General features: G+C 57.4%; 57 protein-coding genes and 3 tRNA genes (1 of these 60 cut by a window edge). 43 read left to right on the plus strand and 17 right to left on the minus strand.

Going from position 1 to position 56139, the window contains the following annotated elements:
* On the minus strand, positions 1 to 28 hold the 5' end (the start) of the coding sequence (locus AC1RKG_RS15610) for an MFS transporter (protein ID WP_493183456.1). 1145 nt of this gene lie to the left of the window's left edge; only the first 28 of its 1173 coding nucleotides appear in the window; the start codon lies at positions 26 to 28; its stop codon lies beyond the left edge, outside the window.
* Positions 29 to 168: 140 nt separating this feature from the next.
* A complete protein-coding gene (locus AC1RKG_RS15615; RefSeq protein ID WP_046374577.1) occupies positions 169 to 816 on the minus strand; it encodes a helix-turn-helix transcriptional regulator in 648 nt (215 codons plus the stop codon).
* Between the two features lie 565 nt (positions 817 to 1381).
* Here AC1RKG_RS15615 and AC1RKG_RS15620 point away from each other — a divergent pair.
* The 5 genes from AC1RKG_RS15620 to AC1RKG_RS15640 are packed head-to-tail and all read left to right on the plus strand — an operon-like array spanning position 1382 to position 5816.
* Positions 1382 to 2875, plus strand: a complete 1494-nt coding sequence (locus AC1RKG_RS15620) for an APC family permease (RefSeq protein WP_493183458.1) — start codon at positions 1382 to 1384, stop codon at positions 2873 to 2875.
* Positions 2850 to 3437, plus strand: a complete 588-nt coding sequence (locus AC1RKG_RS15625; protein ID WP_493183460.1) for a DUF3156 family protein — start codon at positions 2850 to 2852, stop codon at positions 3435 to 3437. The genes AC1RKG_RS15620 and AC1RKG_RS15625 overlap by 26 nt, the downstream gene beginning before the upstream one ends.
* On the plus strand, positions 3430 to 4212 hold the full coding sequence (locus AC1RKG_RS15630) for an SDR family NAD(P)-dependent oxidoreductase (RefSeq protein ID WP_046374575.1): 783 nt from the start codon (positions 3430 to 3432) through the stop codon (positions 4210 to 4212). Before AC1RKG_RS15625 ends, AC1RKG_RS15630 begins: the two co-directional genes overlap by 8 nt.
* Before the next feature lie 10 nt (positions 4213 to 4222).
* Positions 4223 to 5020 (plus strand): molybdenum cofactor biosynthesis F family protein, encoded by a 798-nt coding sequence (locus AC1RKG_RS15635; RefSeq protein WP_337047731.1) that lies wholly within the window; start codon positions 4223 to 4225, stop codon positions 5018 to 5020.
* A 4-nt stretch (positions 5021 to 5024) separates the two neighbouring features.
* The gene (locus AC1RKG_RS15640; RefSeq protein ID WP_261157578.1) at positions 5025 to 5816 is read left to right on the plus strand and encodes an SDR family oxidoreductase; all 792 of its coding nucleotides are present in this window, start codon (positions 5025 to 5027) and stop codon (positions 5814 to 5816) included.
* A gap of 96 nt (positions 5817 to 5912) precedes the next feature.
* Here AC1RKG_RS15640 and hpaR read toward each other — a convergent pair whose 3' ends face one another.
* Positions 5913 to 6365: a homoprotocatechuate degradation operon regulator HpaR gene (hpaR, locus tag AC1RKG_RS15645; protein ID WP_041415197.1), complete on the minus strand. Its 453-nt coding sequence runs from the start codon at positions 6363 to 6365 to the stop codon at positions 5913 to 5915.
* 359 nt (positions 6366 to 6724) lie between these two features.
* Between hpaR and AC1RKG_RS15650 the strand changes: the two genes are divergently transcribed.
* The 11 genes from AC1RKG_RS15650 (at position 6725) to hpaC (ending at position 17651) form a co-directional block, all read left to right on the plus strand.
* Entirely contained in the window at positions 6725 to 7357 is a 633-nt protein-coding gene (locus AC1RKG_RS15650) for a fumarylacetoacetate hydrolase family protein (RefSeq protein WP_493183463.1), read from the plus strand.
* Positions 7354 to 8118: a fumarylacetoacetate hydrolase family protein gene (locus AC1RKG_RS15655; protein WP_115060190.1), complete on the plus strand. Its 765-nt coding sequence runs from the start codon at positions 7354 to 7356 to the stop codon at positions 8116 to 8118. The genes AC1RKG_RS15650 and AC1RKG_RS15655 overlap by 4 nt, the downstream gene beginning before the upstream one ends.
* Positions 8115 to 9569, plus strand: coding sequence for a 5-carboxymethyl-2-hydroxymuconate semialdehyde dehydrogenase (gene hpaE / locus AC1RKG_RS15660; RefSeq protein ID WP_046374571.1), 1455 nt, complete (start codon positions 8115 to 8117; stop codon positions 9567 to 9569). The genes AC1RKG_RS15655 and hpaE overlap by 4 nt, the downstream gene beginning before the upstream one ends.
* Positions 9570 to 9606: 37 nt before the next feature.
* Positions 9607 to 10680 carry a 3,4-dihydroxyphenylacetate 2,3-dioxygenase gene (gene hpaD, locus AC1RKG_RS15665; protein ID WP_020825085.1) on the plus strand — a complete coding sequence of 358 codons (1074 nt, stop codon included), beginning with the start codon at positions 9607 to 9609 and terminating at the stop codon, positions 10678 to 10680.
* 51 nt (positions 10681 to 10731) lie between these two features.
* Positions 10732 to 11118: a 5-carboxymethyl-2-hydroxymuconate Delta-isomerase gene (locus tag AC1RKG_RS15670; RefSeq protein ID WP_020825086.1), complete on the plus strand. Its 387-nt coding sequence runs from the start codon at positions 10732 to 10734 to the stop codon at positions 11116 to 11118.
* Between the two features lie 10 nt (positions 11119 to 11128).
* Entirely contained in the window at positions 11129 to 11932 is an 804-nt protein-coding gene (gene hpaH, locus AC1RKG_RS15675) for a 2-oxo-hept-4-ene-1,7-dioate hydratase (RefSeq protein WP_020825087.1), read from the plus strand.
* 46 nt (positions 11933 to 11978) lie between these two features.
* Positions 11979 to 12773 (plus strand): 4-hydroxy-2-oxoheptanedioate aldolase, encoded by a 795-nt coding sequence (hpaI, locus tag AC1RKG_RS15680; protein ID WP_046375088.1) that lies wholly within the window; start codon positions 11979 to 11981, stop codon positions 12771 to 12773.
* A 30-nt stretch (positions 12774 to 12803) separates the two neighbouring features.
* The gene (hpaX, locus tag AC1RKG_RS15685; protein WP_116691327.1) at positions 12804 to 14174 is read left to right on the plus strand and encodes a 4-hydroxyphenylacetate permease; all 1371 of its coding nucleotides are present in this window, start codon (positions 12804 to 12806) and stop codon (positions 14172 to 14174) included.
* 157 nt (positions 14175 to 14331) lie between these two features.
* Positions 14332 to 15240, plus strand: coding sequence for a 4-hydroxyphenylacetate catabolism regulatory protein HpaA (gene hpaA / locus AC1RKG_RS15690; RefSeq protein WP_020825090.1), 909 nt, complete (start codon positions 14332 to 14334; stop codon positions 15238 to 15240).
* Between the two features lie 315 nt (positions 15241 to 15555).
* Entirely contained in the window at positions 15556 to 17118 is a 1563-nt protein-coding gene (hpaB, locus tag AC1RKG_RS15695) for a 4-hydroxyphenylacetate 3-monooxygenase, oxygenase component (RefSeq protein WP_493183466.1), read from the plus strand.
* Between the two features lie 17 nt (positions 17119 to 17135).
* Entirely contained in the window at positions 17136 to 17651 is a 516-nt protein-coding gene (hpaC, locus tag AC1RKG_RS15700) for a 4-hydroxyphenylacetate 3-monooxygenase, reductase component (protein WP_020825092.1), read from the plus strand.
* A gap of 37 nt (positions 17652 to 17688) precedes the next feature.
* Here hpaC and ampH read toward each other — a convergent pair whose 3' ends face one another.
* Together ampH and AC1RKG_RS15710 are read right to left on the minus strand one after the other, a co-directional pair.
* Entirely contained in the window at positions 17689 to 18831 is a 1143-nt protein-coding gene (ampH, locus tag AC1RKG_RS15705) for a D-alanyl-D-alanine-carboxypeptidase/endopeptidase AmpH (protein WP_020825093.1), read from the minus strand.
* A gap of 327 nt (positions 18832 to 19158) precedes the next feature.
* Positions 19159 to 19917, minus strand: coding sequence for a FadR/GntR family transcriptional regulator (locus AC1RKG_RS15710; protein WP_020825094.1), 759 nt, complete (start codon positions 19915 to 19917; stop codon positions 19159 to 19161).
* Between the two features lie 235 nt (positions 19918 to 20152).
* On the opposite strand from AC1RKG_RS15710, the gene AC1RKG_RS15715 reads away from it, so the two are divergent.
* The 7 genes from AC1RKG_RS15715 (at position 20153) to fucP (ending at position 26445) form a co-directional block, all read left to right on the plus strand.
* Positions 20153 to 20893 carry an SDR family oxidoreductase gene (locus AC1RKG_RS15715; protein ID WP_020825095.1) on the plus strand — a complete coding sequence of 247 codons (741 nt, stop codon included), beginning with the start codon at positions 20153 to 20155 and terminating at the stop codon, positions 20891 to 20893.
* A 169-nt stretch (positions 20894 to 21062) separates the two neighbouring features.
* Positions 21063 to 21908: a fumarylacetoacetate hydrolase family protein gene (locus AC1RKG_RS15720; RefSeq protein ID WP_128865551.1), complete on the plus strand. Its 846-nt coding sequence runs from the start codon at positions 21063 to 21065 to the stop codon at positions 21906 to 21908.
* 14 nt (positions 21909 to 21922) lie between these two features.
* Positions 21923 to 23200 carry an L-fuconate dehydratase gene (locus AC1RKG_RS15725; protein ID WP_493183469.1) on the plus strand — a complete coding sequence of 426 codons (1278 nt, stop codon included), beginning with the start codon at positions 21923 to 21925 and terminating at the stop codon, positions 23198 to 23200.
* A 14-nt stretch (positions 23201 to 23214) separates the two neighbouring features.
* On the plus strand, positions 23215 to 24078 hold the full coding sequence (locus AC1RKG_RS15730) for an amidohydrolase family protein (RefSeq protein WP_122077044.1): 864 nt from the start codon (positions 23215 to 23217) through the stop codon (positions 24076 to 24078).
* Positions 24056 to 24832 carry an L-fucose dehydrogenase gene (locus AC1RKG_RS15735; protein ID WP_129983289.1) on the plus strand — a complete coding sequence of 259 codons (777 nt, stop codon included), beginning with the start codon at positions 24056 to 24058 and terminating at the stop codon, positions 24830 to 24832. The genes AC1RKG_RS15730 and AC1RKG_RS15735 overlap by 23 nt, the downstream gene beginning before the upstream one ends.
* Positions 24829 to 25188: an L-rhamnose mutarotase gene (locus tag AC1RKG_RS15740; RefSeq protein ID WP_046374566.1), complete on the plus strand. Its 360-nt coding sequence runs from the start codon at positions 24829 to 24831 to the stop codon at positions 25186 to 25188. Before AC1RKG_RS15735 ends, AC1RKG_RS15740 begins: the two co-directional genes overlap by 4 nt.
* Positions 25189 to 25215: 27 nt before the next feature.
* Positions 25216 to 26445 (plus strand): L-fucose:H+ symporter permease, encoded by a 1230-nt coding sequence (gene fucP, locus AC1RKG_RS15745; RefSeq protein ID WP_048762889.1) that lies wholly within the window; start codon positions 25216 to 25218, stop codon positions 26443 to 26445.
* A gap of 17 nt (positions 26446 to 26462) precedes the next feature.
* On the opposite strand, the gene AC1RKG_RS15750 is transcribed toward fucP, so the two are convergent.
* Positions 26463 to 27536 carry a GGDEF domain-containing protein gene (locus tag AC1RKG_RS15750; RefSeq protein ID WP_020825102.1) on the minus strand — a complete coding sequence of 358 codons (1074 nt, stop codon included), beginning with the start codon at positions 27534 to 27536 and terminating at the stop codon, positions 26463 to 26465.
* Between the two features lie 263 nt (positions 27537 to 27799).
* Here AC1RKG_RS15750 and AC1RKG_RS15755 point away from each other — a divergent pair, with 263 nt between their 5' ends.
* The gene (locus AC1RKG_RS15755) at positions 27800 to 28084 is read left to right on the plus strand and encodes a DUF1435 domain-containing protein (protein WP_020825103.1); all 285 of its coding nucleotides are present in this window, start codon (positions 27800 to 27802) and stop codon (positions 28082 to 28084) included.
* Positions 28085 to 28171: 87 nt separating this feature from the next.
* Here the strand turns inward: AC1RKG_RS15755 and AC1RKG_RS15760 are convergent.
* The 4 genes from AC1RKG_RS15760 to AC1RKG_RS15775 all read right to left on the minus strand — a co-directional run bounded on the left by AC1RKG_RS15760 (position 28172) and on the right by AC1RKG_RS15775 (position 29527).
* Positions 28172 to 28258, minus strand: a tRNA-Leu gene (locus AC1RKG_RS15760).
* 44 nt (positions 28259 to 28302) lie between these two features.
* Positions 28303 to 28389 (minus strand) — tRNA-Leu (locus AC1RKG_RS15765).
* A 34-nt stretch (positions 28390 to 28423) separates the two neighbouring features.
* Positions 28424 to 28510 (minus strand) — tRNA-Leu (locus tag AC1RKG_RS15770).
* Positions 28511 to 28582: 72 nt separating this feature from the next.
* Complete coding sequence (locus AC1RKG_RS15775) at positions 28583 to 29527, minus strand: LysR family transcriptional regulator (RefSeq protein WP_128865032.1); 945 nt, start codon at positions 29525 to 29527, stop codon at positions 28583 to 28585.
* A gap of 132 nt (positions 29528 to 29659) precedes the next feature.
* Here AC1RKG_RS15775 and AC1RKG_RS15780 point away from each other — a divergent pair, with 132 nt between their 5' ends.
* Complete coding sequence (locus AC1RKG_RS15780) at positions 29660 to 30652, plus strand: aldo/keto reductase (RefSeq protein WP_046374564.1); 993 nt, start codon at positions 29660 to 29662, stop codon at positions 30650 to 30652.
* A 61-nt stretch (positions 30653 to 30713) separates the two neighbouring features.
* Here the strand turns inward: AC1RKG_RS15780 and rsmC are convergent, their stop codons facing one another.
* Positions 30714 to 31757, minus strand: a complete 1044-nt coding sequence (gene rsmC / locus AC1RKG_RS15785; RefSeq protein ID WP_046374563.1) for a 16S rRNA (guanine(1207)-N(2))-methyltransferase RsmC — start codon at positions 31755 to 31757, stop codon at positions 30714 to 30716.
* 281 nt (positions 31758 to 32038) lie between these two features.
* On the opposite strand from rsmC, the gene AC1RKG_RS15790 reads away from it, so the two are divergent.
* From AC1RKG_RS15790 to AC1RKG_RS15855, 14 genes are all read left to right on the plus strand, one after another.
* Entirely contained in the window at positions 32039 to 32476 is a 438-nt protein-coding gene (locus AC1RKG_RS15790; protein WP_020825107.1) for a DNA polymerase III subunit psi, read from the plus strand.
* Positions 32421 to 32864: a ribosomal protein S18-alanine N-acetyltransferase gene (gene rimI / locus AC1RKG_RS15795; protein ID WP_020825108.1), complete on the plus strand. Its 444-nt coding sequence runs from the start codon at positions 32421 to 32423 to the stop codon at positions 32862 to 32864. Before AC1RKG_RS15790 ends, rimI begins: the two co-directional genes overlap by 56 nt.
* Positions 32865 to 33034: 170 nt before the next feature.
* Positions 33035 to 34624, plus strand: a complete 1590-nt coding sequence (gene prfC / locus AC1RKG_RS15800) for a peptide chain release factor 3 (protein ID WP_020825109.1) — start codon at positions 33035 to 33037, stop codon at positions 34622 to 34624.
* 532 nt (positions 34625 to 35156) lie between these two features.
* The gene (gene osmY, locus AC1RKG_RS15805) at positions 35157 to 35771 is read left to right on the plus strand and encodes a molecular chaperone OsmY (protein ID WP_020825110.1); all 615 of its coding nucleotides are present in this window, start codon (positions 35157 to 35159) and stop codon (positions 35769 to 35771) included.
* A gap of 154 nt (positions 35772 to 35925) precedes the next feature.
* Complete coding sequence (locus AC1RKG_RS15810) at positions 35926 to 36087, plus strand: DUF1328 domain-containing protein (RefSeq protein WP_004857650.1); 162 nt, start codon at positions 35926 to 35928, stop codon at positions 36085 to 36087.
* A 203-nt stretch (positions 36088 to 36290) separates the two neighbouring features.
* On the plus strand, positions 36291 to 36476 hold the full coding sequence (locus tag AC1RKG_RS15815) for a CsbD family protein (RefSeq protein ID WP_020825111.1): 186 nt from the start codon (positions 36291 to 36293) through the stop codon (positions 36474 to 36476).
* A 10-nt stretch (positions 36477 to 36486) separates the two neighbouring features.
* A complete protein-coding gene (locus tag AC1RKG_RS15820) occupies positions 36487 to 37608 on the plus strand; it encodes a patatin-like phospholipase family protein (protein ID WP_041414172.1) in 1122 nt (373 codons plus the stop codon).
* On the plus strand, positions 37605 to 38381 hold the full coding sequence (locus AC1RKG_RS15825) for a TatD family hydrolase (RefSeq protein ID WP_115060173.1): 777 nt from the start codon (positions 37605 to 37607) through the stop codon (positions 38379 to 38381). The genes AC1RKG_RS15820 and AC1RKG_RS15825 overlap by 4 nt, the downstream gene beginning before the upstream one ends.
* A 195-nt stretch (positions 38382 to 38576) precedes the next feature.
* On the plus strand, positions 38577 to 39854 hold the full coding sequence (locus AC1RKG_RS15830) for a NupC/NupG family nucleoside CNT transporter (protein ID WP_048762894.1): 1278 nt from the start codon (positions 38577 to 38579) through the stop codon (positions 39852 to 39854).
* A gap of 366 nt (positions 39855 to 40220) precedes the next feature.
* Positions 40221 to 41000, plus strand: coding sequence for a deoxyribose-phosphate aldolase (gene deoC / locus AC1RKG_RS15835; protein ID WP_142815995.1), 780 nt, complete (start codon positions 40221 to 40223; stop codon positions 40998 to 41000).
* A gap of 68 nt (positions 41001 to 41068) precedes the next feature.
* Positions 41069 to 42391 carry a thymidine phosphorylase gene (gene deoA / locus AC1RKG_RS15840; RefSeq protein WP_046374560.1) on the plus strand — a complete coding sequence of 441 codons (1323 nt, stop codon included), beginning with the start codon at positions 41069 to 41071 and terminating at the stop codon, positions 42389 to 42391.
* A 69-nt stretch (positions 42392 to 42460) separates the two neighbouring features.
* Positions 42461 to 43684, plus strand: a complete 1224-nt coding sequence (deoB, locus tag AC1RKG_RS15845; protein WP_020825117.1) for a phosphopentomutase — start codon at positions 42461 to 42463, stop codon at positions 43682 to 43684.
* A gap of 111 nt (positions 43685 to 43795) precedes the next feature.
* On the plus strand, positions 43796 to 44527 hold the full coding sequence (gene deoD, locus AC1RKG_RS15850; protein WP_020825118.1) for a purine-nucleoside phosphorylase: 732 nt from the start codon (positions 43796 to 43798) through the stop codon (positions 44525 to 44527).
* 62 nt (positions 44528 to 44589) lie between these two features.
* A complete protein-coding gene (locus AC1RKG_RS15855) occupies positions 44590 to 44814 on the plus strand; it encodes a helix-turn-helix domain-containing protein (protein ID WP_232103368.1) in 225 nt (74 codons plus the stop codon).
* Positions 44815 to 44909: 95 nt separating this feature from the next.
* On the opposite strand, the gene AC1RKG_RS15860 is transcribed toward AC1RKG_RS15855, so the two are convergent.
* Entirely contained in the window at positions 44910 to 45596 is a 687-nt protein-coding gene (locus tag AC1RKG_RS15860) for a YtjB family periplasmic protein (RefSeq protein WP_048762896.1), read from the minus strand.
* A 104-nt stretch (positions 45597 to 45700) separates the two neighbouring features.
* Between AC1RKG_RS15860 and serB the strand changes: the two genes are divergently transcribed.
* The 3 genes from serB (at position 45701) to nadR (ending at position 49522) form a co-directional block, all read left to right on the plus strand.
* On the plus strand, positions 45701 to 46678 hold the full coding sequence (gene serB / locus AC1RKG_RS15865; protein ID WP_020825122.1) for a phosphoserine phosphatase: 978 nt from the start codon (positions 45701 to 45703) through the stop codon (positions 46676 to 46678).
* Between the two features lie 145 nt (positions 46679 to 46823).
* Entirely contained in the window at positions 46824 to 48209 is a 1386-nt protein-coding gene (gene radA / locus AC1RKG_RS15870) for a DNA repair protein RadA (RefSeq protein WP_020825123.1), read from the plus strand.
* Between the two features lie 56 nt (positions 48210 to 48265).
* Positions 48266 to 49522, plus strand: coding sequence for a multifunctional transcriptional regulator/nicotinamide-nucleotide adenylyltransferase/ribosylnicotinamide kinase NadR (gene nadR / locus AC1RKG_RS15875; protein WP_020825124.1), 1257 nt, complete (start codon positions 48266 to 48268; stop codon positions 49520 to 49522).
* A gap of 33 nt (positions 49523 to 49555) precedes the next feature.
* On the opposite strand, the gene AC1RKG_RS15880 is transcribed toward nadR, so the two are convergent.
* A complete protein-coding gene (locus AC1RKG_RS15880; protein ID WP_479637012.1) occupies positions 49556 to 50557 on the minus strand; it encodes a zinc-binding alcohol dehydrogenase family protein in 1002 nt (333 codons plus the stop codon).
* 98 nt (positions 50558 to 50655) lie between these two features.
* Between AC1RKG_RS15880 and AC1RKG_RS15885 the strand changes: the two genes are divergently transcribed.
* Entirely contained in the window at positions 50656 to 51567 is a 912-nt protein-coding gene (locus tag AC1RKG_RS15885; protein WP_020825126.1) for a LysR family transcriptional regulator, read from the plus strand.
* Between the two features lie 30 nt (positions 51568 to 51597).
* Here AC1RKG_RS15885 and ettA read toward each other — a convergent pair whose 3' ends face one another.
* The 4 genes from ettA to yfiR all read right to left on the minus strand — a co-directional run bounded on the left by ettA (position 51598) and on the right by yfiR (position 55922).
* Positions 51598 to 53265, minus strand: a complete 1668-nt coding sequence (ettA, locus tag AC1RKG_RS15890; RefSeq protein WP_041414175.1) for an energy-dependent translational throttle protein EttA — start codon at positions 53263 to 53265, stop codon at positions 51598 to 51600.
* A gap of 140 nt (positions 53266 to 53405) precedes the next feature.
* Entirely contained in the window at positions 53406 to 53903 is a 498-nt protein-coding gene (gene yfiB, locus AC1RKG_RS15895; RefSeq protein WP_493183471.1) for an outer membrane lipoprotein YfiB, read from the minus strand.
* 160 nt (positions 53904 to 54063) lie between these two features.
* Positions 54064 to 55311, minus strand: a complete 1248-nt coding sequence (gene dgcN, locus AC1RKG_RS15900) for a diguanylate cyclase DgcN/YfiN (RefSeq protein ID WP_020825129.1) — start codon at positions 55309 to 55311, stop codon at positions 54064 to 54066.
* A complete protein-coding gene (gene yfiR / locus AC1RKG_RS15905; RefSeq protein WP_130016158.1) occupies positions 55308 to 55922 on the minus strand; it encodes a regulatory sequestration protein YfiR in 615 nt (204 codons plus the stop codon). Before yfiR ends, dgcN begins: the two co-directional genes overlap by 4 nt.
* Positions 55923 to 56139 lie beyond the last annotated feature (217 nt).

A 56139-nucleotide genomic window follows, 5' to 3' on the forward strand; every position in this document is an offset into this window, starting at 1 on the left:
CGGGTACAGAAACGGAATCACTGGACATAATAATTATCCCCGCAGGTTAAGCCTGAGTCAGATATAACCGCGTTGCCGTATTCTGGGCAGGCGGAAACCGCGCCATGAATGGCGAATAATTAACGAACTTATTTTCTCCACTATAAGCCGATGTTATGGCTCTATTTATTAACCGTGGGCAATAAAGCTGCTGGCCACCAATTCGGTACGGTTGACCACTTCAGTTTTGGCAAAAATATTGCGCATATGGGTTTTTACCGTTGAAAGCGAAATACCCAGCTTCAACGCTATGCGTTTATTACTGGCACCTTCACGCACCATATTGACGATCTCCTGCTCTTTGGCGGTCAGCAGGCGGGCTTCCCCGTCGGGCAACAGGTCGCGGGTCGCCAGTTCGATCAGCGGCATCACCGCCCGCAGGCGACCGCGTTCCAGTTCGGTAAACGGCGTATCGCGGATCAAGGACACCCCGGCAACGATGCGTTTACGCTGCCGAATAAAGATCTCCGTCATGTCGCGCATATCATTGGGCAGCATAAAATCATGATAGTAATGGCGGTTATTGGCGATTGCCGCCGGGCTCATGCCGACCATATTGATGTCCTGCTGGTGAAAGTTGGCAGGCTTGAGCGGATCTATCTGCTGGAAATGGTTCAAGTACTGCTGATGGGTTTTATCGGAGATGCCGTGCAAAATATAGTGGTCTGGCCGCAGGTCCTGGTTAACCAAATAAAACACCCCTGCGGACACCGGGATCAGGTGCGCAATGGTGGTCAAACAGCTGTTGATAAAGGCATCGGACGATGCAATGTGCATGATTCATTTCCTCCCTTTATCGTTCGGTCTGGAATATTCGGTCAATATGTGAACGATACAAGCATAGTGATAGCAATTGTGCAACACAATAAATACATATTAACAACGTGAGCCTGATTGCAATAAAATACATAAATAACAAGGCAGCGAAGAAGCCTCGGCAGCGACAGTGCCGCACGAGTGTCGATATTTTGTTAATATATTAACGAATGACCTATGGCCTTCCTGCTGAATTTACTGCAATTTCCCCCTCGGCGTGGTGACCCCCAGCGATATCACCGGCCAGTCTCGCCGCTGATGCCGCTCCCCACGGCTCGTTCTTAAGAACGATAGACAGCCTTAATCCCGTTTGTTCTCCCTGTGAAAACCTTTTCCGGCCAACGAAAACCATAACGGTTGATTGGGCACCAAAGGTAAGACGAAAAAGCTATGGTTTGGCCTCGTCCTTAAGGACGATAGTCAGCATTTTCTTTTCCTCTCTATAGTGATATTGCCGCCACTGGCGACGAAACACCTGCAAAAGCACCATCAGGGCCAAACGATAAAACTATAAGAGGACATAACCATGAACCTGTCGTCGCGGCTTCATGCCCATCTTGAGCGGGGCAAGGTCGGATTCCCCACCACGCTGGCCAGCTCGGTCGGGGTGATTATGGCCAGCCCGGTGATCCTCACCGTGACCAGCGGTTTCGGCATCGGCGGCGATACCTTCGCGCTGGCGATGCTGATCGCCTTTATCATGATGCAGGCCCAGCTCACCACCTTCTCGGAAGCGGCGGCGATCTTGCCGACCTCCGGATCGGTCTATGACTACATCGCCTGTGGTATGGGACGCTTTTTTGCCATTACCGGCGCGCTGTCGGCCTACCTGATCGTGCATATCTTTGCCGGGACCGCCGAAACCATTCTCTCCGGCATTATGGCGCTGGTGAATTTTGAGCACCTTAATACCCTGATGGAAAGCCACAATGCCTCCTGGATGGTGGGGGTGGGGTTAGTCATCGTGTTCGGTGCACTCAACGCCTTCGGCATCGAGGCCTTCGGTAAAGCGGAGATCGTGCTGACCTTCGCCATGTGGAGCACCCTGGTGATATTTGGCATTACCGGGCTGCTTTCGCCGCACGCGGTACCGCTGGAAGGCTGGTTCGGCAGCACGCTGAGCCTGAGCGATCCCTTTGCGGTATTCAGCCTGATCGGCATGGCGATGTTTATGTTCGTCGGTTGTGAGCTGGTCACGCCGATGGCACCGGAGATCAAACGCTCCGCCAGCGTGATCCCACGGGCGATGTCGCTGGGGCTGTGTGGCGTGGCGGTGTGCATGGCGTTGTACGGCGCGGCGCTCAGCCATCAGGTGGAAAACGTGGTGGTGGACGCCGCCAACGGCGTTCATCTGCTGGATACGCCGATGGCGATCCCGGCTTTTGCCGGTCAGGTGATGGGCGAGTTCGGCAAATACTGGTTGGGTATCGGGCTGCTGCTGGCCGGGGCGGCGACCATCAATACGCTGATGGCGGCGGTGCCGCGTATTCTTTACGGCATGGCGCTGGACGGGGCATTGCCACGTATCTTCGCCTATCTGCACCCCCGTTTTAAAACCCCGGTGGTGGGTATTCTGGTCGCGGTATTGATCCCCTGCGTGCATGCCTTCGCCATTCAGGGCAATCTCGACCGTATTATTCCGCTGGTGCTGGCGGCGGTGTGCGCCTGGGGCGTGGCCTACCTGCTGGTCACCTGCTCGGTGGTGATCCTGCGTATTCGCCGCCCGGATCTGCCACGCGCTTACAAATCTCCCTGGTTCCCGCTGCCGCAAATTGTCTCCAGCGTGGGCATCGTGCTGGCGATTATCTATATCACCCCGCCGGGCATGGATCCGCGTACCGTCTATATCCCGTTCAGCATCATGATTGGCCTGACTGCCGCCTATGCGCTGTTCTGGACCCTGTGCGTGCAAAAGGTCAATCCGTTTAAACCGGTGCCGGTCGAACAGGTACTGGAAACGGCCTTTGCCAAAGCGGAAAGCGAGGAGGCGCAGTTTGATCGGCTTACTTCCCTCACTTAATCGCTACTGGCAGCGCTCCCCGGCGGGCTACCAGCCGGGCGTCACCCTCAGCCGGCTGGCGAACAATCTGCAGCCCTATGCCTGCGAGCGCCTTTCGCCCTGCCTGCTGCGCCTGACCTTGCCGCAGGGGCCGGTTATCGACATTAACGAACAGGTCAGCGCGCTGTTTATGGCGCATATCGTTAGTCAGCGTTTCAGCTTGCAGGGGGCGTGCTCGCAGAAGGAGCCGCTGACGCTACGCATTAACGCCGGCGGTTGGTTGCGGCGACGCGGCGTGGTTTATCGCGCGACCCGGGATGGTGCCGTAGCGCAGCGAATGATTGCCGCTCTGCGGCGCTATCCGCAGATTGCCGAAACGCTGGAGCAGCTGGATTTTCGGCGTATCCAACTGACGGTCGCGGCCGGTCATTGGCGGCTGGAGATCGAACATTTCGCCGCTTCGGAAGTGGTCAGCCGTTTGCCTGCCGGTCGCCGCTATCTGCGGCTGGAACCGGAGCAGCGGCGCTTGCTGCTGAGCAGCCTGCTGATGATCGGCCAATTGATGGAGAAACTGGATGAGTAGAGTGGTGGTGATTACCGGCGGCGGCACCGGCGTGGGGGCTGCGTGCGCCAGGCTGCTGGCGAGCAGGGGCGATCGGGTGTTTATCATCGGCCGCCGCCGTGAACCTCTGATGGCGCTGGCGGACGACATTGGCGCGCAGGCATTGGTGGGAGATGCGGCCAGCGGTGAATGCTGGCAAAGCCAGCTGTTGCCGGCCATTTTGCAACAGGCCGGGCGCATTGATTGCCTGATCTGCAGCGCCGGCGGGATGGGGCTGGGGCGCATTACCGAAATGAACGATGACCAGTGGCGTCAGGCGCTGGACAGCAACCTCAACAGTGCTTTTGCCAGCGCCCGCGCCTGCCTGCCGGAGCTGGTGAAAACCGGCGGCAACCTGCTGTTTGTCGCCTCTATCGCTTCGCTGGCCGCCGGGCCGGAGGTGTGCGGCTACGTGACCGCCAAACATGCGCTGATTGGACTGATGCGCTCCATCGCTCGTGACTACGGCCCGCTGGGCGTGCGTGCCAACGCGGTGTGTCCCGGCTGGGTCACTACGCCGATGGCGGATGAAGAGATGCAGCCGCTGATGGCTGAGTACCACCTCACGCTGGAGCAGGCTTACCAACGGGTATGCCGCGACGTGCCGCTGCGTCGCCCGGCCAGCGCCGAAGAGATCGCCGCTATCTGCCGTTTTCTCTGTTCGGAGGACGCGTCGATCATTACCGGTGCGGCGCTGGTGGCCGACGGCGGCTCCACCATTGTCGACGTACCGACATTGGCTTTTACTTCCCTTTAAGGAGCATCAAATGAGTACAGAAGCGGTATTTATTCAGGTTGGCGCACTGGCGGAAGGCTTTGCGCCGCACAGCAATACGCTGGAACAGCAGCATGGGTTGAGCGGTAACACGCTGACATTACGTTTTGCCGACGGTGAAATGCTGAGTTGTCACTTTGTCGATGAGCAGACGCTGAGTTGGGGGGAGTACAGGGGCATCGCTTATCGCGCCACCAGCATCCGCCCCGGCATTCTGTTTATCGATTTTCTCGATCCCGCACAGGAGAACGCCAGCATCACGCTGGTGTGCGATCGCAACCAGGGTAATTTCACGGCGGTGTATGGCCAGTTGCCGGATGAGGAACAAGCCCGTCTGGACGCCTTCAGCCGGGTTGAGCAAGGGCTGCCGCTGACGGCGGTCAACGTTGAATTCCACTTTGGCACGCTGGATAACGCCGATGTTGAGCCGCCACAGTTCACCGACGAGCTGATTGGCATGCGTAACATGTATACCTACAGCCCGACCGAGCGTTACGAACACATTTATCTGAACGACAATTTCTACGCCTGGCAGTGCCTGGACGGCGTGGAGAAAGGGCTGGCGGATGTCGATCGCTGCCACTACGTGAAGGTGGCCGAACAGCTGTACCTGTTTGTCTGGCGAGAGAAGATTGTGCCGACGCTGGGCGTGGTCATGATCGATCTGCAGGGCATGCGTACCGACGGCAAGATCCTCGGCTATCAGGGCAGTGATTTCAGCGCGCTGAGCAATTTTGCGGTAGGCGCCCATGCGCAGGTGCTGAACACCACCCACCATCCACGGGGATAGTCCGATGAATGCAACCTATGCGGCTGATGCGTTCAAGGGGCAGGTGGTGCTGGTGACGGGCGGTGCGCAGGGCATCGGGCTGGCGATCGTCAGTGCCTTTGCTCAGTTGGGCGCGACGGTGGTGATGGCGGATCTGCAGCTGCAAAAAGCGCAGGATGCCGCCGAGACGCTGCAACAGCAGGGCGGGCAGGTCCAGGCGATGGCCTGCGATCTGGCCGATCCGGGGCAGATTGCCGAACTGGTTGCAACGGTGGGGCAGCAGCATCAGCGGCTGGACGTGGTGATCCATAACGCGGCTTACTTCCCGCTGACGCCCTTTGCCGAGATTGACGCCGTGTTATTGCAACGCACGCTGAGCGTTAATCTGATGGCGCCGTTCTTTCTGGCGCAGGCGGCTTTACCCTGGATGCAACGTCAGGGCGGGGGCTGCATTTTGGTGACGTCGTCGGTGACCGGGCCACGGGTCGCCTATCCGGGGTTGGCGCACTACGCCGCTTCAAAGGCCGGAGTAAACGGGTTTATTCGCGCGGCGGCGCTGGAACTGGCGGCGGCTGGCGTCAGGGTCAACGGTGTGGAGCCGGGAATGATCCGCACGCCGGCGATGGCCAATCTGGGGGGCGCGGCGGTCAATCAGGCGATTGCGGCCGCAGTGCCGCTCGGGCGATTGGGGGAGCCGGAAGACATTGCGGCGGCGATGGTGTTTCTCGCCTCACCGGCGGCCGCCTATATGACCGGCCAAACGCTGGTGGTGGACGGCGGCGCATTACTCCCCGAGGCTCATCCTGTTCTTTCTTGACGTTGGCTCACCCCAGTCACTAGTAAGCGCCAGGGGACTCACGCCCTGGCCGCCTGGCTGCAACGCCAATTAATCAGAGGATGATAATCGGAAGGATCATTTCTTTGTGGGATGAGCGGTCACGTTGGCGGGCAGTTTATCCCCCAGGGTGATCAGCTCGTCCAGTAAGGTCATCAACTGGTCCATTTTCTGCTGTGAAAATGCGGCTTCGATTTCAGCGTACCCCTGTTCTACCTGGTGGCGCGCCACTTCATACAGCTCCTGACCCTGCTGGGTGAGAGACACGTACAGCTTGCGCTGATCGTTAACCGGTTTCAGGCGGAAAATCAGCTTATCGCGTTCCATGCGCGACAAAATGCCGGTCAGGCTGGGGCGCAGGATGCAGGTTTCTGCTGCCAATTCGTGGAATTCGATCGAACGACTGTTGGCCAAAACGCGAATGATGCGCCATTGCTGTTCGGTCAGGTTATGGCTTTTCAGGATCGGGCGAAAAAAGCCCATGGCGGTTTCACGCGCTTGCAGCAGGGCAATGGTTAAGGACTCATGCATAGATTTGGCCTTGGCTATAAAGGTGTTCGTCATTCAGGCATTTACTGTTGTGGCTCAGCAGGTGGCCGTGCGGACACTGCAATACCCCTATCGGTAAATCCTGATTTTATTAATAACTTAATAGTAGCCAAGTTTACCCAGATGGATAAAGCGAAAACGCATCCGCAGCGGTAAAAATCACCTAAAAATGATTAATTCGTTGAATAATCACGCCAATGTTCATGGGTTGTGAATATTTTGTTATCACGATCACAAATCAATCCACCGGCGTTGCGTAAAAGCTGAACAGCGTATAAAAGTATTCATTAACATGTTAATGAATGCCGAATTGCCCTGTTGTGTCATTGAAAGGAGTTTGCATGAAAGGCACCGTATTTTCCGTTGCGTTGAATCACCGCAGCCAGATAGACGCCTGGGATCAGGCGTTTCATCAGCCGCCGTATAAAACCCCGCCGAAGACCCCGGTGTGGTTTATCAAACCGCGCAATACCCACCTCGCCAACGGCAGGGCGATCCCGTTTCCTGCCGGTGAGCAAGTGCAAAGCGGCGCCACGCTGGCGGTAGTGATTGGCAACACCGCCCGTAAGGTGCCAGCCGAACGGGTCGCCGACTATCTGGCCGGTTATGCGCTGGCCAACGACATCAGCCTGCCGGAAAGCAGCTTCTACCGCCCGGCGATCAAAGCGAAATGCCGCGACGGTTTTTGCCCGTTGGGGGAGATCGGTTCATTGGTGACCACCGATGCGGTGGAGATCATCACCGAAATCAACGGGGTAGAGCAGGATCGCTGGTCGACTGCCGATTTGGTGCGTTCGGTGCCGGAACTGATCGCCGCCATCAGCGATTTTATTACCCTGCAGCCGGGCGACGCAGTGCTGATCGGCACGCCACACCAGCGGGTGGAGATCAAACCTGGAGATGAAGTGAGGGTGCGTGCCGCCGGTTTGCCGACCCTGACCAACCGCGTAGTGCAGGCAGGAGAAACCGCATGAGACACGCCCGTATTCGCCATCATGGCCAAATTGTTAATGTCAGCGTCGACGAGCAACTGCGCGTGACGTTGCCGAACGGCACGGTGTTGCCAGAGCAGGACGTCGAGTGGTTGCCACCGGCGCAGGGCACGGTGTTTGCCCTGGGGCTGAACTATGCCGATCACGCCAGCGAGCTAGAATTCAAGGCCCCGGAAGAGCCGCTGGTGTTCCTCAAGGCGCCGAACACCCTGACCGGCCATCGGCAGGTTTCGGTACGTCCGGCCAACGTCGACTATATGCACTACGAAGCCGAGCTGGTGGCGGTGATCGGCAAGACGGCGCGTAACGTCAGCCGCGAAGATGCGATGGCGTACGTGGCGGGCTACACGCTGTGCAATGACTACGCCATTCGCGACTATCTGGAAAACTATTACCGCCCGAATCTGCGGGTGAAAAGCCGCGATACCCTGACGCCGATTGGGCCGTACATCGTCGATCGTGACGATATCGCCGATCCGCACCGTCTGGCACTCAGCACCTACGTCAACGGCGAGCTGCGCCAGCGCGGCAGCACCGCCGACATGATTTTCGATATCCCCTACCTGATCAGTTACCTGAGTGAATTTATGACGCTGCAGCCGGGCGACATGATCGCCACCGGCACGCCGAAAGGGCTGGCCGACGTGCAGCCGGGCGATGAAGTGGTGGTGGAGATTGAGGGCATCGGCCGTCTGGTTAACCACATCATCAGTGAAAAAGATTACGAGGAAAGCCTGCGATGAAAACCATCAACCATTGGATTAACGGTAAAAACGTAGCCAGCAAAGAGTATTTCACTACCACCAACCCGGCCAACGGCGAGGTGCTGGCAGAGGTCGCTTCCGGCGGGCAGTTGGAGATCGATCAGGCGGTGGCTGCCGCCAAGGCTGCGTTCCCGAAATGGGCCAATACGCCAATGAAAGAGCGTGCTCGCCTGATGCGTCGTCTGGGCGAGCTGATTGACGAGAACGTGCCGCAGATTGCCGAGATGGAAACCGCCGACACCGGTCTGCCGATCCACCAAACCAAAAACGTGCTGATCCCGCGTGCTTCGCACAACTTTGAGTTCTTTGCCGAGATCTGCCAGCAGATGAACGGCCGCACCTATCCGGTGGACGACAAGATGCTCAACTACACGCTGATCCAGCCGGTGGGGGTGTGTGCGCTGGTGTCACCGTGGAACGTGCCTTTCATGACAGCAACCTGGAAGACCGCGCCTTGCCTGGCACTGGGCAATACCGCGGTGCTGAAAATGTCCGAGCTGTCGCCGCTGACCGCCGATCGCCTGGGTGAACTGGCGCTGGAAGCCGGCATTCCGGCCGGGGTACTCAACGTGGTGCAGGGTTACGGCGCCACCGCCGGGGATGCGCTGGTGCGTCATAAAGACGTGCGTGCGGTGTCCTTTACCGGCGGCACCGCCACCGGACGCCGGATCATTGAAAACGCGGGCTTGAAGAAGTTTTCCATGGAGCTGGGCGGGAAATCGCCGGTACTGATTTTCGAAGATGCCGACATCGAACGTGCGCTGGACGCCGCGCTGTTCACCATTTTCTCGATCAACGGTGAACGCTGCACCGCCGGTTCGCGCATCTTTATTCAAGAGAGCATTTACCCGGAATTCGTCAAACGTTTTGCCGAGCGCGCCAACCGCCTGCGCGTAGGCGATCCGCAGGATCCCAACACGCAGGTTGGGGCGTTGATCAGCCAGCAGCACTGGGAAAAAGTGTCCGGCTATATCCGCCTCGGGCTGGAAGAAGGCGCCACCCTGTTGGCCGGTGGCCCGGACAAACCGGCTGGCCTCAGCCACGGCAACTTCCTGCGGCCAACGGTGCTGGCGGATGTCGACAATCGGATGCGCATCGCGCAGGAGGAGATTTTCGGGCCGGTGGCCTGCCTGCTGCCGTTCAAATCGGAAGAAGACGGCCTGCGCATGGCCAACGACGTGGAGTACGGCCTGGCGTCGTACATCTGGACGCAGGATGTGAGCAAGGTGCTGCGTCTGGCCCGCAATATTGAAGCGGGGATGGTTTTCGTCAATACCCAAAACGTACGCGATCTGCGTCAGCCGTTTGGCGGCGTGAAATCTTCCGGCACCGGCCGCGAGGGCGGGGAATACAGCTTTGAAGTGTTCGCCGAGATGAAGAACGTGTGCATTTCCATGGGTGACCACCCGATCCCGCGCTGGGGCGTTTAAGCCTCAAACCATAATAAAAAAGAAGGAGATGAGAACAATGACGACCAAACTTACCACCGATGCTGTCCCTGCTCCCGATGTTGTGCGCTGCGCCTATATGGAAATTCAGGTCACCAACCTTAAAGCCGCGCGCGAATTCTACGTCGATATCCTGGGTCTGGTTGTGACCGCCGAGGACGAGAAAACCCTCTATCTGCGGTCGATGGAAGAGTTTATCCACCATAATCTGGTGCTGCGTGAAGGACCGGTGGCTGCCGTTGCGGCCTTTGCCTTCCGGGTGCGTACGCCGGAAGACGTCGATCGGGCTGAAGCCTATTTCAAAGCGCTGGGTTGTCGTACCGAACGTCGGGTGAATGGCTTCGCCAAAGGCATTGGCGATTCGGTGCGGGTAGAGGATCCGCTCGGCTTCCCGTACGAATTTTTCTACGACGTGCAGCACGTCGAGCGTCTGGCCTGGCGTTACGATCTCTACACGCCAGGGGCGCTGGTACGTCTCGACCACTTTAACCAGATCACGCCCGATGTTCCGCGTGCGGTGGAATACATCCAGGGCCTGGGGTTCCGCGTGACGGAAGATATCCGGGATGAAAATGGCGTGGTTTACGCCGCCTGGATGCGCCGCAAAGCCACGGTGCACGACACCGCGATGACCGGCGGCGCCGGGCCGCGTATGCACCATATTGCGTTCGCTACCCATGAAAAGCACAACATTCTGGCCATCTGCGACAAGCTCGGCGCACTGCGTAAATCCGATTTGATCGAACGTGGCCCAGGCCGCCACGGCGTCTCTAACGCCTTCTATCTCTATCTGCGCGATCCCGATGGCCATCGCGTAGAAATCTATACCCAGGATTACTACACCGGCGATCCTGACAACCCGACCGTGAGCTGGGATGTGCACGATAACCAGCGCCGCGACTGGTGGGGCAACCCGGTAGTGCCAAGCTGGTACACCGAGGGGTCACTGGTGCTCGATCTCGATGGCCAACCGCAGCCGGTTATCGAACGCAACGCGCCAAGCGAAATGGCCGTCACCATTGGCGCGGATGGTTTTTCCTATACCCGTCAAGGCGATACAGAGAAAGGCTTTAAGCTCGGCAACACCCTGTAGCCCCCAACGCGCGGACAGGCGTTCGCGCAAATTCGTTTCCCGGAGATTGCTATGCCGCATTTTTATGCTGAATGCACCAATAACATCCGCGAAGAAGCCGAGCTCCCCGCGTTGTTCGCCAAGGTCAATCAGGCACTGGCGGACACCGGTATTTTTCCGCTGGCCGGAGTGCGCAGCCGCGCTATCTGGCTGGATACCTGGCAGATGGCCGACGGTAAGCACGATTACGCCTTCGTGCATATGACATTGAAGATTGGTCACGGCCGCAGCCTGGAAAGTCGTGAACAGGTGGGTGAGATGCTGTTTGCGCTGATCAAAGAACATTTTGCCGCGCTGATGGCCAGGCGCTATCTGGCGCTGTCCTTCACGATGGAAGAGCTGGATCCGGTGCTGAACTACAAGCAAAACAATGTCCACGCGCTATTTCGCCAAGGCTAAGGGGCCGTCAATGTTGAATAAAGAGCTGGTTAGTCGTGCCGTGCAGCGCTTGCATCAGGCGGAGCAAAACCGCGAGCAGATCCGTGCGCTGTCGCTGGATCATCCCGAGATCACCATTGAAGACGCTTACGCCATTCAGCGCCAGTGGGTAGAGCTGAAGATCGCCGAAGGGCGCAAACTCAAGGGCCATAAAATCGGCCTGACGTCGCGCGCCATGCAGGTCAGCTCCCAGATCTCCGAGCCGGATTACGGCGCGCTGCTGGACGACATGTTTTTCAACGATGGCAGCGATATTCCCATCGACCGTTTTATCGTGCCGCGCGTCGAGGTGGAGCTGGCCTTCGTGCTCGCCAAGCCGCTGCGCGGGCCAAACTGCACGCTGTTCGACGTTTATAACGCCACCGATTACATCATTCCGGCCCTGGAGATCATCGATGCGCGCAGCCATAACGTGGATCCCGAAACTCAGCGCCCGCGCAAGGTGTTCGACACTATTTCCGACAATGCCGCCAATGCCGGGGTGGTGATGGGCGGACGGCCGATCAAACCGGACGCGTTGGATCTGCGTTGGATCAGCGCGTTGCTGTACCGCAACGGCGTGATTGAAGAGTCTGGCGTGGCGGCAGCGGTGCTGAACCATCCGGCCAACGGCGTGGCTTGGCTGGCCAACAAACTCTTCCCGTACGACGTAGAGCTGGAAGCCGGGCAGGTGATCCTCGGCGGTTCCTTCACCCGACCGGTTGCCGCCCGACGTGGCGACACCTTCCATGCGGATTATGGCCCGATGGGCTGCATCAGCTGTCGCTTTGTCTGATCGGCCCTTTCCCTGTGGGAGAGTGGAAAAACCAATGGAGAACACCATGTTAACCAACCCTTTCAAGCAGGCGTTGCAGGAAAAACGCCCGCAGATTGGCCTGTGGCTGGGGCTGTGCAGCAGCTACAGCGCAGAAATGCTGGCCGGGGCCGGTTTCGACTGGCTGCTGATCGATGGCGAACACGCGCCCAACAACGTACAAACGGTATTGGGCCAGTTGCAGGCCATCGCGCCTTATCCGAGTCATCCGGTGGTGCGTCCGGCATGGAATGATCCGGTGATGATCAAGCAACTGTTGGACGTCGGTGCGCAGACGCTGCTGATCCCGATGATCCAGAACGCAGAACAGGCGCGTGACGCGGTGCGAGCCACCCGTTATCCGCCGCATGGCATACGCGGCGTTGGCAGTGCGCTGGCTCGTGCTTCCCGCTGGAACAGGGTGCCGAATTACCTGCAACAGGCCGACGCGCAGATGTGCGTACTGGTGCAAATCGAAACCCGTGAGGCGGTGAAAAACCTGGATGCCATCCTGCAGGTGGAGGGGGTCGACGGGGTATTTATCGGCCCGGCGGATCTCAGTGCCGACATGGGTTTTTCCGGCAATCCACAGCAGCCGGAAGTGCAGCGCACCATCGACGACGCTATAGCGCGCATCAGCGCCGCCGGTAAGGCAGCAGGCATTCTGACGGCCAACCCGGAACTGGCGCAGCACTATCTGGCGTCCGGCGCGCTGTTTGTCGCAGTAGGGGTGGATACCACCCTGCTGTCGCGAGCGGCGGAATCTTTGGCCAGCCGCTTTAAACAAGAGCGGCCGCCCGTACAGTCCCCGAGCGTTTATTAGGTTGCAGGCCGCCATCTTATTGGAGACACCATGAGCAACGTCGATTCGCTGCCGCCGGTCAACCCGGCGCAGCAACATAAAGCGTTAACCGCCGCCGAGCAATCGGTGATTAAAAAGTTATTTCGGCGACTGATTATTTTTCTGTTTGTGCTGTTTGTTTTCTCTTTCCTCGACCGCATCAACATCGGTTTCGCCGGGCTGACGATGGGCAAGGATCTCGGCCTGAGCTCGACCATGTTCGGCCTGGCGGCAACCTTGTTCTACGTCACCTACGTGATCTTCGGCATTCCGAGCAATATCATGTTGGGGATCGTCGGCGCGCGACGCTGGATCGCCACCATCATGGTGCTGTGGGGCATCGCCTCGACCTGCACGCTGTTCGCCACCGGGCCGACCAGCCTGTACCTATTGCGGATGATCGTAGGCATTACCGAGGCCGGTTTTCTGCCGGGGATTTTGGTGTATCTCACCTATTGGTTCCCGGCTTTTTACCGCGCTCGCGCCAACGCGCTGTTTATGATCGCCATGCCGGTAACCATGGCAATTGGCTCATTGGTGTCCGGCTATATTCTGGCGCTGGACGGGCTGATGAACCTCAAAGGGTGGCAATGGCTGTTCCTGTTGGAGGGCATTCCTTCGGTGCTGTTGGGCGTGGTGGTGTGGTTCTACCTCGACGATACTCCTGCCAAAGCCAAATGGCTGACCGACGAGGAAAAGGCCAGTCTGAAGGCGATGATGGAGGCGGACAAACTGCAACTGGTGCAGCCCAATGGGCCGGGCAGCCATCGGGCATTGCAACAGCGCAGCCTGTGGCGGGAAATTTTCACGCCGATTGTGTTGATGTATACCCTGGCTTATTTCTGTCTGACCAACACCCTGAGCGCCATCAATATCTGGACGCCGCAGATCCTGCAGAGCTTCAACCAGAGCAGCAGCAACATTGTGATCGGTATTCTGGCGGCGATCCCGCAAGTCTGTACCATCGCCGGTATGGTGTGGTGGAGTAAGAGATCGGATCGGCTGCAAGAGCGCAAACACCACACCGCGCTGCCGTACCTGTTTGCCGCTGCCGGTTGGCTGCTGGCGTCGGCCACCGATCACAGCATGATCCAGCTGCTGGGGATCGTGATGGCGTCGGTGGGGTCGTTCACGGCGATGGCGATCTTCTGGACTACGCCGGATCAGTCCATCAGCCTCGAGGCGAGGGCGATTGGGATCGCGGTGATCAATGCCACCGGCAATATCGGATCGGCGGTCAGCCCGGTATTGATCGGCTGGTTTAAGGATCTGACCGGCAGCTTTAACTCTGGGCTGTATTTCGTTTCGGCGTTGTTGGTCATCGGTGCCGTGATCGTGTGGCGGATCCCGATGCAGGGCTCGCGTCCACGGGCCACGCCATAAGCCTGATATTAGGCTATTTTACTTGCCATTTTGGCCTAGGGCAGTGCTCGGACCCCTTACGTACTGCGTGTACGCTCGGGTTCCTGCGCGCTGTTCATGGCCAAACTGTCTGCGACAATGACGCCTAATAAAAGGCTTATCACTGATCTCATCGCTGATGGAGGATGATGTGCAGAAAAGTACCGGTTTTATCGCCAATATCGATATCTGCAAAGAGTACGATGCGCGTTACGCCACCGACGAAGTGCACTATGAAACCTTCGCCGGACTGGCGGCGTTTTTTGGCCGCGATATGCAGGTGCATTGGCACGATCGGTTTTTCCAGATGCATTTTCTGGAGACCGGCAAGATAGAGCTGCAGCTGGACAGCCAGCACTATTCGGTGCAGGCACCGCTGTTCATCCTGACGCCGCCCTCGGTACCCCATGCGTTTTTCACCGAACCGGACAGCGACGGCCACGTGCTGACGGTGCGCCAGGAGCTGATTTGGCCTTTGCTGGAGCGCCTCTACCCTGGCAGCAATCTGGCGTTGGACATGCCGGGCATTTGCCTTTCACTGGCGGATGCACCGCAGGAATTGACCGCGCTTAGCCATTACTGGGCGCTGATCCGGCGTGAGTTCAGCCAGAGGTTGGTGGGCCGCGAACAGACGCTGGTGCTATTGGCGCAGGCGGTGTTTACCCTGCTGTTGCGCAATACCACGCTGGAGGATACCGCCACCAGCGGCGTGCGGGGTGAGCTGAAACTGTTCCAGCGTTTCAACAAGATGGTCGATGAGCGTTTTCGCGATCACCTGGCGGTGCCGGACTATGCTCAGGCGCTCGGCGTCACCGAATCGCGGCTCAACGATTTGTGCCGACGGTTTGCCAATCAGCCCCCCAAACGTTTGATCTTCGATCGCCTGCTGCGCGAAGCCAAGCGCATGCTGCTATTCAGCGCCTGTACGGTGCATGAAACCGCCTATAGCCTGGGCTTTAAGGATCCGGCCTATTTCGCGCGTTTCTTCAATCGTCTGGAAGGCTGTTCACCCTCGACCTACCGCGCCGCGCAGCATCCCCTTTCATAACGGCGGAACACCGTCTGGATCACAATTCGCGGCGATTGTGGCCAACCCGCCTGAAAAGTACCGGCGTTTGCCGCAAAAGTCTCTTCTCGAAACCGGCCCTGGAAGCTTCAATTAAGCAACCAAAAGAAAACATTTTATTAACAATGAAATGTTCAAACGATATTAGTGCTAGCCAAAATAGTTGGAGTTGCAGCAAGGCGACCAGTGAACGCATCCCGATGAGCTGACTTTGGTCAGTGATTCGGGTGAGGGAGCGCAGTCAACACCGCGGCAACTGCAAATATGAAGGATACGGCCGATTACGAGGAATGCTTAATGAAACCTGAAGACTTTCGTGCTGACAACAAACGCCCGTTCACCGGTGCCGAATACCTGAAAAGTTTGCAGGACGGCCGTGAGATTTATATCTACGGCAAACGAGTGAAAGATGTCACCACTCACCCGGCATTCCGTAATGCAGCGGCTTCGGTCGGTCAACTGTACGACGCGCTGCACGATCCGGTCAGCCAGGATCGCCTGTGCTGGAACACCGATACCGGCAACGGCGGTTACACTCACAAATTCTTCCGCTACGCCCGCAGCCCGGAAGAGATGCGCCAGCAGCGTGATGCTATCGCCGACTGGTCGCGCCAGAGTTACGGTTGGATGGGGCGCACCCCGGACTACAAAGCAGCCTTCGGGTGTGCGCTGGGGGCTTATCCCGAGTTTTATGGTCAGTTCGCCGATAACGCGCGCCACTGGTACAAACGCATTCAGGAAACCGGCCTGTACTTTAACCACGCTATCGTTAACCCACCGATTGACCGCCACAAGCCGGTCAACGAAGTGAAAGACGTTTACATTCAGGTGGAGAAAGAGACCGACGCGGGCATTATCGTCAGCGGGGCCAAGGTGGTGGCAACCAACTCGGCGCTGACCCACTATAACTTTATCGGTTTTGGTTCTGCCCAGGTGATGGGGGATAACCCGGACTTCGCGTTGATGTTTGTGGCGCCGATGGATGCCGAAGGGGTGAAGCTGATTTCTCGCGCCTCTTATGAGCTGGTGGCGGGCGCAACGGGATCCCCGTTCGATTATCCGCTTTCGAGCCGTTTCGATGAGAACGATGCGATCCTGATTATGGATCATGTGCTGATCCCGTGGGAAAACGTGCTGATCTACCGCGATTTCGATCGTTGTCGTCGCTGGAGTACGCAAGGGGGGTTCGCTCGTCTGTTCCCGCTGCAGGCCTGTGTGCGCCTGGCGGTGAAGATGGACTTTATCACCGCGCTGCTGCAAAAAAGCCTGTCCTGTACCGGCGTGCTGGAGTTCCGTGGCGTACAGGCCGATCTTGGCGAAGTGGTGGCCTGGCGCAATATGTTCTGGTCACTGAGCGATGCGATGTGCGCCGAGGCCACCCAATGGGAAAACGGCGCTTATCTGCCGGATTCCACCGCGATGCAAACTTACCGCGTGATGGCACCAATGGCCTACACCAAGGTGAAGCACATTATCGAAAAGAACGTCACCAGCGGTTTGATTTATCTGCCGTCCAGCGTGCGCGACATGAATAATCCAGAGATCGATAAATACCTGGCTCGTTACGTGCGCGGATCCGACGGTATGGATCACGTTGAACGCATCAAGATCCTCAAGCTGATGTGGGATGCGATCGGCAGCGAATTCGGCGGTCGCCACGAGCTGTATGAGATCAACTACGCCGGCAGCCAGGATGAGATCCGCCTGCAGTGTCTGCGCAACGCACAGGGATCCGGCGCCATGAACCAGATGATGGAGATGGTCGACAAATGCCTGTCCGACTACGACCAGCACGGTTGGAAAGTGCCGCATCTGCATAATAATGGTGACATTAATCAGCTGGATAACTTGCTCAAGTGATCCTGAAGGAGGGGTGTATGTCTCAGGAAAATGAACACCGTTTGCTGTTTCGCGACGCGATGGCCAGCCTGTCCGCCGCGGTGAATATCGTCACTACCGACGGTCCTGCGGGGCGCTGCGGCATTACCGCCACCGCCGTGTGCTCGGTGACCGATACGCCGCCGACGCTGCTGGTTTGCATTAACCGCAACAGCGCGATGAACCCGGTTTTCCAGGCGAATCAGCGTCTGTGCGTTAACGTATTGAACCATGAGCAGGAGCTGATGGCGCGCCACTTCGCCGGTATGACCGAACTCAGCATGGAGGATCGTTTCCGTCTGGAGGAGTGGCAGAACGGCGCACTGAATCAGCCGGTGCTGCGTAACACGCTGGCCAGTCTGGAAGGGGAGATCGAGCAGATCCAGAGCATTGGCACCCATCAGGTTTATCTGGTGCAGATCCGCCAGATCCGGGTGAGTGCGGGCGGTAACGGCCTGATCTACTTCAAACGCAACTTCCATCCGGTGATGCACAAGATGGCGGCGTTAGTCTGAAAACGGCGGGGCGCACGGGCTGCGCCCCGTTACGGCATTAGCTTTTGTTGGTCGCCAACTCGGCGACCAGCCGGTTAACCGGATCGCTCATGTTGGTGAATTTACTCAGTTCCGAGCGGGTTACCACCACAAATACCCCAACGTTTTTCTGCGGGATCATCGCCATATAGGTGATAAAGCCACCGCCACCGCCGGTTTTCTGAATAATCCCCGGCAGTTCGCCGTTCGGCGCCATATACACCCATCCCAATCCCAGGGCGCTGGCTTCACCCGGCACATCCATCCCTTTGAGCGAAACCAGATCGTTACGCTGGAAGTACATGGTCTGCTCACTGGCCGCGGTTGATTTGCGTGGGCCGGAGACGTTGGAAGTGAGGAACTGTTGCATCCAGCGCTGCATATCGCGTGGGGTAGAGTAAACGCCGCCGCTGCCGGCCGCGGCCGTGGTATCGCGGCAGGCACTAGGGCCGGCTGAGGCAACCATCAGCCGTGAGCACTGCTCGGCACTGGGGGTCAGGGTGGTGTCGACCATACCGAGCGGCGCGGTGATTTTTTCTTTCAGCAGGGCGCTGTAAGGTTTACCCGCCGCCCGTGACAGCGCATCCGCCAGCAGGTCATACGCCAGGTTGGAATAAGAGGCACGTACGCCCGGCGGTACCGTCACGTTGGCATGCTCCAGCCACTGCCAGCGCTGTGCTTTGGTCGGCCAGGTGAACACCGGCGTTTTAGGCGGTTTCTTGCCCGGTTGCTCACGCGGCAGTGCGCTGGTGTGGGTGGCCAGGTTCAGCAAGGTGATCGGCTGGCGAGCGTTATAAGCCGGTACGTAGGCACCGGACGGGGCGTATTTGCGCAGCGGATCGGTGAGCTTGACCCGGCCTTCCGCCGCCATTTTTACCATCACTTCGCTGGTCATCAGCTTGGTGATTGAGGCGATGCGGATCAGGGAATCCGGGCGCGGACGCAGGTTGTTACCGGGTTTGGTGTCGCCAAAACTGCGGTTAACCACCTGATTGCCGTCGATTACCACCAGCGCCATGCCGGTGGCGCCGCTGTTGTAGAAAATGTGCTCGGCATATTGGTCGACGATTTGCGAAGCCAGCTGCGGGGCGGCGGCCTGCGCGGCCAGCGGTGCGGCACACAGGCTCAGCGCCAGCAATGAAGCGGAGAAAGAGTTCTTCAACGATGGTTATCCATTTTAAAAGGCAGCAGTGAAAGGGCCTATACCCGTCGTCTTTCAAGCCGCAGCGTTCAAATCCGTTTCCGACAGATTTGTCACTCACCCCAGTTACTCTAGGGGGCGAATATATTCGCCCCGATTAATGCGGGCGCCGCATGCGGCGCCCCTACAAAAGCTGGGGATGAGCGAGCAGGTCGCCTGGCTGCAACTTGAAAGCCATAGGGTGCAATGCAATATGCTGTCAGTGTAATGTGCCTGAGCCTTGGCTGCATGTGGAAAAAAGGCGGTTTGAGAAAAAATTTCTCACCGCCCTGATGCCGACCAATCGTCCTACTGCGCGCGGGCGAAAATGGCGATCACTTCGTCCAGATGCGCTTTCATCGCCTTGCGTGCGCCACGCACGTCACGCGCCTCGATAGCGGCCAGAATTTCCCGGTGTTCCTGCTCGGAACGGTGCGGCATGTCATCCGGCGTATAGTGACGCTGAAGTACGCGGAACATGCTGCCGTAGCGGTGGCCGAGCAGGTGGCCGATGATAAAGGCATAAGCTGGGTTGCCGCTGGCCTGGGCGATGCGGATATGGAACAGCCGATCGCCTGGATGGGTGGCCGATCCCGCGCGGTTATCACGGCAGTTTTGCTCGTAGGCCTCACGGATGCCCGCCAGTTCCTGATCGGTGGCGTGCCGTGCTGCCAATGCCGCCGTTTCGGGTTCGATCAACAGGCGGGTTTGCAGCAGTGAGAACGGCGGCAGCTCGGCGTTAAAATCCAGCTCGATATTCAATTCATCATCGATTTCCGCCCACTGATCCCGGCCGGCCTGGGCCATCACCGGCTCTTGCGATGTCATCACCGGCGTTTGCGCCCGGACGATCACCCCGTTGCCGACTTTGACATCCACCAGGCCAATCACTTCCAGCGCGATCAACGCCTCTCGAACGGAGGCCCGGCTAACCTGTAACTGCTGGGCCAGATCGCGTTCGGAGGGCAGGCGGCTGCCGGGAGGAAATTCATTGTTATCGATAAGCCGTTTCAATTGGTCGGCTATCTGTCTGTAAATACGAGGGTTTTCCAGTCGGGTGATCGGCATTTTTTACCTTGGCCTTTTCCGTGTTAAGTGATTCAGCGCACAGTTATTAGTCAAACCGCTTGAGTAATCGTTATTCAAGTGTAAAAAATTGGTTAATCAAAAAGCTGTTCCAAGTGTATCTCATAACATTCTCACCAAACCATAACGCGTAAAGCGTCTTTTGTCATGTTAAAGGCCTGACCTTTAATCGCCCTGAGTGGCCTGACCATTAGACCTTTAAGCCAAGGGAGCGAAAATGAATTTAACCGGAAAACGCGTGCTGATCACCGCCGCCGGCCAGGGGATTGGCTTCAGTACCGCCAAACTTTTTGCTGAGGCAGGCGCGCAAGTCATTGCCACCGACATCAACACCGAGCAACTGCAGGGTTTGCCCGGCATCGAGCCAATGACGCTTAACGTCACCGATGCCGCGGCGATTGCGGCAGCGGCGGAAAGCCTTGGTCCGATCGACGTGCTGTTCAACTGCGCCGGCGTGGTACACAGCGGATCAATCCTGGAGTGCAGTGAGGATCAGTGGGCATTTGCGCTGGATCTGAATGTGACCGCGATGTACCGCATGATCCGCGCCTTTCTGCCCGGCATGCTGGCGCGAAAAAACGGGTCGATTATCAATATGTCCTCGGTGGCTTCCAGCGTGAAAGGAGTGCCTAACCGCTTTGCCTACAGCGCCACCAAGGCGGCGGTAATCGGCCTGACGCGTTCGGTGGCGGCGGATTACGTCACTCAGGGCATCCGTTGCAACGCCATTTGCCCCGGTACGGTGGAGTCGCCTTCGCTGCGGCAGCGCATCGCCGAGCAGGCGCGTGAACAGGGACGCAGCGAAGAAGAGGTGTACCAGGCGTTTGTGGCTCGTCAACCGATTGGCCGTATCGGCACCACCGGCGAGATCGCCCAATTGGCGCTGTATCTGGCCTCTGACGCCAGCTCCTACACCACAGGGACGGTACAGATTATCGATGGCGGCTGGAGCAACTGAGGAATGGCCATCAGGCTATTACGCTTGCCATTTTGAGCTTGGGCAGTGCTCGGACTCCTCACGTACTCTGTGTACGCTCCGGGTCCTGTGCGCTGTCCGCACTCAAACTGCCTGCGCTCATGACACCTGCTGACTCATCCCTTTGGAACATTTTTAGAGTGAGGACACCATGAAACTTTTACGTTACGGCGCACCGGGACAGGAACGCCCAGGAATATTGGATCCGCACGGGCAGATCCGCGACCTGTCGCAGCATATTGCCGACCTGAGCGGAGATGCGTTGCTGCCGGCGGCCTTGGACAAACTGCGTGCGCTGGACATCAACCAACTACCGCGGGTGGAAGGACAACCGCGACTGGGGCCGTGCGTGGGCCACATCGGCAAATTTATCTGCATTGGCCTCAATTATGCCGACCATGCGGCGGAAACCGGCGCGGCGATCCCCTCCGAGCCGGTAGTGTTCAACAAATGGACCAGCGCGGTGGTCGGGCCGAACGATGAGGTACAAATCCCGCGTGACTCGCTTAAAACGGACTGGGAAGTGGAGCTGGGCGTGATTATTGGCCAGGGCGGACGCTATATCAGCGAACAGGACGCGATGCGCCACGTCGCCGGTTACTGCGTGATTAACGACGTTTCGGAGCGTGAATTCCAGATTGAACGCGGCGGTACCTGGGACAAAGGCAAAGGCTGCGACACCTTTGGCCCCACCGGCCCCTGGCTGGTGACCGCCGACGAAATTGCCGATCCCCATAGCCTGAACCTGTGGCTGGAGGTGGACGGCAAGCGTTATCAGGACGGCAACACCAGCACCATGATCTTCCGCATTCCGCAAATTATCAGTTACCTGAGCCGTTTTATGAGCCTGCAACCGGGCGATGTGATTTCGACCGGTACGCCGCCGGGCGTCGGCATGGGGCAGAAACCCACGGCTCTCTACCTGAAAGCCGGGCAGACGATGCGGCTGGGTATCGAGGGATTGGGTGAACAGCGTCAAACAACCGTACAGGCCTGATGGGGAGCATTGCCATGACAACGATTACCGCACTGCGGGTGGAAGATATTCGCTTCCCGACTTCACTGGCGCTGGACGGATCCGATGCGATGAATCCGGATCCCGACTACTCCGCCGCTTATGTGATCCTGGATACCGATCGCGCCGATCTGAGCGGCCACGGGCTGACTTTTACCATTGGCCGCGGCAATGAGATCTGCTGCGCGGCGATCCGCGCGCTGGAGCACCAGATCGTCGGTGTCACTCTGGAAGAGATCGCCGCCGATATGGGGGCCTTTTGGCGTCGTTTTACCAGCGACAGCCAACTGCGTTGGATCGGGCCGGACAAGGGGGCGATCCACCTGGCGACCGGCGCGGTGATCAACGCAGTTTGGGATCTGTGGGCCAAAGCCGAGGGGAAGCCGGTGTGGCGGCTGGTGGCGGAGATGACGCCAGAGGAACTGGTGCGCTGCATCGATTTTCGCTACATCACCGACTGCATTACGCCGCAGGAGGCGCTCACGCTGCTCAAACAGCGGGCGCAGGGTAAAGAGCAGCGTCTGGAACGGCTGCTGGAGGAAGGCTACCCCTGTTACACCACCTCCGCCGGGTGGCTGGGCTACCCGGACGACAAGCTGCGTCGGCTGTGTCAGGAAGCGGTCGATGCCGGTTTCTCCTACCTGAAGCTGAAGGTGGGGCGCGATCTGGAAGACGATATCCGCCGCGTGCGCATTGCTCGCGAGGTCATCGGCCCCGATCGTCAACTGATGATCGACGCCAACCAGGTCTGGGAGGTCAACGACGCCATCCCTTGGGTGAAACATCTGGCATTCGCCAAGCCCTGGTTTATCGAAGAGCCCACCAGCCCGGATGATGTCGAAGGGCACCGTCGCATTCGCGAAGGGGTTCATCCGGTCAAGGTTGCCACCGGCGAGATGTGCCAAAACCGCATTATGTTCAAGCAGTTCATCATGCGCGAAGCGATTGACGTAGTGCAGATCGACGCCTGTCGCCTGGGGGGCGTCAATGAAGTGCTGGCGGTGATGCTGATGGCGGCCAAATACAACCTGCCGGTGTGTCCGCATGCCGGAGGTGTGGGGCTGTGTGAATACGTTCAGCATCTGTCGATGATCGACTACCTGTGCATTGCCGGTACCCACGAAGGACGGGTGATCGAATATGTCGATCACTTGCATGAACACTTTGTTCACCCTTGCGACGTCAAGGGGGCGGCCTATATGCCGCCACGTCATCCGGGTTACTCGATCGAGATGCACGCGTCATCGCTCGAACAGTATCGGTTCCGCGGTTGAACGGGAAACAGCCCATGCTGCGCATCGATGCCCACCAACATTACTGGCAATACCATCCGCAACGCTACCCGTGGATCAGCGAGCAGATGGCGGTGCTGCAGCAGGACTTTGGTCCGGCGCAGCTTGATCCGTTGCTGCAGCGCCACGGTTTTGACGGTGCGCTGGTGGTGCAGGCCCGCCACGGCGAGCAGGAAACACAGGAACTGTTGGCACAGGTGCAGCAGAGCCGTGGCGTCTGCGGGGTAGTGGGCTGGCTGGACATCACTGCGCCGCAGCTGGCGCAGCGGCTTGATGAATGGCGGCAGCAGCCTCTGCTGCGTGGCCTGCGTCATCTGGTGCAGGATGAACCGCAGCCGGACGCCTGGCTGGCGCGGCCGGAAGTGCGGCGCGGCATGCAGATGCTGCAGCGGCAGGGCTACGTCTACGACATGTTGGTCACCCACCGGCACTTGACGGCGGCGGCGCAGTTTGCCGCTGAACATGACGACTACTGGTTGGTATTGGACCATCTCGGTAAACCGGATATCGCTTTGGGCGCGAAGCACTGGGCGCAGCAAATCAAGCCGTTGGCGGCATTGGGCCATGTGGTCTGCAAACTGTCGGGGCTTATCACCGAGGTGCCCGGTGGCCGGTGGCAGGCATCGCAGCTGCTGCCGTTTTTTGATGCGGCGCTGGAGGCATTCGGCCCGCAGCGGCTGATGTTTGGTTCCGACTGGCCGGTGTGCCTGCTGGCCGGGGACTATGGCCAGGTTTATCAACTGAGTGAGCAGGCGATCGCCACGCTGAGTCCTTCGCAACAGGCGGAGATTTGGGGCGGCACCGCCTGCCGAATTTATGGCTTAACGGAGTCTGGTTATGGATCTGTATCTGAAAGATAAGGTGGTGATCGTCACCGGCGGCGGTTCCGGCATCGGTGCGGCCATCACCCTGCTGCTGGCGGAGGAAGGGGCGATCCCGGTGATTGTCACCAACGCTGCGCCAGAGGCGGAGTTTCTGGCGCAGCTACGGCGGTTGCAGCCGCAGAGTGCGGTGATCATCACCGACTTATGCGAAGAGCGGGATTGTCGACGGGCGGTGGCACAAACGCAAGAGACCTTCGGCCGCATCGATGCGCTGGTGAATAACGCCGGTGTTAACGATGGCGTGGGGTTGGAGGCCGGCCGCGAGGCCTTTGTCGGATCGCTGGAGAAAAACCTGATCCATTACTACCTGATGGCGCACCTGTGTCAGTCGGCGCTGCAAAACAGCAAGGGTGCCATCGTCAACATCGCTTCCAAAACGGCCCTGAGCGGACAGGGCGGCACCAGCGGTTATACCGCCGCCAAGGGCGCCGTGCTGGCGTTGACCCGCGAGTGGGCGGTGTCGCTGCGCCATGAAGGCGTACGGGTGAATGCGGTGGTTCCGGCGGAGGTGATCACACCGCAGTATCAGCGTTGGATCAGTACCTTCGAGCAGCCGGAACAGCAGCTCGAGAAAATTACCGCACGCATTCCTCTCGAACATCGGATGACCACGCCGCAGGAAATCGCCAACACCGTGGTGTTTTTGATTTCATCGCGTTCGTCGCACACCACCGGGCAATGGCTGTCGGTGGATGGCGGTTATCTGCATCTTGATCGGGCGATCACATGAGTGGCGCGGCGGACAGAGGACGGCGCTTTTGTCAGGCGCTCGATCTGGTCGATTCACCGGCGCTGATCGAGGAGTACCTGCACCATCACCAGCGTATCTGGCCGGAGATTGCCGCTCATCTGCGGGAGCACGGCATTTTGGATATGGAGATTTATCGGCTGGGCACCCGGCTGTTCATGATTGTTGACGTTAGTACCGAGTTCGATGCCGCGCGGTTTGCCGCCGCCGGCCTGAGCAACCCCCACGTGCAGCGCTGGGAAGCCCTGATGTGGCAATACCAGGTCGCCACCCCCTGGACGCCGAAAGGCGAAAAATGGGTGGAGATGGAGCAGATATTTTCTTTGCAAAAACAATAACATCGTTACCCTACCGAGGATATATCAATGCTTGCTGAAAAAAGTGCGGCCCCGCCACAGCTGGGCGTCAAGTCAACCGCCAACCTGCGCTGGGCTTTTATTCTGGTCACCAGCCTGTTCTTTATGTGGGGGTTGTCGTATGGCCTGTTGGACGTATTAAACAAACACTTCCAGGAGACATTGCACGTTACCAAGGCGCAGTCGGGATTATTGCAGGCGGCATATTTCGGCGCCTACTTCCTGGTGGCGCTGCCCGCCGGCTATTTTATGGATAAGAAAGGGTACAAGGCCGGAATTTTGGTCGGGCTGTGCCTGTATGCGCTGGGGGCGTTGCTGTTTGTGCCGGCGGCATCCGCCAACAGCTTCGCCATGTTCCTGTTCGCGCTGTTTGTCATTGCCTGTGGGCTGGGCTGCCTGGAAACGGCGGCCAACCCTTATGCCACGGTACTGGGCGACGCGAAGGGGGCCGAACGGCGGTTGAACCTTTCCCAGTCGTTTAACGGTCTGGGGCAGTTTATCGGCCCGATGATCGGCGGCACGCTGTTTTTCTCTGCCACCCAAGGGGCGAGCAGCGGCGACCAGAGCGCGGTGAAGATGACCTATGTGGCGATCGCCGTGCTGGTGCTGCTGATTGCCTTTTTGTTCGGCCGCACCCGGCTGCCGGACATTCGTGAAGAAGAGCAACCGGAACACGGTGAAATCGTTCAGGGGCTATGGCAGCACAAACACTTTGTCGGCGGGGTGATCACCCAGTTCTTCTATGTGGCAGCCCAAGTGGGCGTCGGTGCATTCTTTATCAACTACGCCACCGAACACTGGAACGAAGTGTCCAACCAAAGTGCGTCCTACTTGCTTTCTATCGCCATGATTTGCTTTATGGTCGGGCGCTTCTTCAGCACCTGGCTGATGGGCCGGGTCAAGCCGGCCACGTTGCTGATGATCTACTCGCTGATTAACATTGCGCTGTGTGGCGTGGTGATGCTCAGCCTGGATGGGGTCTCGGTGGTGGCGTTGATCGCAGTGTTCTTCTTTATGTCGATCATGTTCCCGACCATTTTCGCCCTGGGGGTGAAAAACATGGGCAAACACACCAAGCGTGCCAGCTCCTTTATGATCATGGCGATCGTCGGGGGGGCCATCATGCCTTACTTTATGGGGGCGCTGGCGGACAAATACAGTACGGCACTGTCGTATGTGCTGCCGCTGTTGTGCTTCGGCGTGGTGTTTGTTTACGGTTTGCAGCAGCGCCGTCGCTAAAAGTCTGGCCCGCCGGCTCAGACAGCGGCGGGCTGCACGCTAGGCGCCAACTGAATATTATTGCGGCCGTTGTTTTTCGCCTGATACAAGGCGGCATCGGCCGCACGGATCGCCGAGGATACGTCAAGTTTGTCCAAGGCGGAGATCCCGGCGCTGAGCGTCACAGTGGTGCTTTCCAACTGGTTGAAGCGATGGGGGATTTTTAATCCCTGCACCCGCAGCCGCACCCGTTCGGCCAACTGGGTGGCGTAATCCTCGCTGACGTTGGTCAGCAGCACCAGAAACTCTTCCCCGCCGTAGCGCACCACAATATCGCGAGAACGCACCGAATCGCGGATGGTGATGGCAACCTGCACCAGCGCCTGATCGCCCATGGTATGACCATAGTTATCGTTATAAGCCTTGAAATGGTCGATATCGAGTAACACCACGAAATGACAACCCGACGGCGGTACCGTCAGCATATTGATTTTATTTTCCAGTCCCCGGCGGTTATAAAGCCCGGTTAAGGGATCGATCATGCTCAAATTGCTAAACCGGTCCCGTTCGTTATACAGATTGGCTACCAGCGTTTGGGTAAAAAGCTCGCTGCGTTTGAGCATCAGATGATGAATAGAGAATGCGATAATCGGCAATACCGTGGTGAATACGATCCTGGTGGTATTGTGCATACCGTCCAGTAATAGAATAACCAGGGCGGAAGGCACGGCGTGCAGGCAAAAAGCGATAAAGTTATCGGTTAAGGCAATGGCGCTGATAAAAAACATACTGAACAGACTAATTAATAGAAAACTTTGGTTGTTCGGCGCACAGTACTGACTTTTAACGTAAATATGGGCAGCCCACAGCAGGCCAAGCACGCAGGAAAATAGATTCAATTTTTTGACGTATAACCGTGGAGACTGCAAGGTAAATAACAGCGCCACCAGACAAAATATCGGTATACCTAATAAAGGTAGGGTAAAAGCTGGCTTGTCATTAAATGGGACCAATAATGTAAATATGGAAGAGGCCGCGTTCATTAACAAAAATAAAAATAATGATAAGCGGTGTTTGCTGTTCAGCAGTTCCTGATAAGAACGCGCGTTCATACGGAGTTCACTCTTCACAATATCGATCTGTCGAAAAATTAAGGTGGCGAAAAATTCTATCGGCGTGAATTAAACATTCGCATTGTATGGTTGTTGATTGTGATTATTAACATGCGAATAAGACTAAGAATTTTCTTATGGCAAACTATCATTTTTACACCGTTATGTCATCCGCGTTTGGTGGTTGCGGCGAAAATGATGCGCAGTGAAAAAAAGTGTTATATGATATTGGTTATCATTATCACTTGAAGGGTAGGGTTATCATGATTGCAGCCATGATTACCGCGTGTGGGTTGTGGGGCGTCAGTTGGTGCCTGGGCAATCGGCTGGCCAGCGCCTGGGGCGTTTTGTTGCCCTGCGCTTTAATGCCGTTACTGGCATTGATCAACCTGGATATGATGCAACTGCGTACGCTGATTGTGATCGCCATGCTGGCGACGCTGGTGATGTTGTTCAACAGCCGCTGGCGGCATTACCTGCTGCTGCCTTCCTGTATGGCATTGGCTGGGGGATTGGCGGCGATCAGCCTGAATTTCAATCTGGGATAAAAACGCAAAAATCACGCTATCGCGTGTTGGTTATCGTTTCGATTGGGAATGGCTTTGGGGGTAGGGCTTCCGAAGAGATTTATCGATTGGTGCGAAGAGAGGGACTTGAACCCTCACGTCCGTAAGAACACTAACACCTGAAGCTAGCGCGTCTACCAATTCCGCCACCTTCGCACAGCCGATAATCTTTATTTTGCTTTCGATTTATATCACCAGCTTGGTGCGAAGAGAGGGACTTGAACCCTCACGTCCGTAAGAACACTAACACCTGAAGCTAGCGCGTCTACCAATTCCGCCACCTTCGCATTGATGCTGTGCAATATAAATCATGTGGTTATTTGGTGCGAAGAGAGGGACTTGAACCCTCACGTCCGTAAGGACACTAACACCTGAAGCTAGCGCGTCTACCAATTCCGCCACCTTCGCATACCAGATACATTACCGGAGTAACGTTACCACGGAGGCGAATTCTAGAGATTTTGGCGGGTACGTCAATAGTTATTTCCCCTGTTTGCGGGCGTTTGCTGGAAAAACGTCCGTTTTGGGTGACTGATAGCGTTCAAACAGCCAAATCAGCCAGTCAATCAACACCCTGACCCGTGGCGCAAGGAAACGGCCGGGGGGATACATGACGTAAATGGGCATCGGCGGTGGCGGGGTTTCTGCCAACACTTCGACCAATTCTCCTTTCTGCAGCCAGGGTGCCAGCGAATAATGCGCTGCCTGTATCAGCCCCATGCCGGCGCGGCAGCCGCTGGTGTAGGCATCAGCCCCGCTGACGCTCAGTTTGGCGGGCAATTCGCGCAATTCCACTTTGCCGTTGCGGCAAAACTCCAGCGGATAATCCCGGTTGCTGGTGAGGGAAAAATAACCTACCGCCTGGTGCTGCTGTAGCCGGTCAATCGACTGCGGCACGCCGAACGCCGCCAGGTAGGCAGGCGAGGCGCAGGTCAGCTGTGGCAACATGGCAATGCGGCGTGCCACCAGGCTGTCATCTTCGGTTTCCCAGGCACGCAGCACGCAGTCTACTCCATCACGCAGTAAATCCACGTGGGTGTCGTTGGCACCCAATGCCAGGGTCAGATCCGGGTAGCGCCGGTAAAAGTCATCCAATGCCGGAATAACGATTTCGCGCGCCAGCGAATGGGGCATATCGATACGCACTTTGCCGGAGGGCTGCAGTTTTTGATGGCTGAACAAGGTGTCCGCCTCTTCCAGTGCGCCCAGCAACTGTACGCAACGCTGGTAATAGAGGGTGCCTTCGCTGGTCACCTGTACCTGACGGGTGGTGCGTAGCAGCAGGCGCACACCGAGGCGCTGCTCCAGCCGCTTAACGGCATTGCTGACCGTGGCGCGGGGTAACTGCAGGCGTTCCGCCGCCCGACTGAAACTGCCCAGTTCGACGATACGGGTAAAAATGCGCATGGCCTGGATCTGGTCCATCTTGCCCGCTCCGTATTGTTAGTGATTTATGAACAGTGATGAGCAATCTGCATTATTTATCTTTTTAGGCGAAACAACCAGACTCTGTTGCATCAGCATCTTCGCTGATAAAAACCGCAAGAGGGCAACACAATGCAACAACGCAAATTAGGTCCCACTGGCCCGCTGGTTTCCGCTCTGGGGTTGGGCTGCATGGGGATGAGTGATTTTTATTCGACCGCTCACGATGAACAAGAAGCTATCGCCACGCTGCACCGTGCGCTGGAGTTGGGCGTCACTCTGCTGGATACCGCCGACATGTACGGCCCACACACCAATGAACAGCTGATTGGCAAAGCGATCAAGGGCAAGCGGCAGCAGGTCTTTCTGGCCACCAAGTTTGGCATTGTGCGCGATCCGGCCAACCCTGCAGCGCGGGGCGTCAGCAGCCGACCGGAGTACATCCGCCGATCGGTGGAGGGCAGCCTGAAGCGTCTCGGGGTCGAGGTGATTGATCTTTATTACCAGCACCGCGTCGATCCTGAGGTGCCGATTGAAGAGGTGGTAGGTACGATGGCGGACCTGATTAGCGAAGGAAAAATCCGTTATATCGGGCTAAGCGAAGCTTCTGTCGCCACGCTGGAGCGAGCGCATAAAGTCCACCCGATTACGGCGCTGCAAACTGAGTATTCATTGTGGACACGCGATGCCGAGCAGGGCGTATTGGCGGCCTGTGAACGCCTGGGCATTGGGTTTGTTCCCTATAGCCCGCTGGGGCGCGGTTTTCTGACCGGAGCGATCCAACGGCCAGAAGATCTGGACGCTGACGATTTCCGTCGCAGCAACCCGCGTTTTCAGGGGGAAAACTTTGCACGCAATCTGGCGCTGGTGGAAAAAGTGACTGAGCTGGCTAAGCAGAAAGGCGTTGCGCCGTCGCAGTTGGCGTTAGCCTGGGTGTTGGCGCAGGGTGAGCACATTGTCCCGATCCCTGGTACCAAACGCCGTCGCTATCTGGAAGAGAATATCGCAGCGGCCGAATTGACGCTCAGCGCTGCCGAACTGGCGGCCATTGAGGCGGTGTTCCCCCTGCAGGCCGCGGCAGGGGCACGCTACGGTGCGGAGTCGATGACCTATATCAACGGCTAATAAAAAGGGCGCAGCGTGTAAACGCTGCGCCCTGATACGGAGACGCGTTAGCGGGTCGCCGTTACTTCTTTTTCTTGGTATCGCGCGGCGCACGGGCTACGGTCGCCTGGTACACCTTGAAGCGGCCGTTTTGTGCCAGCACTTCATGGCTGCCGAAGGTGGCGTCCAGGATGTCCGGATACGGCAGGAAGGCGTTGGCCACGATGCGCAGACGGCCGCCGATCGGCAGGTGCTTCAACGCCCCGCGGATCAGAGTTTCTGCTGCGGTCAGGCTGGTTTGCAGGCCATCATGGAACGGCGGGTTGGAAATGATCAGGTCGAAACGGCCGGTAATGTCGGAATAGACGTTACTGACGATCACTTCGCCTTCAATACCGTTGGCGGCAAGCGTAGCCCGGCTGGACTCCACGGCGGCGGCGTTGACGTCGCTGAGGGTCAGCTTCATCTTCGGCGACAGTTTGGACAGCACGGAAGCCATCACGCCGGCACCGCAGCCTACGTCCAGCACCTTGCCTTTCATGTGTTTTTCCAGGGTCGACAGCAGCAGTGAGCTGCCAACGTCCAGCCCGTCGCGGCTGAACACGCCCGGCAGGGTTTTCACTTCCAGATCGTGCAGCTGATAGCTTTCCCACCAGTCTTCCAGGTTGAATTCGGTCTGCGTATCCAGACGGCCGTGATACAGGCCACAGCGGCGGGCGCTGTCGATTTTCACCAGTGTGGCATAGTCTTCCACCATCTGGTCGGCACTGCGTACGCCGCTGCGGTTTTCACCGACCACGAACACTTCTGCGCCGACCGGCAGCAGCGCCAGAATGTTGCACAGTTGGAATTGCGCTTCCTGTTTGCTCTTCGGCCAATAGTAGATCAGCGTATCGCACTCGGCGACAAACGCAGCGTCCACGGTCAGCCCGAACTGCACGTTTTCGCCCATCGCCCGGTTCAGTAACTGCCAGTGATGGTACTGCTGGGTATGGACACGCACATCCGCGGCCTCGAATTGGGCCGGCAGGGCGTCCTGCAGGTCACCGGCAAACAGAACGCGGCGTTCGATAAACTCATCACTGTGGCGCAGCATGACTTCACTGGCGGGGGTTAATGCAGACATCAGGTTTTGGCTCCTAGAAATTAGACCGGGGATTATAGAGCTTTGTGGCGATATGTTCGACGGGTTTATGCCCAATAGCTTTCTGGCTCCAGCAAGGCGGGGATCGAGAGAGTTCCCGGGAGCTGAGATAACTCAGTGACTGGGATGAGCGAGGGAAGCCAACGCCGCTGCAGCCTGAAAGATGAAGGGGATGTTGGCGCAGTCCGCGCGGGTTTGTTAGCATAGCGCGGCGCATGGCAGGCATGGCGCACCACAACGGGTAGATCCTGACAGGAATCGGCATGGCATCAAAACGCGACTGGCTGTTACAACAACTGGGTATTACGCAGTGGACATTGCGCCGCCCGGGCGTGTTGCAGGGCGAAGTAGCGGTCAGCCTGCCGCCTGAAGTGCGTTTGCTGATCGTAGCGCAGGCACTGCCTGAGCATAACGATCCGCTGTTTTGCGACGTGTTGCGCAGCCTGGGGTTGACCCCGGCGCAAACCTACGGCCTGACGCCGGATCAGGTGGCGATGCTGCCTGAAGATACCGAATGCAACAGTTGGCGGTTGGGCGTTGCGGAGCCGCTCGCGGTGGCCGGCGCACAGCTACACAGCCCGGCGCTGGCCGAGCTTTCTCTCGATGCGGGTGCCAAACGCGCACTCTGGCAGCAGATTTGTCATCATGAACAGTATTTCTACCCTGACCGCGGCCGATCTGGCCACGGCCTTCAAGATTGAGCAAGCCAGTCACGCCTTTCCCTGGACGCAAGCCACCTTTTCCAGCAATCAGGGCGATCGTTATCTTAACCTGAAACTGGACGCCGACGGGCAGATGGCGGGCTTTGCCATTACCCAGATCGTGCTGGATGAGGCCACGCTGTTCAACATCGCCATTCACCCCGACTGGCAGCGTCGCGGCTTTGGCCGTCAGTTGCTGGAAGCCTTGATTGCACAGTTGGAAACCCGCGGTGTGGTTACTTTGTGGCTGGAAGTGCGCGCCTCCAACCGTGCGGCGATTGCGTTGTATGAAGATCTCGGCTTTAACGAAGTGACCGTCCGCCGTAATTACTATCCGAGCGCCAATGGGCGTGAAGACGCCATCGTCATGGCGCTGCCGCTGGCTTAGCCGGTGTCTTGGTTTTAACTTCTTCCCGCCGGGAAAAGCATTGATTGTCACCGGTTGACAAATCAGCGAAAATGCCCGGCTATTATCTTTTATTTACCGCTTTGCCTGGCGCCGTGCGCGGCGCGTTCTGATGCTTTCGCAGGGCGGACTAACTGTAGAATCTGAAAAACATGTCTCCTAGTGAATTTGCCCGCGAAGTCTCGAAAAGAAGAACTTTCGCCATCATCTCGCACCCCGATGCCGGTAAAACCACCATTACCGAAAAGGTGTTGCTGTTCGGACAGGCGATCCAAACCGCCGGTACGGTAAAAGGCCGTGGCTCAAACCAGCACGCCAAATCCGACTGGATGGAAATGGAAAAGCAACGTGGTATCTCAATCACCACCTCGGTGATGCAGTTCCCGTATCGCGAATGCCTGGTTAACCTGCTGGATACCCCAGGGCACGAAGACTTCTCCGAAGATACTTATCGTACCCTGACCGCCGTCGACTGCTGCCTGATGGTGATCGACGCCGCGAAAGGGGTTGAAGATCGTACCCGTAAGCTGATGGAAGTAACCCGTCTGCGCGATACGCCGATCCTGACCTTTATGAACAAATTGGACCGCGATATCCGCGATCCGATGGAAGTGATGGACGAAGTCGAGCGTGAGCTGAAAATTGCCTGCTCGCCTATCACCTGGCCTATCGGCTGCGGCAAGTTGTTTAAAGGGGTTTATCATCTGTACAAGGATGAAACCTACCTCTACCAGACCGGTAAAGGCCACACCATTCAGGAAGTACGCATTGTCAAAGGCCTGGATAACCCAGAGCTGGACGCTGCGGTGGGCGAAGATCTGGCCGCGCAGCTGCGTGAAGAGCTGGAGCTGGTGCAAGGCGCTTCGCACGAGTTCGATCATGAAGCCTTCCTGAGCGGCGATTTGACCCCGGTCTTCTTCGGTACCGCGCTGGGTAACTTCGGCGTGGATCACATGCTCGACGGTCTGGTCGCCTGGGCGCCGGCGCCGATGCCGCGCGATAGCAACACCCGTAAAGTGGTGGCTGCGGAAGAGAAATTCACCGGTTTCGTGTTCAAGATCCAGGCCAATATGGATCCAAAACACCGCGACCGCGTGGCCTTTATGCGCGTGGTGTCTGGCCGTTACGAAAAAGGCATGAAGCTGCGCCAGGTACGCACCGGTAAAGATGTGGTGATATCCGACGCGCTGACCTTTATGGCGGGCGACCGTTCGCACGTGGAAGAAGCCTATCCGGGCGATATCATTGGCCTGCATAACCACGGCACCATTCAGATCGGCGATACCTTCACCCAGGGTGAAGACATGAAGTTTACCGGTATCCCGAACTTCGCACCGGAGCTGTTCCGCCGTATTCGTCTGCGCGATCCGTTGAAGCAAAAACAGCTGCTGAAGGGTCTGGTTCAGCTGTCCGAAGAAGGGGCGGTACAGGTCTTCCGTCCAATCGCCAACAACGACTTGATCGTGGGCGCGGTGGGTGTGCTGCAGTTCGACGTGGTAGTTGCGCGTCTGAAAAGCGAATACAACGTCGAAGCCTTGTACGAGTCGGTCAACGTCTCTACGGCGCGCTGGGTGGAATGCAGCGACGTGAAGAAATTCGAGGAGTTCAAGCGTAAGAACGAGCTTAACCTGGCGTTGGACGGCGGCGACAACCTGTCTTACATCGCGCCTACGATGGTTAACCTGAATCTGACGCAGGAACGCTATCCGGAAGTGGTGTTCCGCAAAACGCGCGAACACTAACAGAACAGCAGGGCGCCTTAGGGCGCCCTGTGTTATATTGCGTCTCCCCATTCTGCTAATTAATAAATCTCCTTCACCAGTTTCGTCTCCCTCGCATCCGCCAGCATTTACCCGGTCTTTCCTGTTTTTTCTGTCATATGGTCTATATTTAATAGGGCATCATTTAGCCAGTAAGCGTAATTCACTATTTTTTGCCACGATAATAGCGAGTTATTCGGTAGTGTTGCCAATAAGAGACAGTGTGATGTTATTAATATCAATAACATAGCTATAACCTTGATTTAACGGACAGGTGTTGTCGTCAATAGGCGACAGTTTTTAGTTCGATTATTAATCAACTTTTATTTTGTTATTGATTTTTAATGATTTTTTAAAGTTGGCACAGCCGTTGCAATATTCCTGGTGTGGCAACAATCGTCTTAGCGTGAATGTTTGAACGTATAGAAATCGTGAAGTATTCACTGAGTGAGTCGCGTTATGGCGACTGAAGGGTCCGCAATCATTTTGGATCCATAACCAAAGGAAGAGATCGATGAAAAATACTAAATTTGCACAATCACTGATGGCTGTTGTTTTGGGTTCCGTTCTGGTTAGTGGCAGCGCGCTGGCTGAAGATACGCTGCTCAACAAAGCGTCGAGTGCCGCTGATAGCGCGGGTGCCAAAATCGATAGCTCCATGAAAAAAGTTGACGGCTACATGGATGACAGCGCAACAACGGCTAAAGTTAAAAGTGCGCTGGTGGATGACAAAACCATTACCAGCAGCGATATCTCGGTGAAAACGGAAAAAGGTACCGTTACCCTGAGCGGTTTTGTCGGCAGCCAGGCGCAGGCCGAGCATGCGGTTGAAGTGGCCGGTAAAGTTGAAGGCGTCAAATCCGTCAGCGACAAGCTGCACGTGAAAGACGAAAGCAAGCAGTCCGTGAAGGCTTATGCCGGTGACACCGCGACCACCAGCGAACTGAAAGCCAAACTGCTGGCCGATGACATCGTGCCTTCACGCAACGTGAAAGTGGAAACCACTGATGGTGTGGTGCAGCTTTCCGGTGAAGTGAAAACTCAGGCCCAGTCTGAGCGTGCAGAAAGCATCGCCAAAGCGATCGACGGCGTGAAAAGCGTTAAAAACGACCTGGTAGTTAAGCCGTAAGTTTAGTACGAGCAACAATAAGCACCAAATCCTGGGTTGGCTGAAAGGTTAACCCAGGAAGCACCATCAAAAAAAGAAACTGACCGGCAACCTGGATGAGCCTGAAAAGGGCACAGGTTGCGATGTGTTTTTTCACTATGGTAAGGAGAAGCTTATGTTTCGTTGGGGCATTATCTTTTTAGTCATCGCACTGATTGCTGCTGCGTTAGGTTTCGGCTCTCTGGCGGGTACCGCCGCCTGGGCTGCAAAAATCGTCTTCGTCGTGGGGATCATTCTGTTCCTGGTCAGCCTGTTTACCGGCCGCCGACGTCCATAGGCTGCGACCCGAAGGGCTGGGGCCATTTGAACGCGCCCCTGTGTTACGAGCCGTTTATTTGGCCCACCAAACCTCACGACCCGTGCCTTGTTGCGCGTCCAAATGACCGCCAGCGGAGCTCACGCACTATTACGGGACACAGCCTTGTTTCTCTCAAAGTGTAACAAAGCTTAATTCCTTTTCTCACCCTAGGGAGGTCAGTCATGAATAGCGACATCATCCTCGGACGCTGGAAACAGTTGAAGGGCCGGGTGTGTCAGGCATTGGCGGAGTGGTCCGACAATGACTGCATCTGGCTGATGGGAAGCAATGACTGCCTCTCTGGCATACTGCAAGAGGATTACGGAAGAGAGCAAGACGAGGTATCCTCGGGTAAAACGTCTCACTGAGGATGCAGGGTTGGGATACAGAATACCCATCACGCTCGGCAATATAGAACCGCTGGCGTATAAACCTTACCGGCCCGGCAAAATGGCGCTGGTATGTGAAGGGGGCGGGCAGCGCGGCATTTTTACCGCCGGCGTGCTGGACGAGTTTCAGCGTGCCCGCTTTAATCCTTTTGATCTGATGATCGGCACTTCTGCCGGCGCACAAAATCTCTCGGCCTTTATTTGTGGCCAGATGGGCTATGCGCGGCGGGTGATCACCCGTTACACCACCTCCGCTGAATTCTTTAACCCGCTGCGCTTCGTGCGTGGCGGGCATTTGATCGATCTCGACTGGCTGATCGACACCACGTCGCAACAGCTGCCGCTGGCAATGGACGTGGCGGAAAAACACCTGATCGATGGCCGTGAATTCCTGATGTGCGCCTGCCGCAGCGATGACTTTGAACCCACTTACCTGCCGGCGCAGCGTGCCAGTTGGTTGCCGGCGATCAAGGCATCCAGCGCCATTCCGGGTTTTTACCGTATGGGCGTGGATTTGGACGGCGTCAGCTATCAGGACGGTGGCATCAGCGATGCGATCCCAGTCGAAGAGGCCTACCGCCGTGGCGCGGACACTATCGTGGTGATCCGTACCGTGCCTTCGCAGATGTATTACACCCCGCAGTGGATGAAGCGCATGGAGCACTGGCTCAGCGAAAGCAGCCTGCAGCAGATGGTGCGTATCCTTCAACACCACGAACAAAGCTATCACCGCATTCAGCAATTCATTGAGAAGCCGCCCGGCAAGCTGCGCATCTTTGAAATTTTCCCGCCGAAGCCGCTGGCCAGCAATGCCTTGGGCAGCCGGCTGACGTCGCTCAATCAGGACTATCATCTGGGGCGTCGCTGCGGGCGCTATTTCCTGGCGACCGTCGGGCACTGGCTGGTCGAGCAGGACAAACTGGACGGTATGAAGGTGAAAAAGGCGCTGTCGCGCCGTTTGATCCAGCCTGAGAATGTCGTTATGCCTTCGCCGATCATCACCGACGTGGCACACCCGCGCGAACTTTCCACGCAGCCGGAGCCCAATCTGGCCGCGAGAGAGATTATTCTGCCGGGTGACGTACCCCCGGGTGAAGGGGGGTTGCTGTGACCCCAGATTTCACCGATACCCACTGCCACTTCGATTTCCCGCCGTTCAGCGGGCAGGAGCTTGAAAGCCTGGCGTTGGCCGAACGGGCGGGCGTAAGGCGAATTATCGTGCCGACGGTAACTGCCGACCGCTTTGCGCGGGTGGTAAAACTGGCGCGCGACTATCCGCCGTTGTTCGCAGCCCTCGGGCTGCACCCGCTGTATATTGCCCAGCATCAGGAAGCGGAGCTTGAACAGTTGGCGGGTTTTCTGGCCAGCCGACCTCAGAAGCTGGTGGCGGTGGGGGAGATTGGTCTGGATCTGTATATGGAGAACCCGCAGTTCGAACGGCAACAGCGGGTATTGAAGGCCCAGTTGAAACTGGCTAAAGAACACGATCTGCCGGTGATCCTGCATTCCCGCCGCAGCCACGATCAACTGGCGGCAATGCTGCGTCGTAGCGAAGTGCCACGCCGTGGCGTCGTACATGGTTTTGCCGGTAGCCTGTCGCAGGCGCAGGCGTTTATCCGCCTGGGCTATTACATTGGCGTGGGGGGCACCATCAGCTATGAGCGGGCGCAGAAAACCCGTAGCGTGATGGCTCAATTGCCGTTGACCTCCTTGCTGTTGGAAACCGATGCGCCGGACATGCCGCTGGCCGGTTACCAGGGGCAGCCCAACCGGCCTGAACGTGCCGCCGAAGTTTTCCAGGAACTGTGCCGCTTGCGCCCCGAGTCAGCCGAGGATATTGCCGCCCAGTTGCAACACAACACTCACGCCCTGTTTACCCTTTAGGTGTCTAACCCACCATAACTGTGATGATGCTCACGTTATAAGATTTTCATTTGCTTCCTGTTGTATGCATTTGTGACATAAATCGGTACGAGGGGTACCTCGCTCCGTATAATCGCTCCCCGAAATTACTCTAAAGCAGCCCCGTGTTCCTCTCTGACAGGGATGCATTTCTTTTTCGCAACAGGGATACTTTGCATGCAACTCATCATGAGCCTGGTCGGTATGGCAGTGCTGATCGCCATTGCGGTGCTGCTCTCCAGCAACCGCCGCGCGATTAACCTGCGCACCGTTATTTGGGCATTTGTTCTTCAGGTCGCCATCGGCGCGCTGGTGCTGTACGTTCCAGTTGGTCGCGCGATTCTCGGCGGCATGTCGGCGGGCGTGGCTAACGTGATCGCCTACGGCAACCAGGGGATCTCCTTCATCTTCGGTGGCCTGGTTTCCGACAAGATGTTTGAAGTCTTCGGCGGCGGCGGTTTTGTGTTCGCACTGCGCGTACTGCCGGTGATCGTGTTCTTCTCCTCGCTGATTGCGGTGCTGTATTACCTCGGTATCATGCAATTGGTGATCCGCGTGTTGGGCGGTGGCTTGCAAAAGCTGCTGGGTACCTCACGGACCGAATCACTGTCGGCGACCGCCAACATTTTTGTCGGCCAAACCGAGGCCCCGCTGGTGGTGCGTCCGTATATCGCTACCATGACCCAGTCTGAGCTGTTTACCGTGATGTGCGGTGGCCTGGCCTCGGTAGCCGGTTCTGTATTGGCAGGTTATGCCCAGATGGGGGTGCCGCTGGAATATCTGATCGCCGCTTCATTTATGGCTGCACCGGGTGGCTTGCTGTTCGCCAAGCTGATGGTGCCGGAAACCGAAAAAACCCACGATAAAGACGACGCGATGAAATTGATCGCAGAAGATGAACGCCCGGCCAACGTGATCGATGCGGCTGCTTCAGGTGCGGCTTCCGGCATGCAGCTGGCGCTGAACGTCGGCGCGATGCTGTTGGCGTTTATCGCGTTGATCGCTTTGCTGAACGGCATTCTTGGCGGTGTCGGCGGCTGGTTCGATTATCCGCAGCTGTCGCTGGAACTGATACTTGGCTGGGTATTCTCACCGATCGCCTTCCTGATCGGCGTGCCTTGGCATGAAGCGATGGCGGCCGGCTCGTTTATTGGCCAGAAGATTATCGTTAACGAATTCGTCGCCTACATGAACTTCGGTGCTTACCTGCGTCCGGACGACGTGGTGGCGGCAGAAGGGCTGCAGGTGCTGTCGGCGCATACCAAGGCGATCATCTCCTTCGCGCTGTGCGGCTTTGCCAACCTGTCGTCGGTGGCGATCCTGCTCGGCGGTCTGGGCAGCATGGCGCCGAACCGTCGTCATGACATCGCGCGCTTCGGCCTGAAAGCCGTGGCTGCGGGTACGCTCTCCAACCTGATGAGTGCGACCATCGCCGGGTTCTTCCTGGCGCTGTAACCCCGGTCCTGTCCTGTGATAGCGCCGCGAGCCCTATTGCAGGACACCGCCTATACTCTAAGACGGGCACAGCGTGCCGTGCCCGCGTCCGTTTCTTTAGCGAATTTGTGAACGATATCGCGTTATTTTGTGATGTTCTTCACATATAATTCCGGCCTGTTACAGTGTTATTTCATATAGTGTGACTCTGAGCGCGAATTGCCCCCGGCGATCGTGTTCAAATAGCTATTACTGACCCTGCGCGATGCGAAGGGTTATGTGCGGTGAGAAGGATCTCAGTTGCCGCGGTGGGAACCCGTTCCCCAGCGCTATCTTCAAGGAACCAAGTCCGCTCGCCAACACCCAGGTACTCAGTTGGAGAGTTTTATGACCGAATTAACCGCAGCAGCGCAACGTGCGCTGACCTTAATGGATTTGACCACGCTGAACGACGATGACACCGATGAAAAAGTGATCGCGCTGTGTCGTCAGGCCAATAGCCCGGCCGGCCATACGGCGGCCATCTGTATTTACCCGCGTTTTATCCCGGTGGCGCGCAAGGCCCTGCGTGAGCAGGGGACGCCGGACATCCGCATTGCGACCGTCACCAATTTCCCGCATGGCAATGACGATATTGAAATCGCGCTGGCGGAAACGCGCGCGGCTATCGCCTATGGCGCCGATGAGGTGGACGTGGTGTTCCCTTACCGCGCGCTGATCGCCGGTAACGAGCAGGTGGGTTATGAACTGGTCAAACAGTGCAAGCAGGCTTGCCAGGCCGCCAACGTGCTGTTGAAAGTGATCATTGAAACCGGTGAGCTCAAGCAGGCCAGCCTGATCCGTAAAGCATCGGAAATCGCCATCAACGCCGGTGCTGACTTTATCAAAACCTCTACCGGTAAAGTGCCGGTCAACGCGACGCTCGAAAGCGCCGAGCTGATGATGTCGGTGATCCGCGATCTTGGCGTTGCCAAAACGGTGGGCTTCAAGCCGGCCGGTGGCGTACGCACAGCGGAAGACGCGCTGCATTATCTGCAACTTGCCGATCGTATTCTGGGCGAAGGTTGGGCCGATGCGCGTCATTTCCGCTTCGGGGCTTCCAGTCTGTTAGCCAGCCTGCTGACGACGCTGGGCCACAGTGCCGGGCAGTCCGGCAGCGGTTACTGAACGATTACGTCGGCAAGGCGAGATAATCGCCGGCCTGCACTCTACTCTAGCTAAAACAGGGGGACGCTTTGTTCCTGGCCCAAGAAATTATCCGTAAGAAACGTGACGGTCAGCCGTTGAGCGAAGCAGAAATTCGCTTTTTCATCAATGGTATCCGTGACAACGTCGTTTCAGAAGGTCAAATTGCCGCGCTGGCGATGACCATTTATTTCCACGATATGACCATGCCGGAGCGCGTGGCGCTGACCATGGCAATGCGTGATTCCGGTACCGTGCTGGACTGGAAAAGCCTGTCACTGAACGGGCCACTGGTCGACAAGCACTCCACCGGCGGCGTGGGCGATGTCACTTCGCTGATGCTGGGCCCGATGGTGGCGGCTTGCGGCGGCTATGTGCCGATGATCTCCGGCCGTGGTTTGGGCCATACCGGCGGTACGCTGGACAAGCTGGAAGCGATCCCGGGCTTTAATATCTTCCCGGACGACAATGCCTTCCGCAAAATTATTCAGGACGTGGGCGTGGCGATTATCGGCCAAACCAGCTCGCTGGCACCGGCGGACAAACGCTTCTACGCGACCCGTGATATCACTGCTACCGTAGATTCCATTCCGCTGATCACCGCCTCTATTCTGGCGAAGAAGCTGGCGGAAGGCCTGGATGCGTTGGTGATGGACGTCAAAGTCGGTTCAGGTGCCTTTATGCCAACCTACGCACTGTCGGCCGATTTGGCGCAGGCGATTGTTGGCGTAGCCAACGGCGCCGGCTGCAAAACCACCGCGCTGCTGACCGACATGAACCAGGTGCTGGCCTCCAGCGCCGGTAACGCCGTGGAAGTTCGCGAAGCCGTGCGCTTCCTGACCGGCGAATACCGCAACCCGCGCCTGCTGGAAGTGACGATGGCGCTGTGCGTGGAAATGCTACTTTCCGGTGGCCTGGCGAAAGATGATGCCGATGCGCGTGCCAAACTGCAGGCAGTGCTGGACAATGGTAAAGCGGCAGAAGTGTTTGGCCGTATGGTCGCCGCACAGCAGGGCCCGACCGATTTCGTCGAGCGCTATGACAGCTATCTGCCTGCCGCAACCCTCAGCAAGCCGGTTTACGCTGAGAAAAAAGGTATCATCAGTGCAATGGATACCCGTGCACTGGGCATGGCGGTGGTGTCCCTGGGCGGCGGTCGCCGCCGTGCAACCGACAGCATCGACTACAGCGTGGGCCTGACTGAGATGGCGCGCCTGGGTGACAAAGTGGATACCCAGCAGCCGCTGGCGGTGATCCATGCCAACGACGAAGAGACTTGGCAGCAGGCGGCCGAAGCGGTACGCAGTGCGATGGTGCTGAGCGACAAAGCGCCGGAAGTGACGCCAGTAGTCTATAAGCGCATCACGGAATAATTAACGAATCAGGAGCGGCAGCGGCCTTTTCGCTGTCGCCCACAGCGTGAAAACACGCAGGAGAGCATGATGAAACGTACATTTATTATGGTATTAGACTCATTCGGTATTGGCGCGAGCGAAGATGCCGAGCGTTTTGGCGACAAGGGTTCCGACACTCTGGGTCACATCGCCGAGGTCTGCGCGCGCGGTGAAGCCAACGTTGGTCGTCAGGGCCCGTTGACGCTGCCTAACCTGAGCCGTCTGGGCCTGGGCAAGGCCGCGGAAGAATCCACCGGCACCTTCCCGCAAGGGTTGGATCGCAATGCGGACATCATCGGCGCCTATGCTTACGCCAGCGAACTCTCTTCCGGTAAAGATACGCCGTCAGGCCACTGGGAAATCGCCGGCGTGCCGGTACTGTTCGATTGGGGCTATTTCAGCGACGAACACAACAGCTTCCCGCAGGAGCTGCTGGACAAGCTGGTCGAGCGCGCTAACCTGCCGGGCTACCTCGGTAACTGCCACTCATCCGGCACCGTGATCCTCGACCAACTGGGCGAAGAGCACATGAAAACCGGCAAGCCGATTTTCTACACCTCTGCCGACTCGGTATTCCAGATCGCCTGCCACGAAGAGACCTTCGGCCTGGATCGTCTGTATGAACTCTGTGAAATCGCCCGTGAAGAGCTGACCGAAGGCGGTTACAACATTGGCCGCGTGATCGCTCGTCCATTCCTGGGCGACAAGCCGGGCAATTTCCAGCGTACCGGTAACCGTCACGATCTGGCCGTAGAGCCACCGGCGCCAACCGTGCTGAAAAAGCTGGTGGACGAGAAGGGCGGCGAAGTGGTGTCGATCGGTAAAATTGCCGATATCTACGCCAACGTGGGCATCACCAAAAAGGTCAAGGCTACCGGCATCGACGCGCTGTTCGACGCAACCGTGACCGAAATGGAAAAAGCCGGTGACAACACCATCGTGTTCACCAACTTCGTTGATTTTGACTCCTCTTACGGCCACCGCCGCGACGTTGCGGGCTATGCTGCGGCGCTGGAGCTGTTCGACCGCCGTCTGCCGGAGCTGCTGAAACTGGTGAAAGATGAAGATATCATTATCTTCACCGCTGACCACGGCTGCGACCCGACCTGGCCGGGCACCGACCACACCCGTGAGCATATTCCGGTCCTGATTTACGGTCCGAAAGTGAAACCAGGTTCGTTGGGCCACCGTGAAACCTTCGCCGACATCGGCCAGACAGTAGCCAGCTACTTTGGCGTGTCACCGATGGATTACGGTAAATCCATGCTCTAAGCCCCGTATTTCAAGCCGCAGCATTGTTGCTACGCGCCTGGCTGCAACTCGAAATTCAAGGCTTAGATGTTTGATGTTTTTATTAAATATGATTTCTGAAGGAAGATAATTATGGCTACGCCGCACATTAATGCTGAAATGGGTGATTTCGCTGACGTAGTACTGATGCCGGGCGATCCGCTGCGTGCAAAATACATCGCGGAAACTTTCCTGGAAGGCGCGGTGGAAGTGAACAACGTGCGTGGCATGCTGGGCTTCACCGGTACCTACAAGGGCCGCAGAATCTCCGTAATGGGCCACGGTATGGGTATCCCATCCTGCTCCATCTATGCGCGTGAACTGATTGCCGAATTCGGCGTGAAGAAAATCATCCGTGTGGGTTCTTGCGGCGCGGTGCGTGACGATATCAAACTGCGTGACGTGGTGATTGGTATGGGTGCTTGCACCGATTCCAAAGTAAACCGTCTGCGTTTCAAGGATCACGACTACGCGGCAATCGCCGACTTCGATATGGTGCGTAATGCCGTAGACGCGGCAGCAGCGCAGGGTATCCCGGCGCGTGTGGGCAACATCTTCTCCGCTGATCTGTTCTATACGCCGGATCCGGATATGTTCCAGGTGATGAAGAAGTACGGCATCCTGGGTGTGGAAATGGAAGCGGCCGGTATCTACGGCGTGGCGGCTGAGCTGTTCGAAGAGTTCGGTTCCAAGGCACTGACCATTTGTACCGTCTCCGACCACATTCTGCGTCATGAAGCGACCACCGCTGCAGAGCGTCAAACCACCTTTAATGAAATGATCATTATCGCGCTGGAATCTGTGCTGCTGGGCGACAAAGCCTAATCATACTGCGGGCGCAGCGTTCTGCTGCGCCCCTGTTAATCTATTCACTCCTCTATTCATCTATGACCAGCCTCGAGCAAGTTCTGCGTAAGGGGCCCGCCGCGTCGAAAGCACTCACCGATGCGCTGGGTATCAGCCAACCGACGCTGTCGCGCCGTATCCGTGTACTGGCGGAAGCGGTACTGGCTATGGGTAAAGGCCGAGCCACTCGCTATGCCTTGCGCAGGGCCGTGGCGGAGGAGACGTATTTTCCACTCTATCAGGTGGATGAGCAGGGCACAGCATGAGTTGATCAGCGAGGCATTCCGTAGTCTTGCCGACCAGATGTTGATGCAGGTTCAAGGGTTGAATGAACACATCCAGCGCATGGCTTAAAGCAAGCCTAGGGCATCTTCTCTTCTTTCTTATCTTCCGGCTTTTCGTCATCGTCATCTTCCACCGTATTGCCTTCCTCCAACGGCGTGTTGGCGGTTAACAGGTACGGGGACTGCTGCCAGCGGCTGCGGCGGTGCTGCAACAGCGTACGGGCCAGGATGATGCCGATGGCCAGCGCCAGCAAAATCATCAGGCGCAGCAGGTTGGTGGTGTTATCCACCTGTTTGGATTCGGTCGCCAGCACGTGGGTGTCCAGCGTGATGCGGATAAAGCCGATCGGCCCGTCTTTGTTCTCAATGGGTTCAACCAGCTGATGATTGAAGTAGCTGCCGGCGCGTTTACCGTCAAGCGACAGGCGATCGCGTATACTTATCTGCTCACCGGCGTGGGAAACCAGGGAGCCGTCCAACTGATAGACGCTGGCGTCCAAAATGCGGCTGTGGTCGGTGAGCTGTTTGAGGATGGCGTCGATGCGTTGGTTGTCGACGTCGCTGTCGTCATCCATCAGGGGGGCCAGGCTGGATGCCACCTGTTTGGTCAGCGTTTGCGCCAGTTCTTCCACCTGTTCGGATCGCGCCAATTGGTGACTCAGGCTAAAATAGGAAGCGCCCTGCATCAACAGCACCAGCAAAGCCAGGCAAATCAGGATAATAGCGGTGCGGTGCAGGCGGAATTTCAGTTTAGCGCGGGCCATGCAGGTTCCTTGGGCATCTTGGACACTTTATGTTGCCAGAAGCAATGGCGATAGGATAGCTTGATGCGTCGTTTTATCATGCAGTGTTTTTTCAGGAGTTAAGGATGTCGAATAGTCTGACCTATTGCGATCTCCCGGCTGAGATCTCTCAATGGCCGGGTCTTCCCCTTTCGCTGAGCGGTGACGAAGTGATGCCGCTGGATTATCGGGCGGGTCATACCGGTTGGCTATTATATGGCAGAGAACTGAACAAAACGCGCATTACCGATTTCCAGCGCAAGCTGGGCGCGGCGATGGTGATTGTCACTGCCTGGTGCGTAGAGGATTATCAGGTGGTGCGTCTGGCGGGCACGCTGACGGCACGCGCCAAAACGCTGGCGGCGGAGAGCGGGCTGGACGTGGCGCCGCTGGGCAAGATCCCCCACCTGCGCACCCCCGGGTTGCTGGTGATGGATATGGACTCCACCGCGATTGAAATTGAATGCATCGACGAGATTGCCAAACTGGCGGGCGTCGGTGAGCAGGTGTCGGAAGTGACCGAACGCGCGATGCGCGGCGAGCTGGACTTTACCGCCAGCCTGCGTCAGCGCGTCGGTACGCTGAAAGGCGCCGATGCCAATATCCTCAAGCAGGTGCGTGACGAGCTGCCGCTGATGTCCGGGCTGACCAACCTGGTGCGCAAGCTGCAGGCGATGGACTGGCATGTGGCGATTGCCTCCGGCGGCTTCACCTACTATGCCGAGTATCTGCGTGACAGACTGAAGCTGGTGGCGGTGGTGGCTAACGAGCTGGAGATCCGCGACGGCAAGTTGACCGGCGAGGTGCTGGGACCGGTGGTGGACGCGCAGTTCAAAGCCGATACGCTGGTAGCGCTGGCGGAAAAACTGGGTATTCCACCGCAGCAAACTGTCGCCATCGGCGACGGTGCCAACGATTTGAAAATGATGCAGGTTGCCGGGTTGGGCATTGCCTATCACGCCAAACCGAAAGTGTATGAGAAGGCGCAGGTGTCGATTCGCCATGCCGATCTTATGGGCGTGCTGTGCGTGTTGACCGGCAGCCTGAAACACGAAGTGCGCTAAACCCGTCATACTTGAAGCTGCCTCCGCGTTAGCTGCGTGCGCTCACCCCAGTCACTTACCTAAGTAAGCTCCTGAGGATTCCCGCACTGGCTGCCTCGATGCAACTTCAATTATTTAGGGTATAAACAAAATATTGAGGTAATACGTGGCAAAAGCAGCAAAACGGGCGTTTGTATGTAATGAGTGCGGCGCAGATTATCCGCGCTGGCAGGGGCAGTGCAGCGCTTGCCACGCCTGGAACAGCATTACAGAAGTGCGTCTGGCTGCCGTGTCTTCCTCTTCTCGCAACGAGCGTCTGAGCGGCTACGCCGGCGATGCCGGTATCAGCAAGGTACAAAAGCTGTCGGACATCAGCCTGGAAGAGCTGCCGCGTTTTTCCACCGGTTTCCTCGAGTTTGACCGCGTGCTGGGCGGCGGGGTGGTTCCGGGCAGTGCGATCCTGATCGGCGGTAACCCCGGCGCAGGTAAAAGTACCTTGCTGCTGCAGGTGCTGTGCAAACTGTCCGAACAGATGAAAACCCTGTACGTCACCGGTGAGGAATCACTGCAGCAGGTCGCGATGCGCGCCCATCGTCTCGGCTTGCCAACCGGCGGCCTGAATATGCTGTCTGAAACCAGCATCGAACAGATCTGCCTGATCGCCGAGCAGGAACAGCCGAAGCTGATGGTGATCGACTCCATTCAGGTGATGCACATGGCGGATATTCAATCTTCGCCGGGTAGCGTTGCGCAGGTACGTGAAACGGCGGCTTATCTGACGCGTTTCGCCAAGACGCGCGGCGTGGCGATTGTCATGGTCGGTCACGTCACCAAAGACGGTTCCCTGGCCGGGCCGAAAGTATTGGAACACTGCATCGACTGTTCGGTGCTGCTGGACGGCGACGCCGATTCACGTTTTCGTACCCTGCGCAGCCATAAAAACCGCTTTGGTGCGGTGAATGAGCTGGGCGTGTTCGCCATGACAGAGCAGGGCCTGCGTGAGGTCAGCAACCCGTCTGCCATCTTCCTCAGCCGTGGCGATGAGGTCACCTCCGGCAGTTCGGTGATGGTGGTTTGGGAAGGTACGCGGCCGTTGCTGGTGGAAATTCAGGCGCTGGTGGATCATTCCATGATGTCTAACCCGCGGCGAGTGGCGGTCGGCCTGGAGCAAAACCGATTGGCGATCCTGTTGGCGGTGCTGCATCGCCATGGCGGATTGCAGATGTCCGATCAGGACGTGTTCGTTAACGTGGTCGGTGGGGTGAAGGTCAGTGAAACCAGCGCCGATTTGGCGTTGCTGATGTCGCTGGTGTCCAGCCTGCGTGACCGCCCATTGCCGAACGATTTGGTGGTGTTTGGCGAAGTGGGGCTGGCGGGGGAGATCCGTCCGGTACCGAGCGGTCAGGAACGGATTTCCGAAGCGGCGAAACACGGCTTCAAGCGTGCCATCGTGCCGCACGCTAACGTACCGAAAAAACCGCCGGCCAATATGCAGGTGTTTGGCGTGAAGAAACTGGCGGATGCGCTGGACGTGTTGGAACAGTTTTATTAATTGCCACGCGGTACGCAGATTATGCTATTTTGTTTAGCATACTAAACGGAGGGGCTATGCGGCAATTCGATTACCTGAAGGCGTCGATTAAGCAAAAGAACTGCACTCTGCAGCAGGTGGCGGATGCCAGTGGCATGACCAAAGGCTATCTTAGCCAGCTGTTAAACGACAAAATCAAAAGCCCTAGCGCCCAGAAGCTGGAGGCGCTGCACCGTTACCTCGGGCTTGAGTTTCCACGCCGTGAGAAAAAGGTCGGCGTGGTGTTTGGTAAATTTTACCCTCTGCACACCGGTCATATTTACCTGATCCAGCGAGCCTGTAGCCAGGTGGATGAGTTGCACGTGATCCTGTGTCACGATGAACCGCGCGATCGGGAGCTGTTCGACAACAGCTCGATGTCGCAACAGCCGACGGTCAGCGATCGTCTGCGCTGGCTGCTGCAAACCTTCAAGTATCAGAAAAATATTCATATTCACTCGTTTGACGAACAGGGCATCGAGCCCTATCCGCACGGCTGGAACGTGTGGAGTGACGGGGTGAAAGCTTTTCTGGAGCAAAAGGCCATAGTGCCGAGCTTTATCTATTCCAGTGAAGCACAGGATGCTCCGCGCTATCGCGAACATCTGGGCATTGAAACCATTCTGATCGATCCCGAACGTTCATTTATGAACATCAGCGGCCGCCAAATCCGCCAGGATCCGTTCCGCTATTGGGATTATATTCCGACCGAAGTGAAGCCGTTTTTTGTACGCACCGTGGCTATCCTCGGCGGCGAGTCGAGCGGGAAATCGACCCTGGTCAATAAGCTGGCGAACATCTTCAACACCACCAGCGCCTGGGAATATGGCCGCGACTACGTGTTCTCTCACCTCGGCGGGGATGAGATGGCGCTACAGTATTCCGACTATGACAAAATCGCCCTGGGCCAGGCGCAGTACGTCGATTTTGCGGTGAAATACGCCAATAAAGTGGCGTTTATCGATACCGACTTCGTGACCACTCAGGCGTTCTGCAAAAAGTACGAAGGACGCGAGCACCCCTTTGTACAGGCGTTGATCGACGAGTACCGCTTTGATCTGGTGATCCTGTTGGAGAACAACACCCCATGGGTGGCGGATGGGTTGCGCAGCCTGGGCAATCCCAACGATCGCAAGGCATTTCAGTATTTGCTGGAAGAGATGCTACGGGCCAACAACATTGAATACGTACACGTAGAGTCCAGCGATTACGACGAGCGTTTCCTGCGCTGCGTAGAACTGGTCAAACAGCTGTTGGCGGCCGATGCCAGCCGCCTGGTTGGCGTTGCAGTCTAAGCCTGCGGGGCGCAGGCTGCGCCCCGTCGGTCATCAGTAAACAATCACCAGTTTTCCCTGCATATGTCCATCGAGCAGTTTTTGATGCGCGGCGGTCAGCGTCGGCACCGTTAGCCCGTGCATCGTTTCGCTCAGGGTGGTGCTCAGCCTCCCTTCATCCAGCAGTTGCGCCACTTGCTTGAGGATCTCGCCCTGCTGAGCGATATCCGGCGTGTTGAACATACTGCGGGTAAACATCAATTCCCAGTGCAGCGCGGCGCTTTTCAGCTTCAGTGCGCTCTGGTCCAACGGCTGGGCGTTTTCCACGATGGTGCAGATATGGCCCATCGGCGCGATCAGATCGGAGATGGCTTGCCAGTGGCCGTCGGTATCGTTCAGGCACAGAATATAATCCACGTTCTCAATGCCCTGTTGCGCCAGGTTAGCTTTCAGATCGCGATAGTCCACCACCAGATCGGCACCCCGTTCCAGACACCAGGCCGCCGACTCGGGACGAGAGGCGGTCGCAATCACCTTCACCTGGCTGCGCTGTGCCGCAAACGGGATCGCCAGCGAACCAACACCACCGGCGCCGCCAATGATCAACAGAGTTTTCCCCGGTGCCGCATCCTGAATTTTCAGATGTTCGAACAGTGCTTCCCAGGCAGTCAGGGCAGTCAGCGGCATGGCGGCAGACTCGGCCCAGTTCAGGCTGCGAGGCTTGTGGGCAGTAATACGTGAATCGATCAATTGTTGGGTGCTGTTGCTGCCCGGGCGAGTGATATCACCGGCGTACCAAACCTCATCGCCGGGTTTGAAGCCGCTGACGCTGCTGCCCACTTCAACCACGACGCCGCTGGCGTCCCAACCGAGAATGCGTGGCTGCTGCAGGCCGCTTTTTTGCAGGCCAGCATGGACCTTGGTATCCACCGGGTTGACCGACACCGCTTTCACTTCCACCAACAGATCGTACTGACCCGGCGTGGGTTTTTCCGGGCTGATCTCTATGAAGGCGGTGGGGTTTTTCGGGTCTACGGCAATGGCTTTAATCGGCATGACTGTGCTCCTTTCGAATGAATAACCTCAGTGTAGACCTCTTGAGAGGGAGTGATAAGATGGACAATAACTAACTAAGTGTTCGTATGAGGTGAACAATGAGGTTTAAGCAGCTGCAGGATATGGCGCTGTTTGCGCTGGTGGCCGAGTGCGGCAGTTTTACCGCCGCCGCCAAACGCGCCGCTTTGCCGAAGTCCAGCGTCAGCCAGCGCATCAGCCAGTTGGAACAGACGCTGGGCCTGCGCTTGCTGAACCGTACCACCCGCCAGCTCAACCTGACCTTTGCCGGCGAACGCTATCTGGAACACTGCCAGGAGATGCTGAATGCTGCCGAACGCGCCGATTTTGCGCTGCAACGGCTGCGTGACAACCCGAGTGGTCGGTTGCGCATCTCAACCCCTGCCGGGCTGGGGGCGACGTTGCTGGCGCGGCTGGCGGCGGATTTTCAGCGCCAATACCCGGACGTGTCACTGGAGGTGTCGGTATCCGATGCGATGGTGGATATGGTGCAGGACGGATTTGACGCCGCATTACGCACCGGCAAACCGCAGGACTCCTCGCTGATTGGCCGGCGTTTGGGGCATGCGCCGCGCTATTTGCTGGCATCGTCGGCATATCTGGCGCAGTACCCGCCGATCCTGCATCCGCAACAGTTGCAGCAGCACCGCTGCATCGCGCATCGTTCCTGGCCCGCATGGAATCTGCGCCGGGGCGATGAGTATTTTCGCTGGCAACTGCCGACGCTGCATATCACCGATAATCTGCTGTACGCGCGCGAATGTGCGATTTACGGCGCGGGTATTACTTTGTTGCCGGCATTTCTCAGCCGCGAGGTAGTGGCGCAAAAACAGCTGGTGGAGGTGTTGCCGGAATGGCAGGCGGAAGGCAATGAACTCTATCTGGTTTATCCCAGTCGCAAGCTCAATTCCCCGGCGCTGGCCTGTTTTATTGACGTGGTGTTGCAACACCCGGTATTTGACGATTATGCCCGCGAGCTGGCGCGGGAATAAAAAAAGGCGCCGCATGCGGCGCCTTTCGGATTACTTGGCGATTCTCTTGTACTTGATACGGTGCGGCTCAAGCGCTTCGGCGCCCAGCGTACGTTTCTTGTACTCTTCGTATTCGGTGAAGTTACCTTCGAAGAACTCGACGTTACCTTCATCCTGGTAATCCAGAATGTGGGTAGCAATACGGTCGAGGAACCAACGGTCGTGCGAGATAACCATCGCGCAGCCCGGGAACTCCAACAGGGCGTTTTCCAGCGCGCGCAGGGTTTCAATATCCAGGTCGTTGGTCGGTTCGTCGAGCAGCAGTACGTTGCCGCCAACCTGCAGCAGCTTGGCCAGGTGCAGACGTCCGCGCTCACCGCCGGACAGTTCGCCCACGCGCTTGCCCTGATCGACGCCTTTGAAGTTAAAGCGACCGACGTAAGCACGGCTTGGCATTTCGGTGTTGCCGATACGCATGATGTCCTGGCCGCCGGAGACTTCTTCCCAAACGGTTTTTGAATTGTCCATGCTGTCACGGAACTGATCGACCGACGCCAGCTTGACGGTGTCACCCAGCACGATGCTGCCGGAATCAGGCTGTTCCTGACCGGACATCATGCGGAACAGCGTGGATTTACCGGCGCCGTTCGGGCCGATAATGCCGACAATCGCGCCCTTCGGCACGGCGAAGGAGAGATCGTCAATCAGCACGCGGTCGCCGTAGGACTTGCGCAGGTTGCTGACTTCAACCACTTTATCGCCCAGGCGTGCGCCAGGTGGAATAAAGAGTTCGTTGGTTTCGTTACGCTTTTGGTATTCGGTGCTGTTCAGCTCTTCAAAGCGGGCCAAACGTGCCTTGCCTTTGGACTGACGGCCTTTAGCGCCCTGACGCACCCACTCCAGCTCTTTCTCGATGGATTTGCGGCGTGCGGCTTCGGAAGAGGCTTCCTGCGCCAGACGTGCGTCTTTCTGCTCCAGCCAGGAAGAGTAGTTGCCTTCCCACGGGATGCCTTCGCCACGGTCCAGCTCGAGGATCCAGCCGGCCACGTTGTCGAGGAAGTAACGGTCGTGGGTGATCGCCACAACGGTTCCTTCGAAGTCGTGCAGGAAGCGTTCCAGCCAGGCCACGGATTCTGCATCCAGGTGGTTGGTCGGTTCGTCCAGCAGCAGCATGTCCGGTTTTTCCAGCAGCAGGCGGCACAGCGCGACACGGCGACGTTCACCACCGGACAGGTTGGCGATTTTTGCGTCCCATTCCGGCAGGCGCAACGCATCGGCGGCGCGCTCAAGCTGGGTATTCAGGTTGTGGCCATCATGGGCCTGAATGATTTCTTCCAGACGGCCCTGTTCAGCGGCCAGCTTGTCGAAGTCCGCGCCTTCTTCAGCGTACAGCGCGTACACTTCATCAAGACGTTTCAGGGCACCGACCACTTCCGCCAGCGCTTCTTCGACCGACTCGCGGACGGTGTGCTCCAGATTCAGCTGCGGTTCCTGAGGCAGGTAGCCGATTTTGATCCCTTGCTGCGGGCGAGCTTCACCTTCGATATCGGTGTCGATGCCGGCCATGATGCGCAACAGAGTGGATTTACCCGAGCCGTTCAGACCCAGCACGCCGATTTTGGCGCCAGGGAAGAAGCTCAGTGAGATGTTTTTCAGAATATGACGCTTCGGCGGAACCACTTTGCCGACGCGGTGCATGGTATAGACGTATTGAGCCACGGTGCTCTAGCCTCTCTATATCAGTTTTTATAGGATGTCTGGCTGCGGAGTGTAGCCCGTTTCGAAAGCGGATCCCAGACATCACTCAGCGATCGCTAAGTATAACCGGTTATGCGCCCGTGAAGGCGCATATTGGTCGCTTAAGGAGTGACGACGATCGCGACGCGGCGGTTTTCCGCCCGGCCGCTGGAGGTGCGGTTATCGGCGACCGGGTCGCGTTTTCCCATGCCGCGAGTTTCGATGTTAGCGCGTGGGATGCCTACGCTGGCCAGCAGGTCGGCCACCGCATTGGCGCGGCGCAGCGAGAGCTGGTCGTTATAGCTGTCTTCACCGTAATTATCCGTGTGACCGTCCAGACGGAATTTGGTGATGCCGACGCTCATCAGTGCACGGCCCATTTTCTGTACCGTGTCGGTGCTTTCCGGGTTCAGCTTGCCCACGTTGTTGCCGAACAGCACCTTGTCGGACAGGCCAAATTCCCAGCCGTTATCCGTCAGTTTGAACCCTTGCGACTGCAACAGTGCAATCTGCTCGGGCGTCAGGCCCTGCGGCTTGCTCTGACAGCCGGCGAGCGCCAGCAGGGCGATAAACATCATCGTCAGCAGTGAAAAACGGTTTTTTAGTGTTTGCTGTAACATAATCAAATTCCTAGTTTTATTTTATATACCCGTCATCCTTGACGCTGGATCTGTGTTGGCTGCGAGTGCTCACCCCAGTCACTTACTTCAGTAAGCTCCTGAGGATTCTCACTCTGGCTGCCTTGATGCAACGCCAATGATTTTGGGTATCGCCGGGGCTTTATTTCTGTATTGCCAGCCGCCAGCCTCCGTTATAACGATGCTTGGCCTGGTACATCGCATCGTCAGCTTCGTGCAAGAGCCCCTGAGGCGTCACCGCATGTTCAGGGTAAAGTGCAATACCGATACTCAAAGAGGAAATGACCTCTTCGCCGTTCGGTAAAATTACCGGTTGGGTCATGCAGTCGATAATGTTATCGGCAATCTGCAGTACATCTTCCGTAGTGTGGACCGGTGCCAACAGTACGGCGAACTCATCACCTCCTAAACGTGCAACCAGGTCGCTCTCGCGTAACTGCGCGCGGATACGCCCGGCAATGGTGGTCAGCACTACGTCGCCGGCGGCGTGGCCGTAGCTGTCGTTAACTTCCTTGAAGCGATCGCCGTCGATAAACAGCACCGCCAGTTTTTCGGGTGACTCGATGTCTCCCAGCGCGCGACTCAGTCGGCCTTCGAAGAAAGCGCGGTTTGGCAAGCCGGTCAGGCTGTCGTGGGTCGCCCGGTGGGTCAGCGAGTCATTCTCCTGTTTCAGGTGCGCCTGCCAGGCCTCCAGTTCGTCAAGCAGGCCATTAAAGTCGCTGCTCAGCTCATGCAATTCGGCAATCGGTGCCGAAGGTACCCGCAGCCCAAAGGCGCGATCGCGCCGTACCGCATGCGCCACGTTAGCGATATCGTCCAGCGAGCGGACGATCCCCTGCAACATGCGGCGCGACAATACCAGCGCACACAGGGTACTGAGCACCAGACAGGCGATCATGCCTACCATACCGCGTAGCAAAAAACGCAGCAGGCTGCCGCCGTGGCCACTTAACCACACTTTGCCGACCTCTTTGCCTTCGTGAGTGATCGGCAGGATCACCGGTTGTGGCAACGCCCAGTGCGCCACGACTTGCTCCATGCCGTGCAGTGGGCCATCCTTGGGATGGTGCCAGGTCGCAAGCACTTTGCCGTTGTTGTTCAGAATTCTGGCTTCCGACACTTCCTCTTTAGAGGCGATCAGCACCAGGGCTTCGCGGGCGGCGGCACGGTCTTCGAACACCACGGCGGCTTCAACGGTATAGCTGATGGAGCGCGCGATCAGATGCAGGTTATGGTTGGCATAGGCGCGCAGTGCAAACAGCGCCACCAGGGTCAGGAAGATCCCCGCAGTACCCACGGCAATCAGCGCCAGCCCAAGGTGTACTCTTTGCAGTACCCGGCCCAGCGTAGGGCGTGACTGACCCGAACGGTTCTTGCGCAACCACTTCATAGCGGGGGCGCCTGTTTGCGTGCCAACTGCAACACGTTGGGGTGAACGCGCACGCCGCTACGTGCCAGCGCATCGAGATTGGCTTTAAAACTCGCGGTATCCCCTTCGATTTGCAGGCAGAACGCGCTGCCGGCCGAGCATTCAACATCGTTTTCGCTGATGCTGAGAATGGAGTGGCCGCTGATACGCTGTATAAAATTCTGCTTCTGACCGGCGTTAACATTGCCCAAATAAATAACATCGCAGCCGGTGCTCAGCAGCGGACTGTCAAAGGATACGCGTTCGGCCTTAATGGGCCGCGGAGCACTAAGCAGGATCGGATCGAACAGGCCTTCGGCATACTGGGTGGGTGCCGTCACACACAGTCGGATCGGATTGGGTTCGCTGGGCCAGCGGGCATAGCTGATAATGCCTACCACCACGGTGGTGACGGCATGGATGCGATTTTGATAAGGATCACCGGTTTCGGGGCGGGCTGAACCCGGGAAGGCCATCAGGGTGAGCAGCACCAGCGATAACAGGCGGCCGTAGTCCAGACGTGCGCAAATGAAACTCGCAAGAGAATTTTTTGCGCAGGTCGCTAGCCACACGGCATTTTTTGCCATCTTCATCTGCCATTCCTGCCCAGATCCGCAGTACCGATGCGGCAACATAACAATGAGAAGCCTGACCCGCTCGAAGGGATAATTGCCTTACTGAAAACTGTCAATCGCACTGCCTGATGAACACTATCTACCCATTATTGGCGCGGATTGTATTATAAGATATCCCGGTTGCGCGCTTTATGTGCCGTTTTCTCAGAATTATCTTACCTTTTTTTAATAGTAT

The sequence above is a fragment of the Serratia sp. GW822-FHT06D09 genome, assembly GCF_058799515.1.

Excerpts from the sequence above, each read along its gene's own strand:
- dgcN (WP_020825129.1), bottom strand. The coding sequence starts at position 55,311 with ATGAAGTGGTTGCGCAAGAACCGTTCGGGTCAGTCACGCCCTACGCTG.
- osmY (WP_020825110.1), top strand. The coding sequence starts at position 35,157 with ATGAAAAATACTAAATTTGCACAATCACTGATGGCTGTTGTTTTGGGT.
- AC1RKG_RS15750 (WP_020825102.1), bottom strand. The coding sequence starts at position 27,536 with ATGAACGCGCGTTCTTATCAGGAACTGCTGAACAGCAAACACCGCTTA.
- AC1RKG_RS15650 (WP_493183463.1), top strand. The coding sequence starts at position 6,725 with ATGAAAGGCACCGTATTTTCCGTTGCGTTGAATCACCGCAGCCAGATA.
- hpaI (WP_046375088.1), top strand. The coding sequence starts at position 11,979 with ATGTTAACCAACCCTTTCAAGCAGGCGTTGCAGGAAAAACGCCCGCAG.
- rimI (WP_020825108.1), top strand. The coding sequence starts at position 32,421 with ATGAACAGTATTTCTACCCTGACCGCGGCCGATCTGGCCACGGCCTTC.
- deoD (WP_020825118.1), top strand. The coding sequence starts at position 43,796 with ATGGCTACGCCGCACATTAATGCTGAAATGGGTGATTTCGCTGACGTA.
- AC1RKG_RS15780 (WP_046374564.1), top strand. The coding sequence starts at position 29,660 with ATGCAACAACGCAAATTAGGTCCCACTGGCCCGCTGGTTTCCGCTCTG.
- AC1RKG_RS15720 (WP_128865551.1), top strand. The coding sequence starts at position 21,063 with ATGAAACTTTTACGTTACGGCGCACCGGGACAGGAACGCCCAGGAATA.
- AC1RKG_RS15775 (WP_128865032.1), bottom strand. The coding sequence starts at position 29,527 with ATGGACCAGATCCAGGCCATGCGCATTTTTACCCGTATCGTCGAACTG.
- prfC (WP_020825109.1), top strand. The coding sequence starts at position 33,035 with ATGTCTCCTAGTGAATTTGCCCGCGAAGTCTCGAAAAGAAGAACTTTC.
- AC1RKG_RS15615 (WP_046374577.1), bottom strand. The coding sequence starts at position 816 with ATGCACATTGCATCGTCCGATGCCTTTATCAACAGCTGTTTGACCACC.
- serB (WP_020825122.1), top strand. The coding sequence starts at position 45,701 with ATGTCGAATAGTCTGACCTATTGCGATCTCCCGGCTGAGATCTCTCAA.
- hpaR (WP_041415197.1), bottom strand. The coding sequence starts at position 6,365 with ATGCATGAGTCCTTAACCATTGCCCTGCTGCAAGCGCGTGAAACCGCC.
- AC1RKG_RS15735 (WP_129983289.1), top strand. The coding sequence starts at position 24,056 with ATGGATCTGTATCTGAAAGATAAGGTGGTGATCGTCACCGGCGGCGGT.
- AC1RKG_RS15715 (WP_020825095.1), top strand. The coding sequence starts at position 20,153 with ATGAATTTAACCGGAAAACGCGTGCTGATCACCGCCGCCGGCCAGGGG.
- hpaC (WP_020825092.1), top strand. The coding sequence starts at position 17,136 with ATGTCTCAGGAAAATGAACACCGTTTGCTGTTTCGCGACGCGATGGCC.
- nadR (WP_020825124.1), top strand. The coding sequence starts at position 48,266 with ATGCGGCAATTCGATTACCTGAAGGCGTCGATTAAGCAAAAGAACTGC.
- AC1RKG_RS15655 (WP_115060190.1), top strand. The coding sequence starts at position 7,354 with ATGAGACACGCCCGTATTCGCCATCATGGCCAAATTGTTAATGTCAGC.
- yfiR (WP_130016158.1), bottom strand. The coding sequence starts at position 55,922 with ATGAAGATGGCAAAAAATGCCGTGTGGCTAGCGACCTGCGCAAAAAAT.
- AC1RKG_RS15815 (WP_020825111.1), top strand. The coding sequence starts at position 36,291 with ATGAATAGCGACATCATCCTCGGACGCTGGAAACAGTTGAAGGGCCGG.
- hpaD (WP_020825085.1), top strand. The coding sequence starts at position 9,607 with ATGACGACCAAACTTACCACCGATGCTGTCCCTGCTCCCGATGTTGTG.
- AC1RKG_RS15620 (WP_493183458.1), top strand. The coding sequence starts at position 1,382 with ATGAACCTGTCGTCGCGGCTTCATGCCCATCTTGAGCGGGGCAAGGTC.
- AC1RKG_RS15710 (WP_020825094.1), bottom strand. The coding sequence starts at position 19,917 with ATGCCGATCACCCGACTGGAAAACCCTCGTATTTACAGACAGATAGCC.
- AC1RKG_RS15790 (WP_020825107.1), top strand. The coding sequence starts at position 32,039 with ATGGCATCAAAACGCGACTGGCTGTTACAACAACTGGGTATTACGCAG.
- AC1RKG_RS15730 (WP_122077044.1), top strand. The coding sequence starts at position 23,215 with ATGCTGCGCATCGATGCCCACCAACATTACTGGCAATACCATCCGCAA.
- hpaX (WP_116691327.1), top strand. The coding sequence starts at position 12,804 with ATGAGCAACGTCGATTCGCTGCCGCCGGTCAACCCGGCGCAGCAACAT.
- AC1RKG_RS15635 (WP_337047731.1), top strand. The coding sequence starts at position 4,223 with ATGAGTACAGAAGCGGTATTTATTCAGGTTGGCGCACTGGCGGAAGGC.
- hpaA (WP_020825090.1), top strand. The coding sequence starts at position 14,332 with ATGGAGGATGATGTGCAGAAAAGTACCGGTTTTATCGCCAATATCGAT.
- AC1RKG_RS15885 (WP_020825126.1), top strand. The coding sequence starts at position 50,656 with ATGAGGTTTAAGCAGCTGCAGGATATGGCGCTGTTTGCGCTGGTGGCC.
- AC1RKG_RS15740 (WP_046374566.1), top strand. The coding sequence starts at position 24,829 with ATGAGTGGCGCGGCGGACAGAGGACGGCGCTTTTGTCAGGCGCTCGAT.
- AC1RKG_RS15830 (WP_048762894.1), top strand. The coding sequence starts at position 38,577 with ATGCAACTCATCATGAGCCTGGTCGGTATGGCAGTGCTGATCGCCATT.
- AC1RKG_RS15810 (WP_004857650.1), top strand. The coding sequence starts at position 35,926 with ATGTTTCGTTGGGGCATTATCTTTTTAGTCATCGCACTGATTGCTGCT.
- AC1RKG_RS15755 (WP_020825103.1), top strand. The coding sequence starts at position 27,800 with ATGATTGCAGCCATGATTACCGCGTGTGGGTTGTGGGGCGTCAGTTGG.
- AC1RKG_RS15880 (WP_479637012.1), bottom strand. The coding sequence starts at position 50,557 with ATGCCGATTAAAGCCATTGCCGTAGACCCGAAAAACCCCACCGCCTTC.
- hpaE (WP_046374571.1), top strand. The coding sequence starts at position 8,115 with ATGAAAACCATCAACCATTGGATTAACGGTAAAAACGTAGCCAGCAAA.
- hpaB (WP_493183466.1), top strand. The coding sequence starts at position 15,556 with ATGAAACCTGAAGACTTTCGTGCTGACAACAAACGCCCGTTCACCGGT.
- rsmC (WP_046374563.1), bottom strand. The coding sequence starts at position 31,757 with ATGTCTGCATTAACCCCCGCCAGTGAAGTCATGCTGCGCCACAGTGAT.
- yfiB (WP_493183471.1), bottom strand. The coding sequence starts at position 53,903 with ATGTTACAGCAAACACTAAAAAACCGTTTTTCACTGCTGACGATGATG.
- deoC (WP_142815995.1), top strand. The coding sequence starts at position 40,221 with ATGACCGAATTAACCGCAGCAGCGCAACGTGCGCTGACCTTAATGGAT.
- fucP (WP_048762889.1), top strand. The coding sequence starts at position 25,216 with ATGCTTGCTGAAAAAAGTGCGGCCCCGCCACAGCTGGGCGTCAAGTCA.
- AC1RKG_RS15860 (WP_048762896.1), bottom strand. The coding sequence starts at position 45,596 with ATGGCCCGCGCTAAACTGAAATTCCGCCTGCACCGCACCGCTATTATC.
- AC1RKG_RS15725 (WP_493183469.1), top strand. The coding sequence starts at position 21,923 with ATGACAACGATTACCGCACTGCGGGTGGAAGATATTCGCTTCCCGACT.
- AC1RKG_RS15670 (WP_020825086.1), top strand. The coding sequence starts at position 10,732 with ATGCCGCATTTTTATGCTGAATGCACCAATAACATCCGCGAAGAAGCC.
- deoB (WP_020825117.1), top strand. The coding sequence starts at position 42,461 with ATGAAACGTACATTTATTATGGTATTAGACTCATTCGGTATTGGCGCG.
- AC1RKG_RS15640 (WP_261157578.1), top strand. The coding sequence starts at position 5,025 with ATGAATGCAACCTATGCGGCTGATGCGTTCAAGGGGCAGGTGGTGCTG.
- AC1RKG_RS15855 (WP_232103368.1), top strand. The coding sequence starts at position 44,590 with ATGACCAGCCTCGAGCAAGTTCTGCGTAAGGGGCCCGCCGCGTCGAAA.
- hpaH (WP_020825087.1), top strand. The coding sequence starts at position 11,129 with ATGTTGAATAAAGAGCTGGTTAGTCGTGCCGTGCAGCGCTTGCATCAG.
- AC1RKG_RS15630 (WP_046374575.1), top strand. The coding sequence starts at position 3,430 with ATGAGTAGAGTGGTGGTGATTACCGGCGGCGGCACCGGCGTGGGGGCT.